Genomic DNA, 55,119 nt, shown 5'->3' on the forward strand with positions numbered 1-55,119 from the left:
TGCTGGTGGGCACGGACGATGGTGGAGTCGATCTGAACCAGCCAGTCGATGTCGCCGGCTGCGTCGGCCTGGGCCTGGACCCGCTGCAGGGCCCGGTTGAACACGCCGCCCAGCGCGTAGCGCCGGAAGCGGGTGTAGACCGTCTTCCACGGTCCGTAGCGTTCCGGCAGGTCACGCCAGGAGATCCCGGTCCGGATCTTGTAGACCATCCCGTTGATGACCTGCCGGTCCTCCACACGAGGCCGACCTGTCGCAGCCCGCGGTATCAGCGGAGCGAGTAACTCCCACTCCTGATCGTTGAGTTCATGGCGGCGTATCACCCCACCATGATCCACCACCCGACGATCTTTGAAGACGGACCCTAGGGCCGGAGTCGGACAGGCCGGGATCCGTTGTGTCTGTGGCGGGCCCCGGTCACGTCCGTCCTGAGTGCGTCATCGGCGCGTTCAGAGGCCGGCGAGCCGCTCCCGGACCATTTCCAGCGAGTCCTTCGGGGTCAGCGCGCACGCGCCGAGGCGGTCCAGCATGTCGCGGTACTGCTCGACGACCCGCGGCTTCTGCGTGAACGTACTGTCCGTCAGGTGCTCGATGTACACGGCGTCCTTCAGATCGTCCGGTGCGAACCGCAGATAGGTGAGGCCCGTTCCGACTCCGACCGCAGCGGTCACGTCGAGCGGGGCGACCTGCAGGGTCACGCGGGCGCGCTGCATCATGCCCACGAGGTGCTCCAGCTGCGCGCGCATCACATGCGATCCGCCCACCGTGCGCATCAGTACGGACTCGTCGATCAACGCCCACAGGCGCGGCCCGTCGCCCTGGTCGAGCTGCCGCTGCCTTTCCTGGCGCAGGTCTACCCGGCGCTGAACGTCGTGCGCGAGCAGGGGCCCCGGGCCGGACCGCACCACCGCGCGGGTGTACGCGGGCGTCTGCAACAGGCCCGGCACGTAGAAGGGTTCGTACGTCCTGATGGTCGAGGCGGCGCCCTCCAGCGCAACGAGCGGGGCGAAGAAGTCGGACAGGACGTCGCTGTAGGACCGCCACCAGTCCGGTCGCCGGGACTGCTCGAGCAGGCGGCAGAACTCCGAGACCTGTACGTCGTCGCCCACGCCGTACAGGCCGAGCAGCGCCCGGGCGTCGGCGGGCTTGCAGCCGTGGCGCCCCAGCTCGATGCGGCTGGTTTTCGAGCGGGAGAAACCGAGCTTGGAGTCGACGTGCGCGGGGTCGAGCCCTGCCGCCACCCGCAACTCGCGCAGCTTCCCGCCCAGAATGACCTTCAGTGCGGTCGGGTTGTGCTCAACCGCCCCCAGCGGGCGGACGAAGAGGGACGGGCTTGGTTCTGCTGCGGCCATCACGCGCTCCTGCGGACGATGAAGAGGAACGACCATATCGACCCGCCGCGCGCATGAGCCAGGGGTCCTGTGGTGAGGCGACGGCTTTCAGCCGATGAGGGAGTCGAAGTCGCCGTCCCGGGCTCCGGCCACGAACGCCGCGATCTCCTCGCGCGTATAGATCAGAGCGGGCCCCTGTGGATCGCGGCTGTTGCGGACGGCCACCTGACCGTCCGGCAGTGCTGCCAGCTCAACACAGTTGCCCGTGGCGTTGCTGTGGCCGCTCTTGATCCACCTTGCGGACCCCAGCACGCTCGAACCGACACCGTTGAACAACTCCACGCCCACCGCCCCCTTCTGAATCAGACATTCAAGCCCATAGATTCGGACAGTGCAATCTCGGATGCAATTGCACTCCGTGGTCGAGGTCGACGATACTCGTCCGGCACCGGCTGACGCAGCATCGAGCCCCGAAGCCTGCAGAGGGACGTGATCCGTGGTGATTCACATGACGCACTTGGCGAGCCCGCAGGCCGGGCCGACAAGCCCGGGCCGATTGGTGACCGCCCACCACTCCTCACTGCCACCGTCCGGTGGAAGCGACCCCGAACCCATGGTGCTTCCGGGCGGGTTCGCCGCCTGCGGCCTCGACGGCCGCCCCGAGAACGCCGGCCAGGCGCGCCGGTTCGTGGGCCGGACCCTCGACCAGTGGGCCCTGTCGACCGTGGCGGCGGACACGAAGGTCGTCGTCAGCGAGCTGGTCACCAATGCCGTCCGGCACGCCGTGGAACCCATGCGGCCGCACGTCGGGGAGTACCCCCTGTGGCTGGGCCTGTTCCGGTACTCCGCACAGCTGATGTGCGCGGTCTCCGACCCCAGTCCGGACGCGCCCCGCCAGCGCCTCGCGGACGCCTGCGCGGTCGGCGGCAGAGGACTCCACCTGATCAACTCCCTGAGCGACAGCTGGTCATGGGAACTGACAGCGCCACGCGGCAAGACCGTGTGGGCGGCGCTGCGCCTCCCGGCTCCCTGACGCACGCCGCTGCGACTGCCGCAACCCTGCTCGTGGCCCGCCGACCGTCGCCCGTCGGCTCACCTTTTCGCGCCCCTCCCCGGCTTGTCGCACATGCCGGGGATCGCAGTTGCCCTGGCTGAACGACGCTGACAAGGTCTCGGCCATGCCTACCTTCTGCGCGCATGACGGAACCGAGCTCGCGTATCACGTGTTCGGGGACGGGCCTCCTGTGGTCTGCCTGCCCGGGGGGCCGATGCAGGCCTCCGCGTACCTCGGCGACCTCGGTGGCCTTTCCGCGCGCCGGCAGTTGGTGATGCCGGATCTGCGGGGCACCGGCCGGTCCCCGGCGCCGGAGGACGCCGCCTCGTACCGCTGCGACCGGCTCGTCGATGACGTGGAGGCCTTGCGCGAGCACCTTGGCCTGGAACGGATGGACCTGCTTGCGCATTCCGCCGGCGCGAATCTGGCGGCGCTGTACGTCGGTCGCCACCCGGAACGCGTCAGCAGGCTCGCGCTGATCACACCGAGCACCATGGCCGTCGGGCTCGCGATCACCGGAGGTGTGCGGCGCGAGACCGCGCAGTTGCGCAAGGACCAGCCGTGGTTCGCCGCGGCGTTCGCGGCGTTGGAAGCGATCGTTGCCGGCCATGCGACGGACAATTGCTGGCAGGCCGTCGCGCCGTTCTTCTACGGCCGCTGGGACGAGACCGCACGAGCCCATCACGCTGCTGAGGAGGGCCAGCGGAACAAGGAGGCCGCGACTGCCTTCGGCTCGGAAGGCGCTTTCGCCCCGGACGCCACCCGCACAGCGCTCGGACGATTCGGGGCGCCGGTTCTCCTCCTCGCCGGCGAGGTCGATCTGCAGGCCCCTCCTCCTCCGATGGCCGAGTTCGCGGGGCTGTTCCCGAACGCGGAACTCGTCATCCAGACCGGAGCCGGACACTTCCCATGGCTGGACGATCCCGGAGCGTTCGTGGCGGCCACGGCGGCCTTCCTGGGCTGACCCTCACGACTGCTTCAGCGTTGCTCACCTGGTGGAATATCCCGGGCGGGTAAGGGGGTTGGAAGCGAGGAACCTACCGATTCCCCCGGGACGGCGGTCTGCGTCGCGACCGTTCGGCGCCCGCGCCCGGGGGCCCCGAGAGCGGAGCAGACATGACCACCGACACGACCCGTGACCCGGACCGTTCGTTCCTCTTCGTCCTCGGCAGCTCCCGCCATGACGGGAACTCCGAGATCCTCGCCCGGGCCGCCGCCGAACAGTTGCCCGCCGATGTCCCGCAGCGGTGGGTGGATCTGGCGCGGCTGCCACTGGCGGACTTCCGGGACGGCCGGCACGAGTCCGACGGATGGTCGGCCGGGGAGACCGAGGAGATGCTGCGGCAGGCCACTGTGGAAGCCACCGACATCGTCATCGTTTCGCCCCTGTACTGGTACACGCTCTCCGCGCAGGCCAAGCGCTACCTCGACTACTGGTCGGGCTGGCTGACCGTGCCCGGTTCGGACTTCAAGCAGCAGATGGCGGGCCGGACCCTGTGGGGGGTGACGGTCATGTCGGACCACGAGGAGGTCGTCGCCGACGGGCTGGTGACCAGCCTCAACCACTCGGCGGCGTACCTGCGGATGCGATTCGGCGGTGTGTTGTTCGGCAACGGGTCCCGGCCCGGTCAGGTGCGGAACGACGAGCGTGCGGTGATACGCGCCAAGACGTTCTTCCAGCGTGAGGCCCCGCTCGCCCGGTTCCCCTACGAGGAGGCGGCCGGAACGCGGTAGGCGCGGCTCACCGGGTTCAGGAGGGCGGCGGGCGTGGATGTGGAGGTGCTCTGCTCAGGTTCCACGCCCGGCCCCTGCGGCGGCCCCGGCCCACGACCGCGTCACGCCCGGCCGACCAGGCGGTCCACCGCCGCTGTTCCCGAGGTGTACCCCTGCGCCATCGCCCCGGGCAGCGCCGCGTTCGGCAGCCGGCTCGGTGCCTGCGCCGGGCCGAGGCCGTGGGCGGGAACCACCTGCTGCCGCTCCCGGGTGAGCATCGCCGCGGGGGTGTGCGGGTGTGGTTGCGGGGGAAGCGGGCGCCCCGCTGAGGGGGGTACCGGGGCGGACCGCCATTGCTCCGGCATCCACGCCGCCTCGGGTGCCTGCTGGAGGTGCTCGTACAGCGCCTCCTCCAGCGCCGAGATCAGCCGGGTCACATCCTGCTGGGGGCGCACGACAAGCCGTAGGAAGCGGCTGGAACTGCCGACCTTGTTGGCGCAGTCGCGCACCAGCACACCGTGCTCAGTGAGCAGCCGGTCGCGCAGGACCGTTCCGTCCGCGCCCTGCGGCAGTCGTACGTAGATGAAGTTGCCCTGTGAGGGGTAGACGGTCAGGCCGGGCAGTTGGGACAGGCGCCAGCTCATCTCCTCCCGGTCGCGGCGGGATCGCTCGATGCTCTGGGTGTACTCCTGACGGTGCCCCTTGAGCATGAACACCACGGTCTCCGCGAAGGAGTTGAGATTCCACTTCGGCAGTGCGGCGCGCACCTTTCCGGCCAGCCCGGGGTTCGCCACCAGGTAGCCGAAGCGCACGCCGTGCAGGCCGAAGTTCTTGCCGAGGCTGCGGAGCACGATCACATTCGTACGCAGCACGGCCTCGGCGGCGACGCTCGGGTCGGGTTCGGCGTCGGCGAACTCCAGGAAGGATTCGTCGACGACCACCAGGTCCAGGTCCTGGAGAGCGTCGATGAGCGCGAGGACCTGCTGCTTGGGCAGGAACCCGCCGTCGGGGTTGTTCGGGTTGCAGATGACCGCAGCGCGGGAGCCACGCGAGCGGATGAACCGTACGAACGCATCCGGATCCAGGCCGAAGCCATGGGCCTCCGGCAGCAACAGCATGTCGACGCGCTTGCCGGTCTCCATCGGCTGGTCGGTCCACCGCCCGAAGGTGGGTACGGGCACGGCCAGCGACTCGTGAACGAGCAAGTGGTCGATCCAGGTGATGAGTTCGGTGGAGCCGTTCCCCATCGCGACGGTCTGCGGGTTGAGTCCGAGCACCTGGCACAACTCGGCGGTGATGGTGTCCGCACTGCTCGGGTAGTACGTCAGGATCTCGCGTAGTCGCCTGCCGAGTTCGTCGAACATCTCGGGCGTGGGGAAGTACGGGTTGCAGGGGATGCAGAAGTCGGTGATCTCACCGGCCGCGCCGCCGGCCCCTGCCCGGTCCAGGGTGAAGTACGAGGGGCTGTGCGCGCTGGACGCGCGGAAGAGCGCGGTGACATTGCTTCCGGCCATGAACTGCCTCCCTGCCTGCGAAGGCCCGTACCTGGACGATGGGGCCGCCCCGGTATACGGGCGGCGGGGAGGTGGCGTTCAGTGAAGCGCCCGGGGCTTGCCACCGCCGGTGCGCTCCGGGCGGCCTGGCCGTCCTGACCGGCCTTACCGTCCTGACCGGCCTCCCGTCCTGACCGGCCTGACCGAGCGGCCCGGTACGAGTGAACACGGCCGCATGGCGACTCGTATTCAGAGAAGACCGCGACCTGCGGCTCCCGACGTTGGTGGACGTCGTACCGGAACGGCTTTGAGGGTGACGGATGAGGCACGCACGACGCAGTGTGCAGAGGCTGGCGCAGCTGGCAGCCGTCGGCGGAGTACTCTGCGGCGGTCTGATGATGACGACCGCGATGGCGAGCGAGCCATCCGTTCCAGGAGGCGACGAGAACGGCGCCGTTCAGCCCGGAGAGCTGGGCGCGAGTCTCGTCTCACGGCTCGGCACGTCCCGTACCGCCGGTACCTGGATCGGCTCCGACGGTCGCCCGGTCGTCGCGGTGACGGATGCGGACGCGGCGGCCGAGGTCGGGCGGGCGGGCGCGCGCGCCAAAGTGGTCCGCCACAGCATGCGTCAGCTCCGCTCGGCCACGGACGCGCTGCGGGACGCTCCTCGGGTGCCCGGTACCGCATGGGTGGTGGACTACGGGACCAACGAGGTCGTAGTGCATGCCGACAGCACCGTCTCGGCCGGGGACTGGTCACGCCTGTCCGGTCTCGCCGACAGCATCGGCGGCTTCGTACAGATGCAGCGGACCAAGGGGTCCTTCACCACCAGGGTCAGTGGCGGCGACGCGGTCTTCGCCGGCAGCGGGCGCTGCTCAGCCGGATTCAACGTCACCGACGGCCGGAGCAACTTCGTCCTGACGGCGGGGCACTGCGGCTCCGTGGGCACCGTCTGGTTCCAGGACACGCGGGCTGCCGAACGGGTCGGTACCACCACAGCGAGCAGCTTTCCCGGCAGCGACTTCTCCCTCGTGGAGTACGAGAACGGCGACGCCTCCAGTGGCAGGAGCGTGGTGGGAGTCGGCAACGGCCGGGAGGTACGGATTACTGCGGCCGCCGATCCGTTCGTCGGCCAGCAGGTCTTCCGCAGTGGCAGTACTACGGGTGTGCGTTCGGGCCGGGTGACCGCGTTGAACGCGACGGTGAACTTTCCCGAAGGCACGGTGACGGGTCTGATCGAGACGACGGTCTGCGCCGAGCCGGGCGACAGCGGCGGCCCGCTGTTCGCAGAGGGGTTGGCGCTCGGGGTGACCTCCGGCGGCAACGGCGACTGCACCACGGGTGGTCTGACCTACTTCCAGCCGGCGACCACGGCGATGGCAGCCCTCGGAGTGAGGGTGCCGGGCGCCGCCACGGCTGCCGAAGACCGCGGTGGTGTCGCGGCCTCTCCCCCGGCTGTCGCCGGAAACGCCGTACCGGGAGCGACAGGGGGCGGGGCGCTGCCTGCTGAAACGGTTACTCTGCGGACGCTCGCACCCGGGCTGGTGGTTGCCGGAGTCAGTCTCGTCGGCCTGACAGCGACCCGATGGATTCGGTCGGCGCATGACCGCAGGAGTTACCGCAGGCAGTACTCCCAAGTCTGGGGGTGATGTCCTGGGCGGGGCACCAACGGAGCTGGAGCGGCACGGCATTGCGGGCGGATGGCCGCGATGCCGTGCCTCGTGTCTTCTACTGTCCTGGCTTGGGTTGGGTTGTATGGGGCTTGTGTTCCGGGGTGAGGACGGGCGGGTGTTGACCTCATACCCACGCCCGTCCTCCGCGGTGGCCTCAAGCGAGCGCTGTCGCAGCGCCCCTGAGCAGCAGTCCACACCCCAGCACGAAGACGACGGCGGCCGTGCCGAGCGGGAGCGCGCGCTGGGCGCGCGAAAAGGCGCAGCCTCGCATGCGCAGCGTCAGCCTGCGCGTCGTACTCTCCCTCAGCCGCACTGCCACGAACCCTGCCCCCGCGAGCGTGAGCGCCAGCCCTGCTCCGTACGCCAGGACCAGCAGAAACCCGAACCACGCCTGTCCGAGCGCAGCCGCCCCGACCAGGACAACGACGGCGGACGGGCTGGGGACCAGCCCGCCGGCGAAGCCGAGGAGGATGACGCCGCGCAGGCCCGGGGCGGGGAGGGTGTGGGAGTGGCCGTGGGAGTGGCCGTGGTCATGGTCATGGTCATGGTCATGGTCATGGTCATGGTCATGGTCATGGTCATGGTCATGGTCATGGTCGTGGCCGTGGCCGTGGCCGTGGCCGTGCGACGGGGCATGGCTGTGATGGCTGCCATGGCTGTGCCGGCTGTGGCCGTGCGTGTGATTGCGCTGTCGCCACGCCCGCCGGAGCAGCAGCGCGCCCGCGACCGCGACCAGCGTGCCGCTCGCGATGCCCAGCCAGGAAACGACGGTGGGCGCCGCCGCTGATCCCGCGGTGATCAGGGCGCCGAGTGCGAATACGCCCAGGGTATGGGTCATGGTCACCGAGATACCGAGGGCCAGCACGTCACGCAGGGAGGATTTGCCGCCCGCCGTGGCGGCGGCCGCCATCATGGTCTTGCCGTGCCCGGGGGCAAGCGCGTGCATGGCGCCCAGCAGCAGGGACAGGCCGAGCGCGAGTGCGGCGAAGCCCACGGTCAGTTCGTGGCGTGCCACGAGCCCGGTCAGCGCCTGCGCCCAGCGGTCCGCCCCGCGCGGAAGTACGCCCGCCACCGCGGAACCGCTACCGCTCTCCTCGTCCTGGCTCCCCGCGAGAGCCGGCCCGCCGGGACGGACGGTGAAGGCGGCGGAGCGGACTTCGGGCGGCGTGAAGAGCTGATCTTCCGGGTAGACAGTCAGCCGCCGCGAGACGGAGTCCCCCGGTACGTCCGCCCCCGAGAGCGTCATCCGGTCGCCTCGCGCGGTGATCTCCCGCCACCCCGCTCCAGTAGTGACAGTCGCCGGCCGGTACGCCAGCCGCGTTCGCTCGCCCTGGGGCAGCCGCGCTGTGAGCGCGCAGGTGACGCGCAGGGTCTTCAAGCCCGCCTGGCCCGCGCGTACTTGCGCCTTCGCGCTGCCCACCGACACCGAGGCGGTCTTCTCACCCGGCGCCGCCCCGCCCCGCGAGGCCCCGCCTGGCGACGCACCGCCCCGTGCCCCCGCGCCCCCGACGGTGAGCCGCGCGTCCCGGGCCGCGGCGTCGCACCGCGTCCGGGACCATGCCGACAGCTCGTCCCTCGTCAGCCGGTCGTCTCCGTCGGCGTCGATACGGTTCTGCTCCTGTGCCGCCGGAATCTCAGCCAGGTCCTCGACATGGTCGACGTTCAGCTTCCCCGGAGCGACGACGAGACCGTCGTACTGATTGACGGTGAAGTTCCCCAACGGGTGGGCGTGCGCCGCCTGGGCGGGGAGCAGCGCCAGGGCCGCTCCGGCCACCAGTGCGGCGAGAGCGGAAGCGGTCGTGCGGCGCTTCATGATTCCCCCCGAGGCGCGGACGGCCCAGCCGGCCCGGACAGCGCGGACTCAGCCTCGCGCGCCCCGGTCGGCGAGAAGCCCGGATTCAGGTCCAGCGCGGCGCGCAGAAAGCGGCGCGCGGCCTTGTCGTCGCCGAGGGCGTGTTCGATCATGCCCCGATGGAAAAGGAACGAGGCGTTCCGATATCCGGGCTTCCTGGCCGTCGCCTTCTTCGCGTATGTCAGCGCCTCCCGGTCCTTGCCGTTCGCGTGGAGCGCCCAGGCGAGCGCGTCCGCCGTGTGGACGCTCTCGCGGCGCGACCATTCCGCGCGGGCCGACTTCAACGCCTGAGCGGCGTCGCCGTGGTCCGCCTCGACCAGAGCGGATTCCAGGTCGGTGGCGACACCGTTGGCGCGGGCCAGCCGGGTCCACGCACCGACAAGCCGGTACTGCTCTTCGGCCTGCTTGCGCTGCCCGGCCGCCTCTTGCAGTTCGCCGAGTGCGGCCAGCTGCCCCGGCAGGGGGTATCGCCGTACGACGTCTTCGAGATCGCGCAGGGCGCGTTTCGTCTCGCCCTGCGCGGCGTACGCACGCCCTCGCCCCTCCAGCGCCGGCACGTACTGGGGATCGGCACGCAACGCGGTGGCGTAGTGCTCCCGGGCTCGGACGTACTGGCCCTGGGACCAGGCCAGTTGGCCGAGCGATGTGGCGACGTACGCCACATCGGCGGAGGTGAACGCGGACTCCATCGCGCGCAGCAGCACCTGGCGTGCCCCCTTCGCGTCGCCGCGCAGCTCCAGTACGTACGCGTACCGGGTGAAGACCGGAATGCCGGGCCGGCGCCGGTCGGCGAGCTCGACGGCTCGCAGCGCCTCGTCGTAGCGGCCGAGTTCCGTCAGGGCGTCGACCCGGCTGGACAGCGCCCGTTCGCTGTACGGGTTCACGCGCAGCGCCCGGTCCGCCTGTCTCAGCGCGGCGCCGAAGTCGTGCCGGGCGGCGGCGAGCGCCGCCCGGCCGGCGAGCGCCGCGTCGTTCTCGCCGGCCGGGCGCAGCTGCAACGAGCGTCCGAACGCCTTCTCCGCCTGCGGATATCGGGTCGGATCACCACTGGTCCGGGCCTGCTCGACGTACGCCGCCCCCAGCGTCGCCCAGCCCGCGGCGTCCTTGGGCTGTGTCCTCAGATGCTTGTGCAGGGCGTCGATGCCCTGCGCGAGGTCTCCGGCCGTCAGCCGCTCGACGGCCGCGTCCGCCACGAGAGCGGGCGCGTCGCGTCCGGGCCGTGCCGATTCGCCGTCGGCCCCGATCGCCACCGAACCGGCGGTGAGTCCCGCCGCCATCGCCACGACCACCGCGACGCGCCACCGCCGCGGCCCGCGCCACCGCCCCAGCCATCGTTCGTGCCATCGCTGCGATGGCACGAACTGCGGCTTCCTTACGAGCATCGGTCTCGCCTTTCTCGGATCTGTCGGGTCTTCTCTGCGGGGTGGCCCGGGCCAGGCCGCGCGGTGGGCCGGAGGATCACGCTGCCCTGCGGACCGGGAGAGGCCCCGGGCGCACGCGCTCCGTGGCTAAGGGATCAGCCGAGCCAGGACCGGCGTGCGGGCTGCCGCCGCGAGCGCACATAGGCCGTGCCGAGACCCACGAGCAGGACCCCGGCCGCTCCTGACGCGGCCGAGACGAGCATCACCGTGTTGTCGTCCCACGACGCGGTGATCGAGGACATCCCGCCCGTCAGGCCCGTCGCGTCCGCCTTGGTGCCCGCCGCTGCCGCCTTCTTGCCGTCGGAGCCGGAGGTGGGCAGGGCGACGTACGGGAAGCGGGTGCCGAACTTCTTGTCGTTGGCGTCGACCGCGTCACCCAGGTCGTTCTTCGATCCGACGAGTTCGCCCTCGACGGTTTGCAGCGCGATGTCCAGGACGTCGTCGGTCAGCCGTCGCCCGTTCGGGAAGCCCGCGTTGTCGCCGTCCAGTACGCCCAGCCGCTTGGGCTCCGCGACCGGCTTGATGGAGGTGTTGAGGCGCAGCATCTCCGACGGGGTGCCATTCGGCGGCTGGTTGAGATCCTTGACACCGGTCAGGAACACCGAGACGAGGTCGTCGCGCGGCTCCGCCGGGGCCTTGATCTTGTAGATCCCCTCGATGAGCTTCGGCAGTTCCGGCTCGGTGACGTTCTTCAGGAAGTCGCCGTCGTTCTCGGGCGATGAGGCATTGAACTTGTCCTTGTCCTTCACGGGGTTGACGACCTCGTTGACCAGCGGCATGCCGAGCCGCGACACGCGCGTCCAGTCGCCGGAGGCGTTCCTTCGCTCCGTCGTCGAGTAGATGCCGACGACGGGCTGCTCCTCCGATTCACGGATGTACGAGTTCGGCACCTGCAGGGCGATCGTGTTGACGTTGTAGCCCTTCAGCGTGTCGTTCCCGACCTCCGACAGATCACCGCCGTACAGCAGGTCGAAGACGCGCAGATCGAGGAAGAACGGGTCGTCGGCCTGGCCGGCGAAGGCCTTGAGGCCGCCGGGGACCTTCTTCACCGCCTGGTCGCGGAGCTTCTGGTAGTCGGGCATCGACGCCTTGCCGACGTTCGACGGCGCGACCGGGAGGCCCTTAGCGACCTTGTGGCGTGAGACGACCTTCGCGTGCTCGAGCCGCAGCAGCTCGATGTCATAGGTCTGGGTGAAGTTGAGGTCCGGGTCGTCCAGGCTCTCCACCGCGCCCGTGTTGTAGAGGAAGGTGTTCTCGTTCTTGCGGTGGTCCTTGAACGTGAACCGGTACAGCAGGTCGTCCTGGGCGTCACCGTCGCTGTCGATGTGGATGTCGTAGCGCGCGTCGTTGGCGAAGGTGTAGAAGTTCGGGCCGCCCGCCGGTTCCTGGAACGGCAGCCAGTTCGCCACCAGAGTCGTCGTGTCGGGGTGGTCGGGGCTGACGAACGCGTACACGTCCGTGTTGTCGAACTGCGGCTGCCCCGAGATCAGCGGCGCCTCCCGGTGGCTGGACGCGGATGCCGTCCGCGGCTCCAGCACAGCCAGTCCGGCAGCTGCGATTCCTCCACCGGCCAGCGCACCACAGGCGAGCAGAGCGATACTCCGGCGACCCCGCCAGGTCCACGCACTTCTGGTGATTGCGGTCATATCGTCCGTCCTTCATCCGTCGTCTCGTCCGTCCGGGCCTGCTTGTACGTCCAGTACGTGCGCCGCACCCGTCTTGTTCGGTCTCGATCGCTGAAAGATCGGCGGATTGCCCGACGGCACGTCAGAAAGGGGCGTCCGGAGGTGCGCGCCGCCCTCCGTCGTCGCACGCTCACGAGACGTCCTAGACTCCGTTCATGAGCCTCACGACTGCTGCCATTGCCCAGGACCTGGCACCGAACGGCGCGCTGCGGGCCTCGGTCAACCTGGGCAATCCGGTCCTGGCGCAGGGCACGCCGACGGCGCCGGCCGGCATCACGGTGGACATCGCACGGGAGATCGGTGCGCGGCTCGACGTGCCCGTGGAGCTGGTCTGCTTCGACGCGGCGCGGAAGTCGTACGAGGCGATGGCTACGGGCCTGGCCGACATCTGCTTCCTGGCCATCGATCCCGTACGTGAGGCCGAGGTCGCGTTCACCGCACCGTACGTCGTGATCGAGGGTGTCTTCGCCGTGCCCCACGACTCACCGTTCACCACGGTCGCCGACATCGACCGCGCGGGCGTGCGGATCGGTGTGAAGCGCGGCTCCGCCTACGACCTCTTCCTCTCCCGCACGCTTGAGCACGCGAGCATCGTGCGCGGGGAGGAGGGAGTCGACGCGTTCCGCGCGCAGGGTCTGGAGGTCGCGGCGGGCATCCGGCAGCCGATGACCGAGTTCGTCGCGACGCATGGCGACGTCCGACTGATCGACGGCCGCTTCATGCAGATCCAGCAGGCGGTGGGCACGACCACGACCCGGCGGCCCGAGACCGTTCGATTCCTCCGGAATCTGGTGGAGGAGCTCAAGGCCGACGGGTTCATTACCGACGCCCTTCGGCGCGCGAATCAGTCCGACACCCTCGTCGCCCCACCCGGACCCGTGCCTCCGCGGGGCGCGTAGGTCTTCGGCGGCCGGTCAGCCGCCGCGAGGTCCGCCACTGCCCGCACTCGGCGCGGGCCGGGGCCGTACGTCGGCAAACCTGCGGTGTGCCGTTTTCCCTCCGTCGGCCTACGCCGATTCGCCCCTTCAGGCGCGACGGCTTCTCATGGAGACTGCGGGCGGGCCGGTCCCGCTTGCCGTCAGCGCAGAAAGGCACGCCGATGTACGAGATGTGCGCCGAGTCCACAGTCGACAGGGGCGAACTGATCTGGCATGTCATCCACAAGGACGTGACGGCCAGTGCGCTGTGCGGGCGCTCCCTCACGCCCGCCTCCCCGGCCGCTCTGCTCGCCCAGGCCGAGGCAGCCGCGGAGCGCTACTGCTCCTCCTGCATGACCGCTTTCAGCTCAGCGGTCCAGAGCCACGGGCACTGACCGGTCCTGCCGGGCCGCACCACTCGTCGCGCACAGGCTCAGGGATGGACACACCTAGGGTGGCCTGCGCCGGGCCGGGTGGGGCCCCGGCTGCGGCGGGCCTACGCCGGGGGCTTCTTCGGCCCGGTGGCGCCCTGAAGCGAGGAGGCGGGGCTCCGGTGACGGGGGGCCGCCTGGCGGGGTGGCCGGGTCAGGGTGATCTGCCGGACGAGCTGCTGGAAGCAGGCGAGAGCGGCGAGCGAGGGGAGGGCGGCGGCTGCTACGTCGACCAGGGTGCGAGAGGCCTGGGAGACACACAGGAGTATGGAGACCGCGGAGAAGAGCAGCACGACGGTCCAGGAGTGTGCCGCACGGCGCTGATGCAGGGCGGCGCGCAGGATGGACAGGGACGCGACCATCCAGGGCCCGTAGACGAGCAGGGGCCACCACCAGACCGCGTCGTCGATGGTGCGGTACTTGGCGAGGTGGCGCAGCGGGTCGTACGAACGGCGACCGCGCCCAGGAGTTACCGTGGCCCTCGACGTCGACGACCACCGTCCGCAGCACCTTGAGCGCGGCCACGTAGTCCTCGTCACTGATGCCCTTGTGCACCACGGTGCGCAGCTCCGTCACCAGCCCGCGCAGCCGCGCGCTCGCGGCCGCGCCCTCATCGGGGAGGTGCACACGTCGGTCGGCGTCGATCCGCAGCCAGCCGCGGTGGAGCACTGGTCGATGACCCGCGCGATCTCGTGCAGCCCGTCCGCGAGGTGCGTGAACTGAACGGTCACTCCCTCCCGGCTCGGCGCCGCGGGCCTCCATGCACGGTTTCACGATCACGACGCTGCCTTCCGGTGGCCGCGTGGGCACAGGGCTTCCCGAGGGCCGCTCCATCGCCCGGCCGCGCTGGGCGGGCCGGACGAGTCCCGGCGAGGCGCCGAAGCCTCGCCGGGGTTTTGCGACGAGCGCCGGTCAGCCGGCGACCGACGGCACGCTCAGCGCGAAGCGGTAGCTGAGTTGCCACGACCCGGCCGGAACTGTGAGATCGGTGACCTCCAGCGGCCGCTCGTACTGGTCGCACACCAGTCGGCGGATGCGGAGCTGGGCCGGCGTGTCGGCGGACTCGGCCACCGTGCGCGGAGGCACGAGGGTGAGTGTCTCGGAGCGGACGGGGCGCAGACCCGCCTCCAGCATCCACTGGTAGAGCCGGCGCAGGTCGCACCGCGTACCGCGCCGCAACTGGCGTCGGCGCTTGGCGAGTTGCGGCACTTCGGTGATCGCGACGGAGGAGAAGTACGAGGTGGCCGTCTGGACGACGCCCTCGATGGGGTCCGTCAGGCGTTGACGGTGGACCATCGTGCGGGCGCCGTGCCGCAGTTGCAGCGACTCGGCGACGTCGGTGGGGGCGGGCTCGTAGGTCAGGTCCGGCGCGGAGGGGGTGGCCAGTCCCACGGGGATCACGCCGCCGGGAAAGACGAGGTCGCCGGCCACCGGCACGGTGACGGCTTCGGCCGGCGCAGCGGGAACGTACGTACCGCTCTTGTCCGTGCTGACGATGCCCTGCTCGCGGAGATACTGCAGTGCCTGGCGAACGGTCTGGCGGTTGACGCGGTGGAGGGCGGCCAGAGTCCGCTCGGAGGGCAGACGGCCGCCGGGAGGTATCTGCTCGCGCTCCAGATCGGCTCGAAGCCGGTGGGCGAGCGATCGGTAGAGCGGTACGGGAACGGTGTCGGCCTGCTCGTTCACGGGTGCGGTCCTCACTGTGCGAGTGACGGAGAGTGCTCAATCGAGCGATCTCCGTACATGTATCACAGTGGTCTATACCTTTAAATGGGCGGGGTGGCGAGCTCGATGACAAGTCCATGAATTCCGCGCCGACGTGATCCGAGCCTTAGCGGGTAGACGCTCTGCAGCCCCTGCTGGACGAGAAATTCGGAGAGAGTGCCATGGCTGTCAAGGCGACCGGGTGGGCCCGTACGTTTCCGGCGAGCAAGGGCGTACGCGGAGGGCGGGAGTGGACGCGCGGTCAGCTGGAGTCCCTCCCTTGGGCCGCCGCGTCGCCCGACACCGTGGACGAGATCGTCCTGGCGGTCTCCGAACTCCTCACCAACGCCCACGTGCACGCCCACAGCGACGCACAGTTGGTGCTGACCTGGGACAACACCTGCCTCCACGTGAGCGTGCACGACGAGGCGGCCGCCATGCCCGCGCCCAGGGTCGCGGACGCCGGGGCCGTTTCGGGCAGGGGCGTCAGCATCGTGCAGGCACTCGCCGACAGCTGGCACACCCACGCACAGCAGCACGGCAAGACGGTCACCGCTTGTTTCAAGCCCCCTCACCCCGTGCCCGCCTCACGGACGCGCCCCCGCGAGGGGTGAGCCCCGGGCACGCCCGCCGTCAGGCGTCGCCGTACCTACTGGGCGGTCCCTCGGCCCTGCGGGACGCGGCGGACGCGGGCGAGGAGCAGGACCGTGTCGTCGGTCGGCGGGTCGGGCAGAAGGCTCGCGAGGATACGGTCCGCTGTCGCCTCCAACGGCCCTGCCGCGCTGGACAGTTCGGCGCGCAGCATGTCCAGGCCGGTCTCGATGTCCCGGCCGCGTGCCTCGATGAGGCCGTCGGTGTAGAGGGCGAGGGTCGCGTCCTCGGGAAGTTCGATCTCGATCGTCCGGAAGGCGAAGCCGCCGACACCGAGCGGGACCCCCAGGACGTCGTCGACGGTCGCGACTCCGCCGTCCGGGCGGAGTACCAGCGGCGGCGGGTGACCGGCGCCGGCGACGCGGGCACGGCCCGTCGTCGGGTCGTAGACGATGTAGAGGCATGTCGCCAGCTCGATGCCGGATTCCTGGGCGCACACGTCGAGCTGGGCGAGCAGCTGGTCGGGTTCGGGATCGTGCCGGGCCAGCGCCTTGGCTGTGATGCGGAGCCTGCCCATGGCGGCGGCGGCCGGCACACCGTGTCCCATGACATCGCCGACCACCAGGGCGACCCGGTCGCCGGGCAGGCTGATCACGTCGTACCAGTCGCCGCCGACCTCCGTGATCTTGCTGCCCGGCACGTACCGGTGGGCCATGCTTACGTACGGACTGGCCGCCAGGGCGGTCGGCAGCAGAGCACGCTGGAGGGTGAGCGCGATGTCCTGTACGCGGCTGTACAGGCGCGCGTTGTCCAGACAGATCGCGGCGCGTGAGGCGAGCTCACCGGCAAGGCTGAGATCGTCCTGGGTGAACGCCGGCCGGGCCGCGGACCGGCCGAACATGGCGATGCCCTGGACGGTGCCCCTGGCGATGAGCGGGGCGACGATGATGCAGGCCAGTCCGCTCTCGGCGAGGAGCCGGGCACGCGTCTCGATGAGTACGGTCCTGGCCATGAAATCCGCGTCGACGACGGCTGAGATCGGGCGGCCCGTGCGCAGCATGTCGTGGATGACGGAACCGGGGGGATAGGTCACGCTCTCCCGTCCGCCGACGAGCTCCGGGGCGGGCGGCGGCAGGACGGTGCCGGACGCGATGCGGCGGGTGACGAGCGGCAGATCCGGGTCGAACAGCTCGGCGTCGTTCCGCCACTCCACGACTTCCACGACAGAGCCGTCGCAGAAGTCCGGAATCGCCGTGTCGACGAGCTCCTGGGCTGTGAGGTTCACATCCAGGGTGGTGCCGATCCGGGCGGCGGCGCGGTCCAGCAGAGCCAGCCGCTGACGCCCCGCGGTGGCTTCCAGAATGGCCTGTTCCCGGTCTGTCACGTCGACCATCAGGCCGCCCACTCCGGGCCGGGTGCCCACCGCCTGGCTCAGGGGAAAGAAGCTCACCGACCGCACCTGATCGCGGTCCGGGTGGCCCGGGGTCCGCAGACCCACCACGGCCCCCACGACGGGCCGGCCGCCGGCGGCGACCTCGCGGAGCATGCGCTCGTAGTGACCGCCGTCGGACATGATCATGACCTCGTCGCTGCGCAGCCCGAGGTGTGCCTCGATGGGAACCCCGTCCATGTCGGCGAGCGCCTGGTTGAGGTGGACGTACCGCAGATCCGCGTCGAACATGACCAGACCGATGGGGCAGGTCTCGAAGAGGGCGTCGAGGAAGGCGAGGTTGGTCTTGACCCGGTCGAGCTCCTCACTGCGGCTCGCCAGCCCCATGACCACCGAATCCCCTTCGGCCCCGGACACGGGAAAGACCCGGAAGCCACAGCTGAAGGCCGTACCGTCACGATGCCGTGCGGTCAGCCGCCCCCGCCAGTAGCCCAGGGCCCGGCCCCGCTCCAGCATCCGGTCGCACGAAGCCGATACGCCGTGGGACGCGTCCGCGAAGAGCACGGCCCCGGGCCTGGACAGGACCGCGGTGGCGTCGTAACCGAAGAGGTCCTGCGCGCCGGGCCCCCAGTAACAGACCAGACCGTCGCCGTTCATGCCGAAAACAGCCACGGATACGTGTTCGAGCAGCGTCCCCGGCTCGGACAGGAACGGGCCGTGAGCCTTCTCGTCCCCCGGCCGGTCCGATGGCACGAGACGTCCCCTTCCACCAGCCGCGCTCCTGACCCGGAGCGCGCGTTCCAGCTCACCAGCAGCTGGTCATCCACAATCTAGGTTCCATTCCGGTCGGCCGCCACCGCCGCGCCTCCGGCCGTGTTCCCGCGACCCCCCGGCGGGCCGGGGCGGCGCCTCGGATCGCCATGGGCACGCGCCCCGACCTCGTTCGTGCCGGGTTGCGCGCATCGCGGCACAACGAACAGCACGCCCCCGAATGCGGGGGCGTGCTGCACTGCGCACCGGCGTGCCGGTTCAGTTGGCGAAGCGGTCACCGAAGTACGTCAGGCCCGAGGGCCCGCCCAGGGACGTCGAGCCGAAGCTCGTCGAGCCGGTGGCGGTGATGCCGCCCGTGGTTGCCTTGAAGAGCCAGACCGAACCCGCGCCGTCGTTCTCGGCGAAGGCGCCGGCGATCAGTTCGGCGCGGCGGTCGCCATTGCTGTCCGTCAGGTGTACGGACGCGCCGAACTGGTCGTGCGACTCGGCGGTCCCGGGAACACCGGACGTGTCCTGCGAGAAGCTCTTGGAGCCGGTACCCGTGAGGCCGGTGGCGGAGCCGCGCAGCACGGTGACCGTGCCGGCCGACGTCTTGCCTCCGAGCGCCTCGGACGACGCGCCGACGGCGACGTCGGCGTAGCCGTCGGCGTTAGTGTCACCGGCGGACAGGCTCCAGCCGAAGCGGTCGCCCTTCTCGGCCCCGCCGGGCACACCGGCGGTGTCCTGGGTGATACGGACCGGAGTACGGGTGGACAGGCCGGTGGCGCTGCCGAACGTCACGGTGACCGCGCCGCCGAGACCACCGTTCGGCTCGTCGGTGGACTTCTCCATGAAGTTGCCGGTGACGATGTCGCCGAAGCCGTCCTTGTTGACGTCGCCGATGGCCGCCGCGTATCCGCCCGCGAGCTTGCCGGACGCCTTGAGACCGGTGGCCCCGCCCTTGTACAGGACACTGCGGGTGATGTACCCGCCGCCGCTCTCCTGCTGGCCCATCACGAGCAGGTCGGTGGCGCCGTCACCGGTGACGTTGCCGGCGACCAGCCGGTCCGTGTTGATGCCGGTCTGGTCGGACGTGTCGATGCCGGTCAGACCGGCTGCCTTGCCGGTGCGGGCGATGGGCCCCTTGAAGACGTTCAGCCCGGGTCCGGCGATGTTGGCGGCGGCGAGGTCGGTATTGCCGTCGCCGTCGAAGTCACCCGCGGCGACGTCCCAGCCCAGCTCGTAGCGGTTCTCGGGCAGCGGCGACGAGATGTCGGTGCCCGAGGTGAGCCCGGTCGCGCCGCCCCAGATCACGGTGAGGACGCCGAAGTCGTCGGTGCTGCCGATCCGCTCGGCGTGCACGCCGACCACCAGGTCGGTGTAGCCGTCGCCGTCGAGGTCACCGGCGGTGATGCGGTCGCCGAAGCTGTCGCCCGCTTCCGGAACACCGGGGATGCCCGGGGTGGCCTGGCTGATGATGGTGCGCTTCGACTTGTCGAGGCCACTGCTGGTGCCGTAGACGACGGCGACGTATCCGGCATTGGTCTTGCCGTCGACCTTGGCGATGGGCGCGGCTATCGCCAGGTCGCGGTAGCCGTCGCCGTTGAAGTCGCCCTGCAGCCCGGAGGGCGCGGCGGTGGCGCTGCCGGCTCCGACGACGAGCAGGCCGCCGGTGAGGGCGGCCGCCGCCGCGGTGGCGAGGGGGATGCGGAGGTGCTTGCGCATGCGGGTCTTCTTCTCCTGCGGCATGCCGGATGCCGGTGCGGCATCCGAAGTCTGATGGGTCCGGTCGACCGTGCTCGGGAACACATGTCGAACGGTGCAGGGATGACCACTGGAGGACCACGATGGTTGTACGGACGTCCCGCTGGTTGTACGGGACTCCCGCTCCGGGGCCAGGACGTCCTTCGGGGGCGATACCGGCCGAAGGCGTGCCGTGCGTGACGCGGCAGACCACAGCCAGCCCCACCGCGCCGGCGGCCTCGGCTGTACCGAGCCGGGGCCACCGGGGCCACCGGGGGCCACCGGGGCCAGGGCACGCGGTAGTCCGCCGGCGGCTCGACGACCCGGGCGAATAATCGGATGCGGGCCCGGGGGGCGGCCCGTACGGTCGACGCTCGTGGAACCGCTCAGTGACCGACAGATCCGTTCGTCCTTCGTGAACTGCACCAAGGGCGAGGCAGCGCGCCTGAAACTCCCCCTCGATTTCGCCGAACTCCCCTGGGGAGACCTGGACTTCCTCGGCTGGGTCGACCCGGGCGCACCGCTGCGGGCGCACCTCGTCCTGCCGAGACCCGACGGGCCGCTCGGGATCACGTTGCGGGTACCCGGCGCGACCCGCACGAGCGCGGTGAAATCCAGCCTCTGCCAGCTCTGCCTCACTGGCCACGCCTCCTCCGGCGTCACCCTCCTCGCGGCGCCGCTGGCAGGCGCCCGGGGCCGCGCGGGCAACACCGTCGGCATCTACGTCTGCGCCGACCTTGCCTGCTCCCTGTACGTACGGGGCAAGCGGCAGCCCAAGCTGCGCAGCGGCCGGTACGAGGAGAGCCTGACCGAGGAGGAGCGGATCGCCCGCATGCTGGGCAACCTGGACGCCTTCATGGCGAAGGTGACCCAGGCCCCCTGATGTGAATCAGAGGCCCTCTGCCTCTTCCGATTCGAGTCGCGCGCTGGGGGTCCAGAACGCCGTCAGTGGAGCTCGAGCCGGGTGAGGTGTTCGGGGGTGAGGGCGCGCAGGAAGCTCTCGGCGTCGAACGCCTCCCCTGCCGCCACCACGCCCGTCGCCTCGCAGCGCCCGTCGAGGACGCGTGCGAGGGCCTCCGCCACGAGCGGCGCGGTGACCGCGTAGATGTCCTGCCCGCCGGCGACCGCGCGGCGCGTCTCCTCGCCCCGGCGGACGACGGCCTCGACGAGGAACGTCTGTGTCGATCCGCAGGGTGTGCTTGCCTTGGGATGGTTGACGCTCTTCTTCTGGATGGTGCTGACGTTCGTCCAGAGGCTGAGCTTGCGTTCGCCGTCGAGGTAGACACGGATGCCGTCGCGTGTTTCGACGGGCAGTGCGAACGAGCCGCCGGAGCCGAAGTCCCGGGTCACGGTCCAACGGACCCCGGGGAGCGCCGAAGAATTCTTCGCACACGGCAGTGCCCGGCACGGGCGCTGCCGGAGCGGGGACACGCGAAACCCCCCGGAGCGTGTGCTCCGGGGGGCCTGGTGTGCCCTGCGTCAGGTCAGGCGAGCGTGATGTTCTCCGCCTGCGGGCCCTTCTGGCCCTGCGTGACGTCGAACGTGACGGTCTGGCCTTCCTGGAGCTCGCGGAAGCCGGTGGAGTTGATGTTGGAGTAGTGCGCGAAGACGTCCGGGCCGCCGCCGTCCTGGGAGATGAAGCCGAAGCCCTTTTCGGAGTTGAACCACTTGACGGTTCCGCTGGCCATGCTGGTGCCTTTCAGTCGATATCGGATTCGCACCGCGCGAACCCGGAGGTGATCGCCCTGGTCCTTTGGCACTGCACAGCAAAGCGCCCACGCCATAGCGCGGGCAGGAACTGCGAACCACGACATCTGCGAGCGACGTTACACCGCGAAACCGCCTCTCACCAGAGAGCAACGTCCTTTCCGCGACACGTCGGCCGCCGGAATTGATCGCCGCCGTATGTGCAACCGGCCGGAAGGGGCGCTCCGTCGACGGTGGGGGCACCACCCGTGCCCCCTTCCCCGCGCCTCGGCGGCCGTGCCGGTCACAGCCCCTCGTCGAGAAGTGCGACCAGCACCGCCGGGGCCCCCGCGGCAGACCCGGCGTACGGGCTAGGTGTCGATGCCGGTGACGGCGGTCGGGCCGAGCGGGGCCTCGTCCTCGGTGAAGCCGGCCTTCCGCAGGGCGGTGGCGGCCACCTCCTTCGCGTGCGTCTCCGCGCTGCGGCTGTCGTCGGCCTCGACCTCCAGGTGGATGCTGAAGGTGCCGTTGTCATTGACGGTCACGATGTCCAGGTCCTCCGCCTGGCCCAGCGAGGTGTGCTGGGGGTCGGCCGGCCGCAGGTTCTGTACGAGAGCGGCTCGCGCCGTCTCGGTCACTTCGCGCAGGAACGTGCCCGGAATGGAGATGACGTAGGTGGTCATTCAGACTCCTCGGTCTGGACGTGTACGGCGTCGCTCACGGGGGCCGACCGGCCCCGCATCTCGCGTCGCCCCGCGGACGGATCTTTGAACCATCGTTACGCCTACCCAGAGACGGGCTCTTTCCCTTTCGCACGCGGCCGGCTCAGGAACTCCGCGATCCGTTCGCCCCACGTGCGGACGTCGGCGCGCGTGCGGGACACATGCAGTGCGGCGTACGGCAGCGCATCGGCCAGTGCTTCCGCGGTCGAGAGCGGGTGGCCCGGGTCGTCCGCCCAGGCCAGGATCAGGGCCGGCCGGCGCAGCGCGGCGATCGCGGACGGGGCGGGCAGGTCGGAGCGTGCCAGGCCGCGCAGGACGGACGGGAGTACTCGCCCGGCGGGCGTGGGTGGGAGCGCGGGAACGTCGGCCACGACCGCGGGGCCCGGCTCCCTCCGCCTGGCGCCGAGCCAGGCCTCCGCGCCGTCTCGCTCGATGGTGTCGGCGGATGCCAGGTTGGCCAGCGCGTATCCCTCGCGCGTTGTCCAGGCCGTGGGCGGGATGAGGAGCACCAGCCGAGCGAACCGGTCGGGCGCCTGTACCGCGGCACGCAGCACGGTGCCGCACCCCATCGACGCGCCCATGGCGTCGGTGGGCTCCGTGGCGCCCAGGTGCCCGAGCAGGGCCAGCAGATCGTCCGCGAGCGAGGCATAGGTGTAGTCGCTGTCCACGGCCTCACCGGTGGACCGGCCGTGTGCCCGGGCGTCGTACCGGACCAGGCGCCGGCCTCCGTCCAGCACCGGCCCCCAGTCGAACAGGCCCATTCGGTCCTCGACGGCCTGGCTGACCAGGCCCCCGTGCGCGTACACGACGAGCGGGCCGTCACCCGCGTCGTCGTAGACCAGCTCCGCCCCGCGATGACGGAAACGGCCTTCCACGACCTGGAGCCTTCCCCGTGTCGTCACAGCTGCACCCTCTTCCTCGCGCTCATCGGTGTCCCGCTCATCTCCCGGTCCGCCCGCTGACGCCGTCCCGGATTCGCCTAGAGTTCCCAGAGTGCCGTCGTACAGCATTGGCCAGGCAGCGGAGCTGCTGGGAGTGAGTCCGGAGACCGTCCGCCGTTGGGCCGACGGAGGTCACATCCCGATGGCCCGGGAGAGCTCGGGGAACCGTGTGATCGACGGTGTCGGCCTGGCGGCGTTCGCGAAGGAGCGGGCGCAGGGGCTGCATCCCGTGTCCGGGGAGGTGCGGACCTCGGTCCGGAACTCCTTCGCCGGGATCGTCACCGCGGTCACAGGGGACGACATCGTCGCCCTGGTGGAGATCCAGTCCGGTCCGCACCGGCTCGTGTCGATGCTCACCAGGGAGGCTGTGGAGGAGCTGGGGATCGAGGTCGGGGTGACGGCGACGGCGCGGGTGAAGTCGACGAACGTACATATCGATCTGCCCTCGCACCGGAGTTGAGGCCGGGCCCGGTCAACGGCAGTCCAGGGCGGCGCGCATGGACGGCCGGAATCTCGACACCGCGGGGAGCCAGCTCGTCGTACCTGCGGACCGCTGCGGGGCGCGCTACATCAGCGAGATCGCCAGCGTCTGGATCGGCACCTGCCGGCTGCCTGCCCGAAGCGCGGACGCAGGCACGCCGTCCGTGCGGGGCGGCGCGTACTGAGGGCGACTTCAGGCCGTCGCGAGCGAGATCTCGGTGGACTTGATCAGCGCGACGACCGAGGAGCCTTCGGCCAGGCCGAGATCGGCGACGGCGTCCTTGGTGATCGCGGCGGTCAGCTCACCGCCTGCGACGCTCACCTTCACAGCGGCCATGGCGCCGCCGACGGAGATGCCGGTGACCGTGCCGGGGACCTGGTTGCGGATGCTCAGGCCCGCGACCGGGCCGGTGGCGAGCGCCACCTCGGTGGACTTCACGAGCGTGCGGACCACGGCGCCTTCGCTGAGGCCCAGTTCCCGGACCGCGTCGCGGGTGATGGCCGCAGTGATGTCCATGCCACCGTCGAGGCGCACTCTGACTGTCGCCATGGCCTCGCCGGAGGTGATGGCGGTGACGGTTCCGAAGATCTGGTTGCGGATGCTCAGACTCATGAACGTGCGCCTCGATCGCGAAGGGGACTGCCGGTTCGAGCTGCTCTGATTCCAGCACTCTAACCACACTCTGCACTGTCTCTCGGCTACGCACCGCCCACTCCTCGCGACGCTCCCAGCCGGAGGACCGCTCCCAGCCCGCCGTTCAGCACTTCCTCCAAGGAGGCTTGCATCTGCCATAGATGATCGGACCATACCTTGCAGATGCGAGGTAGATAGCCCTATCTTGACGCGCATGCAGTCCTACACCATCGGACAGGCGGCCCGTCTGCTCGGCGTCAGCCCTGACACCGCACGCCGCTGGGCCGATGCCGGCCGAGTCGCGACCCATCGCGACGAGAGCGGGCGCCGTCTCATCGACGGCCGTGATCTGGCGGCGTTCTCCGCCGAGGTCGGCCAGGCCGGCCCGGGTGAGGGCGACGCTCCGTACACCTCCGCCCGCAACGCCTTCCCCGGCATCGTCACCGCCGTGAAGCTCGGCGACGTAGCGGCTCAGGTGGAGATCCAGGCAGGCCCGCACCGCCTCGTGTCGCTCCTCACCCGGGAGGCCGTCGAGGAACTGGGGCTGGAGGTCGGCATGCAGGCCACCGCCCGCGTGAAGTCGACCAGCGTGCACATCGACCGCACCTGACACACACCTCCCGCCCCGGCCCCTTGCTCGACAAAGCGGCGTCGCCCGTCCCCGGCGCGGCTCACGACCATCCGCCCGTACGGCGTCCGCCGGCCGTGTTCTCAAGGAGTCCCACCCCCATGTCCCTCGCACCCTCGTCCACCGGGCGCCGCGTCGCCGCCGCGCTCGCGACCACCGCCCTCCTCGTCCCGCTCGCCGCCTGCGGCAGCGACAACGGCAGCGAGCAGGACGCCGGAGCCGAGACCGGCAAGTCGGCGACCGGTACCGCGAAGGCCGAACTGACCGTGCTGGCCGCCGCCTCGCTGACCGACGTCTTCAAGACGGCGGGCGCCGCCTACGAGAAGGCCCACCCGGGTACGAAGCTCACCTTCTCCTTCGCCGGCTCCCAGGAGCTCGCCGCCCAGGTCAAGCAGGGCGCCCCCGCCGACGCCCTGGTCACCGCCGACACCAAGACCATGGACGCGCTCAGGACCGACACCGGCGCCCCCACGGTCATCGCCAAGAACCGGCTGGTCATCGCCACCGGCGAGGGAAACCCGCAGAAGGTCGACAGCCTGAAGGACCTCGCGGACACCAAGCTCAAAGTGGTGCTGGCCGCACCCGAGGTCCCCGTCGGCCGCTACAGCCAGAAGATCCTGGACGCCCAGAAGATCACCGTGAAGCCCGTGTCGCAGGAGCCGAACGTCCGCGCCGTGCTCAGCAAGGTCGAGCTGGGCGAGGCCGACGCGGGTCTCGTCTACAAGACCGACGCCGCCACCGCGACCGACAAGGTCGACGCGATCGAGATCCCGGACGCGCAGAACGCCATCGCCGCATACCCGGCCGCGACACTCAAGACGTCCAAGAACTCCGCGGCGGCCGAAGCGTTTGTGAAGTGGCTGTCCTCCGCCGAGGCGCAGAAGATCTTCAAGGACGCGGAATTCCAGCAGCCGTAACCCCTCTCTTGCGCCAGGCCGCCCTGCCTGTGGGACGGGCAGGGCGGCCCGCGTCCGCACCACGCGCCCCCTGGGACCTCACGATGAATCACCTCCGCGGCCGTACGACCGGTCCAAGCACCCCCGCTCTCCTGGGGATTCCAGCCCTGTTCGCGGTCGCGTTTCTGCTGCTCCCGCTCATCGGGATCCTGGTGCGCACCGAGTGGACCGACCTGGGGGACCATCTGAGCAGGCCGGGAACCACCGAGGCGCTGAAGCTCTCGCTGGTCGTCTCGTTCTGGGCGCTCGGTCTGTCCCTGCTGCTCGGCGTCCCGCTCGCCTGGCTGCTGGCCCGCGTCTCCTTCCCCGGCAAGGCGTTCGTACGTTCCCTCGTCCTGCTGCCCATGGTGCTGCCGCCCACCGTCGGCGGCGTGGCTCTCCTCCTCGCCTTCGGCCGGCGCGGACTCCTGGGCCCCTGGCTGGAAGACACCTTCGGCGTCACCCTGCCGTTCCACACGTCCGGCGCGGTTCTCGCGGCGACGTTCGTCGCCATGCCGTTCCTCGTCATCAGCCTCGAAGGAGCCCTCGGCGGGCTGCGGCCCCGCTACGAGGAGACCGCTGCCTCCCTGGGAGCGTCACCGGTACGCGTCTTCTTCACCGTGACCCTGCCCATGGTCGCCCCGGGACTCATCGCCGGAGCCGCGCTCACGTGGGCGCGCGCGCTGGGCGAGTTCGGCGCGACGATCACCTTCGCCGGCAACCTGCCCGGTACCACCCAGACCCTGCCCCTCCAGGTCTATCTGCTCCTGCAGGACGAGCCGGCGGCGGCCACCTCCGTCTCCCTGCTGCTGCTCGCCATCGCCATGGTGGTGCTCGTCGCGCTGCGCGGCCGCTGGACCGGCCCGCCGGCCGGCCGCGCGCAGGAGTCCAGGCCCGCGGCCGACGAAGCGGAGCCGGCCGCGACGGCCCTGCCCGCCGTCCCCGAACCGCTCGGCCCGCAGGAGCAGTGGGCCCTGCACGCCGACGTCACCGGCTTCAACCAGCTCACGCTCGACGCCGGACCGGGTACGACCGTCGCCGTCGTCGGCCCCAACGGCGCCGGCAAGACCACCCTGCTGCGCGCACTCCTCGGTTTGACCCCCCGCGCCCACGCCACGCTGCACCTGGGCGACACCGACGTCACCCGACTGCCCCCGCACCGCCGGGGAGTGGCGTGGGTGCCGCAGGACGGCGCGCTGTTCCCCCACCTCACGGCGCTCGCCAACACGGCGTACGGCCTGCGCGCCCACGGCGTGCCGCGCGCCGAGGCCCGCCGCAGCGCGCAGGAGTGGCTCGACCGGCTCGGTGTCGGCCACCTCGCGCATCGCAAACCGGCGGAGGTCTCCGGCGGTCAGGCCCAGCGCGTCGCCCTCGCCCGCGCACTGGCCGCCCGGCCGCGGCTGCTGCTCCTCGACGAACCCCTCGCGGCCCTCGACCAGACCACCCGCGCGCACGTCCGCCACACGCTGCGCAACCACCTCGACAACTTCGGCGGCGTCTGCCTGATCGTCACCCACGATCCGGTCGAAGCCGTTTCCCTGGCGGACCGTGTGCTCGTACTCGACGAAGGCCGCGCCCTCCAGGACGCCCCGCCCGCCGAGGTCACCCGCCACCCCCGCTCCCCCTGGGTCGCCCGGATGCTCGGTCGCAACGCCTGGCCCGGCACCGCCACCGCGAGGGGCCTCCACCTGGCGGGCGGCGGGACACTCGTTGTCGCGGACCCGCTCCCGGCCGGCACCGAGGCGCTGGCGATCATCGCCCCGGAAGCCGTCTCCGTACACCGCGAGAAGCCGACCGGCAGCCCCCGCAACGTCTGGCCCGGCACCGTCCGCGAGATCACCGCCTCGGGCAGCCGGCTGCGCGTTTTGATCACGTCGGACCGGGCGCCGGACCTCGTGGCCGAGATCACCCCGCAGGCCGCCGCCGAACTCGGGCTCGGCGACGGCACCTCCGTATGGACCAGCATCAAGGCGACCGAAACGACCGTCGTGGCACTGTAGGGCACGGACGGGCGCTCACGTCCGCGCTGCGGAAGCTCCCGGCTCCGGGGCCCCACCACGCTGGTGAAAGCGCCTTTACGGGCGGTGAGCTGACTCCACGTTCCCTCCTCGGCGATGCGTCCCGACTCCAGCACCGCGATGCGGTCGGCCCGGCGGATCGTGGCCGGCCGGTGAGCGATCCAGAGAGTGGTGCGCGTGGCGGACACGGCCGTGAGGGCCGCGGCGAGTTCGGCGTCGCCGGCGTGTCGAGGTGAGCCGTCGTCTCGTCGAGGACCAGTACACGGGGATCGGCCAGCAGCGCCCTGGCGAGCGAGACCCGGGCACGCCGGCCTCCGGACAGCGTCGTACGGCGCTCGCCCACACGCGCGTCACCCCCGACGACGCGTCCTTCATGGACCCGGTGGCCGCTGAGGTGACCAGGGTCACAGAGTCCGGTCGATCAGTTCGACCCTCCTCCGCGGTCATACAGGCAGCAACATCGAAGAGATCTGATCAACCACGCACTCAAGACCGACGGACAGGACACCGCCGACATGACCGCGAACGCGAACGTCAAGGGCCCCGCCAGTTACTTCCCTTCGATCGAGAAGAAGTACGGCCGCCCGATCGCGGAGTGGAAGGACCTCATCCGCTCCTCGCCCCTGGCCAAGCACATGGAACTCGTGTCCTGGCTCAAGGCCGAACACGGACTCGGCCACGGGCACGCCAATGCCCTGGTCGCGCACACGCTCGCGGAGGACAAGGCGGAGTAGGCCGTCGCAGGGGGCGCCACGCACATGGTGCGGCCACGGACCGGGGGACGATGTCTCCCCGGCCCGCGGCCTGTTCAGGGGCGGCCCGGCCTCAGCAGTAGAGGTTCGAACCGGTGGGGACACCCAGGATCTGGGTGAACTGCTGGTACTTGCTGACACGGCTCTGGACCTGCGCCGGGTTCTTGCCGTCGCACTCGAGCGAGCCGTTGATCGAGCGGATGGTGTGGCCGAAGCCGGCCTGGTTGACCATGGCGTTGTGGCCGGTCATCGAGCCGGGGCCGTTCTGGGTGTTCCAGTACCAGAGGCCCGTCTTCCAGGCCACGGCCGCCTCGTTCTGGACACGCCACGGGTTGTTGAGCAGGTCGATGCCGAGGGCGTCGCCGGCCGCCTTGTAGTTGAAGTTCCAGCTGAGCTGGATCGGTCCGCGCCCGTAGTACGCCGCCTGGCCGGCCGGACAGCCGTACGACTGGCTCCAGTCGCAGTAGTGGGGGTAGTTGGCCTGGTTCTGCTCGACGACGTGAACCAGTCCGCCCGTCTCGTGGCTGACGTTCGCGAGGAAGGCCGCGGCCTCCTGCTTCTTCACCGTGTCGCTGCCGGTGTTCGCGAAGCCCGGGTAGGCGCTCAGGGCCGCGGTCAGGCCGCTGTAGCTGTAGAAGGAATTGCGGTTCGGGAACATCTGGTTGAACTGCGACTCGCTGACCACGAAGCCGGACGGGGACGGGTTGCCGCCGCCGCTGCAGGTGTGCGGGTTCCAGTACCAGGTACTGACGGTCGGGTCGTAACCCGGGTTGTCGTGCTCGGCTATGTAGTACGCGCCGTTGTATCTGACAACGTTGCCAGTCGTGTACCAGGCACCCTGCTGCCAGTTCGGCGCGGTGTCGCAGACGGTCGCCGCGGCTGCCGCGGTCGCCGACGGCGTCAGTGTCACGACGAGGCCTGTAGCGACGAGGAACGCGGTCAGCAGGGCCATGAGGCGTGTTCTCAGCACTCGATCACTCCTTGAGAGCGCAACGGCCTTGCCGGAGAGCGCTGTTGGCCTCCGGCGCGGCCGTGGTGGGGGGCTGCCCACACTCAAGCGCGATGTCATGATCAAGTCAAGGTATAGACCAATGCGAAACCGCTCGGTGCGGAGCGACGCACATTTCACGAGGACGAGTTCGGCGCGGGCCCCCGGGCCGCCGGGGTACGGGTGTCCTGATCGCGTAGGCTCGGCGGATGGCGAAGTATTTCGACGTACACCCCGAAAATCCTCAGCGGCGCACCATCAGCACGGTGGCTGACAGCATCCGCTCCGGCGCGCTGGTCGCGTACCCGACGGACTCCTGTTACGCACTGGGATGCCAGCTGGGCAATCGTGACGGCCTCAGCCGGATCCGCTCGATCCGGAACCTCGACGATCGTCACCACTTCACCCTGGTGTGCCAGGACTTCGCGCAGCTGGGCCAGTTCGTGCACGTCGACAACGACGTGTTCCGCGCGATCAAGGCAGCGACGCCCGGCAGCTACACCTTCATCCTCCCGGCGACGAAGGAGGTGCCCCGCCAGCTGCTCCACCCGAAGAAGAAGACCGTCGGCGTACGGATTCCCGACCATGCCGTCACCCAGGCCCTGCTCGCCGACCTCGGCGAGCCGCTGCTCTCCAGCACCCTCCTCCTGCCCGACGAGGACGAGCCGCTGACGCAGGGCTGGGAGATCAAGGAACGGCTCGACCACGTGGTGGACGCCGTCCTCGACTCCGGCGACTGCGGTACCGAGCCGACCACGGTCATCGACTTCTCCAGCGGCGAAGCCGAGATCGTACGCCGCGGGGCAGGCGACACCGCGCGCTTCGAGTAGCCGGGCGGTGGACACGGCGAAGCGCCTGCCCGCGGCGCCCAGGGCCCATGCCGTCAGCGGGACGCGCCGAAGACCTGCGTCCACCAAGGGCCACCTGAGGCGTCGTGGATTCCGACTCCTATTTCCTTGAAGGAGCAGTTGAGTATGTTGGCGCGGTGGCCGGAACTGTTCATCCAGGACTCCATCACCTGGGCGGGGGTCCGCTGGCCCAGCGCTATGTTCTCGCCGTAGGTGCTCCAGGCGTAGCCGGCGGCTGTGACGCGTTCACCGGGGCCCGCGCCGTCCGGGTTGGTGTGGTCGAAGAAGTCACGGGCGGCCATGTCCGCGGAATGGCGCTGGGCCGCCGTGTCCAGCCGGCTGTTCTGGCGGACCGGGCCGCAACCGTTGTCGGCCCGCTCCGCGTTGACCAGATCCGTGACCTGCTGCGCGAAGGGCGAGGAGCTCGTGCCCTGCTGGACCGTGGGGCTGGGCTCGGGGGCCGCCGGGCGCGGAGAGGTCTTGGGGGGCGTCTTGCTCGGGGTCGGCCGGGGCTTCACTTTGGAGACCTTCTTGGCCGGCGAAGCCGAGGGGCGCGGGGAAGCGGACTTCGACGCGGACTTCGACGGCGTGGGTGAGGCGGACGGTGTCGCAGCCACGACGGGTGGCGGCGCCGCCTCGGTGGCCGCCTGCGAACGAGTCGTCTCCGGGGCCTCGCCCGGCTTCAGCAGCGTCAGGCCGGCGTATCCCCCGCCTCCCACCAGCAGCACCGCGGCCGAGGCCGCGACCGCCCGCCGGCGCCGCGACCGGCGGCTGTGCCGTTCCTGACGGCGCCCGGCGGGCGCGAGCCGGACGGGGGCGTCGCCGTGAGCGGCAAGGCCGACGGTGTCGCGCCCGCCGGACAGCGCCGCACCGGCCAGCGCGGCGCTCACCGGAAGAAGCCCCAGGCCCACCAGGAGTCTTTCGGCCGGCACCAGTTCAGCGCCGTACCCGGAGCAGACCGTGCAGTCGCGGGCGTGGCGCGCCAGCCGCTTGCGCCACAGCGCGGACGGCACGCCGTTCCACACGGCCAGGGCATTGTCCAGGAGGACGCAGCGCGGCACCGCCGACAGGGCGCGGACGACCACGCGGGCGGTCTCCAGCTGGGCCTTCATGCGCTGCACCCGCACCGCGGTGTGCTGGGGTGACAGTTCCATCGCGGCAGCCACCTCGGCCCGCGTGAGCTCACCCGCGGCCTCGAGCCACCACAGCGACAGCAGCGCCCGGTCGTCGGCGTCCAGCCAGCGGGTCGCTTCCGCGACCTCCCTGCGCTGCCCCGACAGCCCCATGCGCACGATGGTCAGGTCCACGAAATCCGCGCCGGGGTCGGCCACATCGTGGATCTCGTCCAGCTCACCGCCGGTCCGGTCCACCCGGCGGGCCTGCCAGCGGTCGCGTATCTCGTTCATCGCGATGGCCACCAGCCAGGACCGGAAGCTGCCCGGATCGCGCAGCGAGCCCAGGCCGCCGAGCGCGCGGATCAGCGTCTCCTGCACCACATCGTCGACATCGGCATGCCCGCTCAGCGCCCGGCCCACGATGTTGTAGACGAGTGGCAGGTACGCGGTGACGAGTTCGTCCTGCGCCCGCTGGTCGCCGCCCTGCGCCGCCTTGACCACTGCGGCTTCACGCTCGCTGCCCACACTCGGCTCTCTTCCTCGGGCTGGGCCCGTTCCTCGCTGTTCCGTCCGACACCAGGGAGACCGGTCGCGCGGAGGGGGATAACAGAAAAGCAGATGTGATCCGTGGCGAGTTGCCGGGGTCGTCCGCACAGCGGTCGTCCCCGGCCATCGGACAGCTTTCGCGGTGTACGAGCCCGGGCGGCCGGACGCGGCCGTCAGTCATCGGTCGTCAGTCGTCGATACCGTCCATGACGCGGCCGAGGTCCACGAACTTGAAGCCGGTCGCTTCCCGTCCCTCGGGGACCGACGGGGTGTCGTGGCCGTCCTGGACGACGAGCAGGCCGTTGGGGTACTTCGTGCCGAGCGGGGCATTGAGGACGGCGGCGCCGTCGCACTCCTCGGAGCCGTCGAGGGTGCGCCCGGCGGCGGTCACGCGGAAGCCGGCCTCGTACTCGTTGTCGTCCTCCAGCTCGCGGTCGTACAGCGCGAAGGTGTCGTCTCCCTGGCTCGAGGCGAGGATGTATCCGTCACCGTCGGCCTCGGTGAGCAGCGTCAGCCCCTCGACGTCCGCCGCGAGGCGCGTACCGCCGAAGCCGGGGTCCGCGCCGGGGGCGCATTCCTCGGTCTCCTCGTCGTACACACCCGGGACGCCGAATTCGCGGACCTTGTCGATGAGCTCCGGCGTCCCTGTGAGGTCGGCGCGCATGCGCCAGATGCCGACGTCCTCCTGGCCGGCATAGAGCATGCCGTTGGCCGGGTCCACCACCATGCCCTCCACCTGGGGCAGCTCCCCGGGCTCGGCGCACGGGGTCCACGAGGTTCCGTTCGGGAGCCGGAAAGCCGACGGGAGGGTGAGATCCCGGATCTTGCGATAGGTGACCGTGCCGCCGGGGGTGGAGGTGAATTCCAGCAGGGCGACGGCGGTGCGGTTGCGGCGGCTGACCAGCGCGTAGGAGCGACCGCTGGCCCGGTCCGTCCAGGTCGCCAGGCCGTAGGCCGTCTGCTGGTCGTTGACCTCGTCCTGGCCGGCCGAGAAGACGCGGGGGGCGGACGGGTCGGTGATGTCGGTGAGCGGGCCGCCGGGGTGGCGCCGGTCTATGCGGTAGATCCGCAGCCGGTCGTGGCCCCGGTCGGTGGTCACCGCCACGTCGGCGCGCCCGGCCGGCAGCCGCAGGCCGTGGACGAGGTCGACGTTGTTGAACCGGCCGGGAGCGTCGTCGGGGCCGGGTGCGGCGGGCGCCGGTACCGACTGCACCTGACGGGCGTCGAGGTCGTAGACCCGCAGGCCGCCTTCCTTGGCCGTGGCGATCACCAGGCTGCTGCCGGGGTCGGCGGAGTTGCGCCAGATCGCGGGGTCGTCGGCGTTGGCGCTGCCGCCCGCCTCGTCGTCGTACAGGGTGGGCGTCTCCGCCTTCGGGGTGACGGCGGGCAGCGCCTCGGAGGCGTGCGTACGCGCCTGGGCGGGCGCGAGCGCGGCGATTGCCGCCAGCGCCGTACCCGCGATCAGGGCCGCCGCGCGGACAGGGCCGTTCGTGGTCATGGAGATCTCCGTACTGTCGGGGACATGGCAATCACCGGGCGTGAGCATCCAACCGCAGGGTGGCCGCCAGCCGTACGACATGCGGTACATGCGTGTGCGGGCCGTGAACTCACCACGCGCGGCCCCCGTCCGGCAGGACCGAGCAAGGAGCCCCCGCCGCGACGAGGGGCCGGGGCCTGCCCCGCTCTCCTGCCAACCGGCTCATTGGGCATGTTGTCCTCATGTTTCACAGAAGTCGCATTCATGCTGGTAAATCTCTTGAAATGAAACCGCCTGTTCTTGGGAGATGACGTCTTGTCAGGCAGCCCCAGCACTACTCGACGTCCGGCCCGGCGGGCGGAGCCCTTGCAGCGGCTGCTGTTCGGCGGCGTGTACGGAACGGTGCTGGCGAGTGCTCTGGCCGCCGCTTTGGAGAATGACAGCGGGGACCCCAATCCCGGCTACGACGCCCTTTGGGTACTGGTGGCCGGCCTGGCCGCTGCCGCGTCGCACGGTTACGCCCATGCCCTCGCCCACCGAGTGGCCCACGACGCGGCGGTCACCAGCACACTCCGGTCCGTTCTGGCGGAGTGGCCGCTGATGGTCGCCGTACTCCCCACGGTCGGGGCACTGCTCAGCGCCCAGGCGGGATGGTGGAGCGAGAGCTCCGCTCTCATGGCCGCCCTGGTGGTCAACACAGTGACGCTGTTCGGCTGGGGGTTGTGGGCCACCCGCGTGGCCGGACGCGGCTGGGCGGCAGCGTGCCGGGCAGGCTGCGTGGACATGCTTTTCGGCCTGTTCATCATCGTCGCGAACGCCCTGAGTAAATAACGAGCAGAGGGCGGCAAGCCGGGTCACCGCCACAATGATGAACGCCGCATTGCGCACGTGTGACATGAAATTCGGAATGTGAGACGCAGGCGGAAGAGTCGTTGACGTGGCCGGTTTTCGCTGCCAGCCTCTTGCGTGTGAACCAGTCCGAGAACCTCGCCGCGCGCCTGCACGTCGATCTGCGACGTCATGCCAGCGCCATCTGTGCCGCCGGTCGCTAGACCCGTCGGCAGCGCTCTCTCCTGACTCGTTCCCACGGTTCGTAACCCCTTTCACGCCGCTGATGTGAGCGGCGCCCCCTCTGCCTCGACGACTCGGCAGAAAAACAGCGGCGTGTTCTTGCGCCCGCTTCCCTGTAATGACGCGCTCGTCACCGGTGATTCCCGACGAAGAGCTTTTTTCGCGCCTCCGGTATTCGCGGACCTTTTTACACACCCCTCAACCCGCCATTGCCGGAGCGGTGTTCACCCTGCCCAGGAGGCCCCCCATGACGTCACTTCTCGCCATATCCGGAAGCCCGTCCGCCGACTCCAGGACCGCCCTTGTGGTGGACCGGGTCGTGCGACAGCTGTCGCACGCCGGTTACGGCACCAGCCATCTCGCCGTACGTGATCTGCCCGCTGCCGATCTCCTGGCCGGCCGCGTCACCAGTGCTCAGTTGCGCGGGGCGCTGGACGAGGTGGCCGCCGCTGACGGGCTCATCGTGGCCACCCCGGTCTACAAGGCCTCGTACACGGGCCTGTTGAAGGCGTTCCTCGATCTGCTGCCGCAGGCCGGGCTGGCCGGAAAGACGGTGCTGCCGTTGGCGACGGGAGGCAGCCTCGCTCACGTGCTCACCATCGACTACGCCCTGCGCCCGGTGCTCTCCGCACTCGGTGCCCGGCATGTCGTCACGGGCTGCTTCCTGCTCGACAGCGCGGTCGAGCGCCTGGGCCAAGGGGCGGTCGGGCTTGAGCCCGAGACGGAGATACGCCTGCTCCAAGCGGTGGACGGCTTCACCGATGCCCTCGCCACGGGTGCGCCCCTCGCCGCGGCCGCCTCGTAACTCTTCGTCCGCCGGGCTCCACACGGCGCCCACCACACCACCGGTCCGACCCACTTGAACAGGAACCTCCCATGAGCACCTCGACCGCATCGTCCCGACGACAGTTCCTCTCTCTGCTCGGTCTTTCGGCGGTAGCGGTCAGCTGCGGCACGACCGCGAACGCCGGCTCTGCCGGCAAGAGCCGGACCAGGACACTCCGGTACCAGGGCTGGGCCGGCCAGGTCACGCTGCCCGAACTGGCCGCGGATCTCGGCTATCTGGACGACGTGAAGCTGAAGTGGGTCGGCAATACCACCAGCGGCCCGCAGGACATCCAGACCGCGGCCACGGGTCAGACCGACTTCGGCGGCGCGTTCAACGGGGCGGTGGTCAAACTGGCCGCCAACAAGGCTCCCATCAAGGCCGTCATCAGCTATTACGGCTCCGACAAGGACTCGTACAGCGGTTACTACGTACTCGAGGACAGCCCCATCCGCTCGGCGCGCGACCTGATCGGCAAGAAGGTCGGCATGAACACCCTCGGGGCCCACTCCGAGGCGATGCTCGGCATCTACCTCCAGCGCGCCGGGCTGTCCCGGGCCGAGGCCGACAAGGTCGAACCGCTGGTCGTGCCGCCGGTCAACACCGAACAATCGCTGCGTCAGAAGCAGATCGAAGTGGCCGTGCTCAGCAGCATCCTGCGTGACAAGGCCCTCGCGACCGGAGGAATCCGCCCCCTCTTCACCGACCACCAGCTCCTCGGCGCGTTCAGCGCCGGCACGTACGTCATGACGGACCGCTTCCTGCAGCAGAACCCCGGCACGGCGCGGACGTTCGTCACGGGCGTCGGGCGGGCCATCGAGTGGTCGAGGAGCACACCGCGCGACGAGGTCGTCGACCGTATGAGGGACGTCGTCAGGAAGCGCGGCCGCAGTGAGGACACCGCCGCCTTGCGGTACTGGAAGTCGTACGGCGTCGCGGAGACGGCAGGGCGGATCAGCGGCAAGGAACTCCAGCTCTGGATCGACTGGCTGACGGAGCGCGGTGACATCAAGAAGGGGCAGGCGACGCTGTCCGACCTCTACACCAACGAGTTCAACGCCTACCGCAAGGGCGGCGGCGCGGGCTCCGCCTCTCCGTCCTCCTCCGCCCCCTCCGTACCCTCCGCATCGACCAGCGGGAGCTGATCCCATGCCTGGAACCACCACACCGAAGATCGTGTTCGAACAGGTCCGGAAGGACTTCACCGTCAAGGACCGGGCGAGGAGGCCCCGGAAGTCGGGGGCAGCACGGCAGGCGGCCGAGCTCACCGCTCTCGACGGCATCGACCTGGAGATAGCGGCGGGCGAGTTCGTCGTCGTGGTCGGCCCCAGCGGCTGCGGAAAGTCGACCCTGCTCGATCTGCTGGGCGGTCTCACCCGGCCCACCGGCGGGAGCATCCTGCTGGACGGCGTGCCTGTCACCGGGCCGGGGCTGGACCGCGGCATCGTGTTCCAGCAGTACGCCCTGCTGCCGTGGCGCACAGCGCGGGGCAATGTCGAGTTCGGGCTCGAGGCGACCGGCGTTCCCCGTCGGGAACGGGCCGAGCGCGCGGGCGAGTTCCTCGATCTCGTCGGTCTCACGGGGTTCGAGGACCGCCATCCGCACGAGCTGTCGGGCGGGATGCGGCAGCGGGTGGCGATCGCCCGCAGCCTCGCCTACGACCCCGAGGTGCTGCTGATGGACGAGCCGTTCGCCGCTCTGGACGCCCAGACGAGGGAGTCGTTGCAGGACGAGTTGCTGCGGATCTGGGAGCGCACGAAGAAGACCGTCGTCTTCATCACGCACGGGATCGAGGAGGCCGTCCATCTGGGGCAGCGGGTCGCCGTCATGACCTCCCGGCCGGGCCGGATCAAGCAGATCGTGCCGATCTCCTTCGACTCCCGCACCACGACGGACGACCTGAGGTCCAGCCCGGAGTTCGCACGGTACCGGCACGAGATCTGGTCGCTGCTGCACGACGAGGTCGCCCGGGCCCAGCAGTTGGAGAAGGAGGAGGTCGCCGTATGAGCGCCGTGACCAGCACCAGCGTCGAGACCACCAAGGAGGACCTTGCGCCGCGCGTCACCGAAGCGCCGCAAGTCGCGCCCCCTTCTCCGGCCGGGGCAACATCGCCCGGACCGTCGCGAGGCGCCGGCCCTCTGCCCGCGCCCGCGGCCCGGTTGCGCGGGAGGCTCCGCCGGCTGCCGTACCTGCTGCTGAAGGGAGCCACCAAGTCGGTGGCCGTCGCTGCCCTGTTGCTCCTGTGGGAGACCGCGCCGCGGCTCGGGCTGGTCGACCGGACGTTCCTGCCCCCGTTCAGCGAGGTCGCCGCCGCCTGGTGGGGGCTGGCGGCCGACGGGCAGCTCGCCGACAACACGCGCGCCAGCCTGACGCGGTCGTTCAGCGGATTCGGTCTGGCGGTGGCCGTCGCCGTCCCGCTCGGTCTGCTGATCGGCTGGTACCGGCCGGTCGCGGACCTGCTCGGCCCGCTGCTGGAGGTCTTCCGCAACACCGCCGCGCTGGCCCTGCTGCCGGTGTTCGTGCTGCTGCTGGGCATCGGTGAGACCTCGAAGATCTCCATCGTGGTGTACGCGTGCACCTGGCCGATCCTGCTCAACACCATCAGCGCCGTACGCACTGTCGATCCGACTCTGCTCCGTCTGGCCAGGTCGATGGACCTGTCCGCGCCCCGGATGTTCCAGAAGGTGATCCTGCCGGCCTCGGTACCGGTCATGTTCACCGGAATCCGGCTGGCCGGAGCGGTCTCCATTCTGGTGCTGGTCGCCGCCGAGATGATCGGCGCCAAGGCGGGTCTCGGCTATCTCATCAACGCCTCGCAGTACAACTTCGCGATCCCGCAGATGTACGCGGGCATCATCACGATCTCCGCCATCGGCGTCGTCTTCAACCAGTTCCTGGTGGCCGTGGAACGCCGGCTCAGCTCCTGGCGCGTCCCGGCGGCCGGCTGACCGGGCCGGCGTTCCACCGCTCTCCCACTCCCCCGCTCGCCCTGCTGTGAGGAACCCTCATGTCCGCGACCAGTCCCCGCCGGCTGCATCTCAACGCGTTCCTGATGAACGCCGGCCACCACGACGCCGCCTGGCGTCACCCCCGCACCCAGCCCGAACGCGTCACCGACCTCCGCTACTTCCAGCAGCTCGCGCAGACCGCCGAGCGCGGCCTGCTCGACTCGATATTCTTCGCAGACGGCCTCGCCCTGTGGGGGAAGGTCCGCCACAACGCCCTCGGTGGTTTCGAGCCGCTCACGCTCCTGTCCGCCCTGGCGGCGGTCACCCAGCACATCGGACTCATCGCCACGGTGTCGACCACGTTCAACGAGCCGTTCCACACCGCCCGTAAGTTCGCCTCCCTGGACCACATCAGCGGCGGCCGGGCCGGCTGGAACATCGTCACCTCGGGCACCGTCAACGAGGCGCGCAACTTCGGGCAGGACGAACACCTGGAACACAGCCTGCGCTACGAGCGGGCCCGGGAGTTCGTCGAGGTCGCCACCAAACTGTGGGACAGCTGGGAGGACGACGCGATCCTGCTGGACCGTGAGCGCGGTGTGTACGCCGACACCGACAAGGTCCGCGAGATCGGCCACCGCGGCGAGCACTTCGGCGTGCAGGGCCCCCTGAACGTGCCGCGCAGTCCGCAGGGCTACCCGCTGCTGGTGCAGGCCGGTTCGTCGGAGGACGGCAAGGAGTTCGCCGCCCAGTACGCCGAAGCCGTGTTCACCGCCCAGCAGACGCTGGCCGACGGGCAGTCCTTCTACAAGGACCTCAAGTCCCGGCTGGCGCGCTACGGCCGGGCCGAGGACGACCTCAGGATCCTGCCCGGCATCTGCCCCGTCATCGGGTCGACGGAGACCGGTGCACGCGCCCTGGAGCAGGAGCTCACCGACCTCCAGGTGCCGGAGTACGGGCTGGCCCAGCTGTCCGGGATGCTCGGCACCGACCTGAGTGGCCTGCCGCTGGACGGGCCGCTGCCGGAGCTGCCGGAGGAACGCGACATCAACGGCAACAAGAGCCGGTTCACCCTCGTCGCAGAACTCGCCCGCCGCGACGGTCTGACGCTGCGCGAACTCATCGCGCGTCTCGGCGGCGGACGCGGCCACCGCGTCTTCGCGGGCACCCCCGAGCAGGTGGCCGACCAGCTCGAGGAGTGGTTCACGCAGGGGGCCGCCGACGGTTTCAACATCATGGCGCCCCATCTCCCCGGCGGCCTGGAGGACTTCGTCGACCACGTCGTGCCGATTCTCCAGCGTCGCGGCCTGTTCCGTACGGAGTACACCGGCCGCACCCTGCGTGAGCACTACGGCCTGCCCCGGCCCGCCAACCGGCTGGCCGCCCCGGGGGGCGCCGTACAAGAACAGCAGACGTGACCGGCCTCGGCCTCACCACCGACGCCTTGGCCGTCGGCGGCGGGCCGGGCGGCACCCTGCCGCCGCCCGGCTCGTCCGGCCCCCCAGCCACCCCCCGACCGCCCATCACCTCCTGAAAGGACACCACCCATGACCACCACCGGTACCGGCTTCGACATCCGGAGGATCGGCGGACGTATAGGCGCCGAGGTGCTCGGCGTGGACGCCTCCGGCGACCTCGACCCCGCCATCGTCGGCGAGATCAACTCCGCGCTCCTGGAGCACAAGGCGCTCGTCTTCCGCGACCAGCGGCTGGACGACGCGGCCCAGCTCCGCTTCGCCTCCCTCTTCGGCGAGCTCACCGCCGCGCACCCCACCGTCCGCTCCGTCGACGGGCAGCCCAGCATCCTGCCCGTCGACGGCGACGAGGGCATTCGCGCCAACCACTGGCACACCGACGTCACGTTCGTCCGTACGCCGCCCAAGGCATCCACGCTGCGCAGCATCGTGGTGCCGCCCTACGGCGGCAACACCCTCATCGCCAACTCGGCCGCCGCCTACCGGGATCTGCCGGAGCCGCTGCGCGAGCTGGCCGACAAGCTGTGGGCCGTCCACACCAACGCCTACGACTACGCCGCCCCGAAGACGGAGAAGGCCGCCGAACACCGCAGGCAGTTCGTGTCGCGTACGTATCGCACGGCCCATCCGGTCGTGCGCGTGCACCCGGAGACCGGAGAGCGGGGGCTGTTCATCGGCGGCTTCGCGCAGAGCATCGTCGGCCTCGGCCCGTCGGACTCCCGGGATCTGCTGCGCCTGTTCCAGTCGTACGTCACGCGCCCCGAGAACATCGTGCGGGTCGCCTGGACCCCCGGTGACCTCGTCCTGTTCGACAACCGCGTGACTCAGCACTACGCACCGGACGACTACGGCGACCTGCCGCGCCTGCTGCACCGGGTGACCGTCGCCGGTGACGTACCGGCCGGCGTCGGCGGCTCGCTCAGCCACGTCATCGAGGGCGACGACGCCTCGCACTACACGCCCTCAGCGGCCTGAACCTGACGGCTGGGTGCGGGAGCCGGCTGTCCGGTGCCCGCACCCGGCCCTTCCCCGAACCACCACCGGCATGGGCTCGGCGCGGCGCCGAGCCGTGATGGGATGTGCCGCATGATCGAGACGTCGCTGCGTGACCGCATAGAGCAGTACTACGCCACCGTGCCGCTGGTGTTCGCGGAGGCCGAGGAGTTCGGCACCTTGCGCCTCTTCGTACGGAAGGAGGCGGGCACCCCGTACTACGGCGGCCCCCACCATGCCCGGCCCGCCTCGGCGGACCCCGTGACCGCCACGGACATCGCCCGTGTGCGGGCCCGGCAGCGCGAGCTCGGCGTCCCGGAGGCCTTCGAGTGGCTCGCCGAGGTGACGCCGTCGCTGCGCGCCCGCATCGAGGCCGCCGGGCTCCCGGTGGCCGAACGCCCGCTCATGGTCCTCGACCCGCACCGTCCATTGCCCCCGCAGTCGTTGCCCGAAGGCGTCACCGTCCGGGCGCTGGACGCCGACGACCCCGCTCTGCCCGCCGTACTCGCCCTGCCCCAGCTGGCTTTCGCCGCCGAGGGCACGGCCGTGGGCACAGCGGGCCGCGCGGAGCTGACGGCGGTGGCCGAAAGGCTCTCGGCGGACGGCACGGTCGATACGATCCGTCCCTCCCTGTACGCCGGCCACAAGACGCTCGTCGCCGCCTTCGCCCCGGACGGCACTCCCCTCGCGGCGGGCCACTACCACCCCGCGAGCGGAGCCACCGAGATCGGCGGTATCGGCACCCTCCCCGCCGCCCGGCGCCAAGGCCTCGGCGCCGCCGTCATGGTGGCCCTGGCCTCGCACGCCCGCGAACACGGAGTGCGCACCGTCTTCCTCGCCTACGCGGAGGAGGCCGTCGCCCGTATCTACGCCCGCCTGGGCTTCCGTCCGGCCGGCACCACCCTGCTGATCGCCAACCAGCCGGCGCGCGGGCAGTAGGCCGGGCCGCAGCCTCGTACGACGCTCCGGTGGACCTGCCACGGCGTGACCACGCGTGACCACCTGCCCGCCACAGGGCGCCGCGGCCGTCAAGCCGCCGGCTGCTGCTGGGTGGCGCAGTGGATGCCACCCCCGCCTTCGGCGAGCGTGTCGATGTCCAGGGGTACGACGGTCCGCCCGGGGTGCAGGTCCCCGATGATCGATGCGGCGCGGTCGTCCGCGGTGCGGTCGCCGAAGCGCGGGAGCAGTACCGCGCCGTTGATCACGTAGTAATTGACGTACGAGCCCAGGAAGTCCGTTCCTCGCGTGCCGAGTTCGGCCGGATCCGGTTCGGGCAACTCGACGATCTCCAGCCGCCTGCCGCGCGCGTCTGTCGCCGATTCCAGGACTCCGCGTGCCTGGTCGTACACCCGCGTCCACACGTCCGGCGCGGCTTTGGCCGCAGGCCGTCCGAGTACGACGACGCCCGGTTCGGCGAACCGGGCCAGCGCGTCGACATGGCAGTCGGTGATGTCCTGGCCCCGTACGCCCTTGAGCCAGATCACCTTGCTGACCCCGAGCAGCTTCTTCAACTCGGCCTCGATGTCCGCGCGGGAGCGGCCCGGATTGCGGTTGCGGTTGACCAGCGAGCTCTCGGTGACGAGCAGTGTGCCCGCGCCGTCGGTTTCCAGGGAGCCGCCTTCCGCTGTGATCGGAGCGTTGATCCGGGTCAGGTGGTCCCGGGCAAGCAGCCGCTCCGCGACGTGACCGTCGCGCCGGTGCCCTTGCTTGCCGCCCCAGCCGTTGAAGTTGAAGTCGATGCCGCCGAGCGCGCGGCCCGGCCCGGTCACGAAGGTGGGACCGCTGTCGCGCATCCACAAGTCGTCCACCGGTACGGGTACGACCTCGACCGAGGCTCCGCATGCCCGCCGCGCCGCGCGCGTCTCCCCGGGTGCCGCCAGCAGCGTGACCGGTTCGTGCTCGGCGACGGCCCGTGCGATGCGGGCCACGTCGCGCTGGACGGCCGGGGCGGCGTCTTCCCACAACGAGTCCGACGGCGGCCACGCCATCAGCGTGCGTGCGTGCCGCCGGGACTCAGCCGGCATCCGGTGTTCCGGCCCGGCACCACTGGGCGACGCGCGGCGCGTGGCCGGTTCACTGCCGGTGGCCGGTGTGCAGGCCGAGGCCAGGAAGCCGGTTCCGCCGAGTGCGGCGGCGGCACCGGACCTGAGCAGGGCCCGCCGGGTTCGCTCCTTCACAACCGTCTCCAACCGTCAGATTCGATTCCTGACTGAAATTTCAGTCAGGAATGTCAGGCTAGCACTGCTCAGCCGGTACGGTGAGGCACTGTGTCAGACCGCCGAACCTTGATCCTTCAGGCCGCCACCCGCGTCATCGCCCGGCGCGGAGTACGTGGCCTGCGCGTGGAAGAGCTGGCCGCCGAGGCCGAGGTGTCGACCGCGCTCATCTACTACCACTTCGGCGACCGCGCCGGCCTGATGCGCCGCACCCTGGAGTTCGTCAACGAGCGCGCCGAGCGCTACACCGAGCCCTCCGCCTCGCCACAGACCGATCCGCGCGCACATCTGGAGCAGATGCTGCTGCTCGAGCTCCAGGACGTGCCCGCCGTGAAGGAGAACAGCATCGCCTGGGGCGAGTTGCGGGCCACCGCCGTCTTCGAACCCGAACTGCGCGAGCAGATCCGGAGTTCGACCGACGAATGGGGGGAGTACGCCACCGCGCTCATCCGCCAGGCGCAGGAAGCGGGCACCGTCGCCGACGACGTGTTCGCCGCCGACTCGGCGGAGCGCCTGACGACTCTCGTGGAGGGTCTCAGCGAACGCTGGCTCAGCGGCTCGATCTCCCTGGACCGCGCCCGCGAACTGCTGCGGGGAGCCCTCGCCTCGGAGCTCCGCGGGCCGGCCGGGTCACCGTCGGCCCCGGGACGGAGTACGGGCTCCCCGGGCTGACCCCCGGAACGCTCCGCTCGCTCAGGGCTCCACCGCAGGCACGTCGGCTTCCACGGCCCGGCCGGGCGGCCGCCCGGCGTGGTGTCCGGCCGCTGCCTGCCCGGCCGCGGCGTGCGTGATCCGGAGCTTGGACTGGCCGTGCGGCAGCCGCTCCCAGTCGTCCATGAAGCGGGCGGCGAGGCCGTGCTTCGCGGCCAGCCCGGCCAGCGTCTGCGTACGGTAGTAGAAGTCCTCACCCAGCACCTGGTGTTCGGCTCCCTCCGTACGGTCGAAGGTGAAGTCGAAGAACCCGTCGGGCGCGAGCACCCGCCCGACGTGGGCGAGGCATTCGTCGATGACCTCCGGCGGAGAGTGCGAGAAGACACTGTGGGCGTGCACCACGGTGAACCAGGCGTCGGGAAGGAAGTCGAGCTTCAGGTCCCCGACGGGGGTCAGATACGGGAGTCTGGCCTGCAGTCCGTAGCGGACCACGGTCTTCTTGGCCTCGATGAGGATGTCGGGTGAGATGTCGATGCCGTAGTAGTGGCCGGGCTCCAGGTGCTCGATGAACCGCCACCCGGCGCGCAGATTGCCGCACCCGATCTCCAGCATCCGGTCCTGCGGCGTCAGCCCGTGCCCCACCAGGTAGTCGTACTGCATCTGCCCGATCGCCAGCCAGCGGTCGTGCGAGGGCCCGCCGCCGACCGCCGCCTCCGGGCTGCGCGCGGTGTCGGACGCCATCACCGCCCGGTAGTACGCGACGTGGTTGCCCCGGTGCCGCAGCCGCAGCCGGCAGTCCCGCCCCGCACGGCGCAGGTAGGGCAGTACGCGTCCCGGATGCCGCAGCGCGTAGCGCAGCTTGTGACCCAGTCGTGAACGGTTCACCGACAGGCGCGAAGCGGGTTTCTGCTGCATGACGGCCTCCGTGCCATCGATGGCTTTCCCCTGGTCGGATGCTAACCACGGGTCTCGTGACGCGCCGCCTCACTCGTTCGGGAGAACGGTTCAGCCGAGTGCCTCCCCCGCGTGGTGGGCCCGGCGCGGTCGGCCGCAGCGTGGACGGGACAGGGCCGGGGAACCGTCGCCCGCCGTACCCCCGAGTGAGGCAGCCGGCCCATGCAGGAGACACGCTTCGTCGTCGAGAAGCCGTACCGCGTGCAGATCGAGGCGCGCCGGCGCCGCTCCCCCAACGGCAAGGCCGCGCGGCCGTTCCCCCTGCTGGCGGCCGTCGCCGCCGGCTTCGCCCTCGTTCACCTGGCTCTCGTCGCACCCGGTCTCGGACTCGGCTGGGACGAGAGCGTGTACGTCAGTCAGGTGAGCCCGCAGTCCCCCGCGGCGTTCTTCAGCGCGCCCCGGGCCCGCGGCATCACCTACCTCGTCGCGCCGCTCACGGCACTGACCACCTCGGTCCCGGCGCTCCGCCTGTACCTGGCCGTACTGGCCGGCGTCGGCCTGTTCCTCGCGCTGTGGGTGTGGCGGCGGCTGCTGCCCTCTCCCGTGCCGGCGGTCGCCGGGGGGCTGTTCGCCAGCCTGTGGGTCACGATGTTCTACGCCTCGCAGGCGATGCCCAACCTCTGGGTCGCGTACGGGGCGCTCGCCGCCGTGGGGTGCTTCCTGCGGGCCGCCCGGGACCCCGAGGACCGCGGCGCACTGATCGGTATGGGAGCGGCGGTGGCGTTCGCCGCGCTGATGCGCCCGTCCGACGCGGTGTGGCTGGCACTGCCGCTCGTCGTGGCGGCCCTGGTGATGCCGCGTACGCGCCGCAGGGGCCTGCTGGTCGTCGTGGCGGCCTCCGGCGTGGTTCTCGGTTGCGCCGAGTGGGTGGCCGAGGCGTACGTCCACTACGGAGGTCTCACCGCGCGGCTGCGACGGGCCAGCGAGATCCAGGGTCACCTGAGGTGGTACTTCGCCGTCGACGACCACGTGCGGGCGCTGGGCGGCCGTGCGCTGTGCCGGCCCTGCGACGTGCCGTGGCGCAACCCTGTTACAGCCGCCTGGTTCTTCGCGCTGCCGCTCTTCGTGGCGGGCGGCGCGGGCGCCGCCGGCCGCACCCGGTACCGCGCGCCGATCGTCCTGGCCACGTTGGTGGGGATCACGCTGGCCGCGCCGTACCTGTTCACCGTCGGGTACGCCGCCCCGCGTTTCCTGCTCCCGGCGTACGCGCTGCTGGCCCTGCCCGTGGCGCAGTGCCTGGTCCGGGTCTGCGGGCCCGGCGCGCGGTGGGGGCGTGCCACGGCCTGGATCGTCGCCGTGGGTGCCGTGGCCCACCTGACGATTCAGTACGCCGTGGTCGACGGCATGGCGGACCGGGTACGGCGCGACACCACCGACCTCAGCGCGATCGCGGCGGACCTGCGGGCCCAGGGCGTGCGGCCGCCCTGCGTGATCAGCGGCGACCAGGCGGTCCGCGTCGCGTTCCGGACCGGGTGCGCGTCCCGCCAGCCCAGCGGCCACGACGGCAGCACCACCCCGCGTGCGCTCGCCGCCACTGGGGTCCGGCGGCCCGTCGCGGTCCTCGTCGCCGCCGGCGGCCGCCCCCCTGCGTACGCCCGCGCGTGGCGCCTGCACCCGCTTCCCGACCTGGGCCGCCGAACCGGTTTCCGCGCCTATCTGTCGCCTGCCGCCGGCCTGCCGGGCGGGGGCACGGAAAGCTGATCGCGGCAAGCGCGCCGAGGAGCAGTCGTACGGGACACATCCATTGCCCCGTCCCGGGCGTTGTACGAGCAACCGGCAGTCTCACGTGGCCGCCCTGGCAGGGGCGTTTGGAGTACCCATCTTGAAAACCGACATCCCGGCAGTTCTTCGTACGACAGGAGTCGCTGTCACGGCCGGAGCCGTCCTGACGGGCGGCCCGTTCTCCGCCCCGGCGCAGGCCGACACGCTCAGGGCGCCGACGATCGCCGCCAAGGGCGGCTTCGTGATGAACAGCGGCACGGGGAAGACCCTGTTCGCCAAGTCCGCGGACAGGCGTCTGCCGACCGGCTCCACCGCGAAGATCATGACGGCCCGGGTGGTGCTCGCGCAGAGGAACCTCAACCTGAATTCCAAAGTCACGATCCAGAAGGCGTACAGCGACTACATCGTGGCGAAGACCGCGTCGTCGGCCCGCCTGATCGTCGGTGACAAGGTCACCGTCCGCCAGCTGTTGTACGGGCTCATGCTCCCGTCCGGCTGCGACGCGGCGTACGCGCTGGCCGACAAGTTCGGCAGCGGGTCGACGCGGGCCAAGCGGGTGCAATCGTTCATCGGCAAGATGAACGCGACCGCCAGGACCCTCGGTTTGCGGAACACGCACTTCGATTCGTTCGACGGCATCGGACGCACCGCGAACTACTCGACACCGCACGATCTGACGAAGCTCGCCGGCAACGCGATGACATACCCCACGTTCCGCACGATCGTGAAGACGAAGTCGACCAGGCAGAAGGTCACGACGAGGAACAACGGCTACCGGTTCATGTCCTGGACCAACACCAACAACCTGCTCGGCAGTTACTCGGGGAACATCGGCGTCAAGACCGGCTCGGGCCCCGAGGCCAAATACTGCTTGGTCTACGCCGCCACCCGGGGCAACAAGACCGTCATCGGCACGGTCCTCGCCTCCACCTCGGCCGTCCAGCGCACGACGGACGCGAAGAAACTGATGAACTACGGCTTCAGGAAGTAGCCGGGCAGCAGGGTGGCGGGGGCAGGCCATGAGTCTGCCCCCGCCACCGTGCGGAGCTGGTTCAACCGGCCGGCACGGGACCGGCGTGCGGGGGAACGAGGGAACGCGCGACGCGGAAACCCACGTCGTCGATCCGGAAGGTCGGGTGGCTGCGGCGGCGCACCGAGGCCCGGCAGCTCCAGGGCTCGTCGAACCACCCGCCGCCGCGCAGCACCCGGTACGTGCCGTAGACCTCGGCGTCGTAGACGTCCCAGCACCACTCCCACACGTTGCCCAGCATGTCGTGCAGGCCCCACGCGTTGGGCTGCTTTCCGCCCGGCTCGTGAATCCCCTCCTGCGAGTTGCCGCGATGCCAGGCGATGTCGTCGAGCTGCCCGTACCGCGCGCCGGCCGTACCCGCGCGGCACGCGTGCTCCCACTCGGCCTCGGTCGGCAGCCGGTACCCGTCTGCGGACGGGTCCCACCCGGTACGCTCCGCGTCGGCGTCGAGGCGGTACGCGGGCGCCAGCCCCTCACTCTCGGACAGGGCGTTGCAGAACCGGACGGCGTCCAGCCACGAGACGCCCTCGACGGGCAGCCGGTCGCCCTGCGCGGTGCTCGGGCGCCGGCCGGTGATCCGTGCGTACCGCGCCTGGGTGACCGGGAACGCCGCGATCCGGTAGGGAGCGATCTGAACCGGCCAACTGCGCTGCGTTCTCCGGTCCGACAGCGTCACCTGCCCCGGCGGGACGGTGATCATCCGAATGTCTGCAGTGTCCATGAGCAGGCGATCCTACCGACGCCTGTCCTCGGTGACAGCATGCCGTGGTGCCTCGGCGACCCCGGGCACCCGCCGCCGCCGTCCCGCCATGCTGCCCAGCCCGCCGAGCAGGAAGGCGGCCGGCATCGACACGAGGACAACCGTCTGGAGCGGGAACCAGTCGAGATGCCGTTCCGGGAGGAGCGCCATGGGCGTGCCCGAGAAGACCGGGCCGGAGATCTGCAGTCCGATGGCGCAGAACAGGCCTCCGTACAGCGTCCACAGGAGTCCGGCGCGGGTGTAGCCGCTCCAGAAGAGCGAGTACACCAGGGCCGGCAACAGGCAGGAGGCCGCGACGGCGAGGGCGAGGGCCGACAGAAAACCTACGTTCCATCCCTGGACCCGGACCGCCAGCGCGATGCTCAGTACTCCGATCCCGGCCGACGCCATCCGGGCGGCGGCCACTTCGCGGCCCTCGGTCGTGCGCCCGCGGCGCAGGACATGCGTGACCAGGTCGTGGGCGACCGCTCCCGCGGCCGCCAGGGTGACGCTCGCCACGACCGCGAGCGTGGTGAGGAATACCGCGCAGGAGACCAGGACGGCGAGCCATGCGTCACCCGCGGACGCGCCGTTCGCCAGTTCGCCGGTGAGCATCAGCAGCGTGCCGGTGGCGCCGGGATCCGCGGCCAGGATCTTCGGGGCTCCGACCAGCGCCGCGGCCCCGAAGCCCAGTACGGCTGTGGTGAGGCAGAAGGTACCCACGATGGCGATGGTGTGGCGCACCGTACGGCGTGCGGAGGCCGCGTCGGGTGCGGTGTTGAGCTGCATGGCGACGTGGGGCAGGCACGCCACACCCAGCACGATGCTGACCATCAGGCCGATGTGGTCGAGCGTGCTTTCGGCTCCGCCGCTGCCGGCGAAGCGGAGTCCGGGCTGCATATAGGTGGCGGGCCGGCCGCTGCCCTGCCCGGCGGCATGGATCAGGGAGCCGGCGCTCCAGTCGAAACGGTGGAGCACGACCGCTGCCACGGCCAGGGCCATGCCGGACAGCACCACCGTCTTGACTATCTGAACCGTGATCATGCCGCGCATGCCGCCGAACGCCGTGGCGCAGACGACCAGGAGGCCGATCATGACGATGGCCGTCTTCTCGGGGCCCGGACCGGACAGCCCCAGCAGCGTCGCGGTGGTCACTCCCGCACCGGAGAGCTGGACCACCAAGTACGGGACGCAGGCGCTCAAGGTCACGACGGCGACCGCGATGCGTACCGCCGGACCAGGGGCCCGCAGCGCGAATACGTCGCCGAAGGTGTAACAGGCGCGCTCGCGCAGGGGGCCGGCCAGCAGGAGCAGCACGCCGAGTGACAGCACCGTGCACATGGCGATGAAGAGACCGTCGTACCCGAAGACAGCCACACTGCCGGTCGTGCCGAGCACCGTGGCCGCGGACAGGTAGACGCCGGACAGTACGAGGGCGCCGCGCAGGGGGCCGAGCTTGCGGCCCGCCGTGTAGAAGTCGTTGACCCGGTCCCGCGCGGGGCCGCTGAGCACGCAGATGAAGAGGATGGGCACGATGAACGTAAGAAAGCCCACGAGGACCATGCCGCGCGTGTCCGCGTCCAGCACGGGGTCGCCGGGTGACGCGGCGAGCAGAATCTCAGCCGTCGTCATCAGTACTCCACGTCCGCGAGGCGGTCGTAGCGCGCCGCCGACCACAGCAGGAGGGAACCCTGGAGGAGGAGTGCCACCATGCCGATGCTCGTCTCTCCCCAGATGCGCGTGGCCATGAACTCGGCGGCGCAGAGAGCGAGCAGCAGATGTACGCCGAAGGTCAGTCCGTTGACCACCGCGAAGGACCTGCCTGGGCGATACGACGGTGACGAGTGAGGAAGCCGGGGGGCGTGCTGTTGGGCCATGGCGCTCTCCTACGGGGCGGGGACGCGGTGGATTTCCCGCGACGCCGGCTCACCAGAGCATGTGCGACCCGGCCCGTCCACGCGCTGTACTCGCGTTGTTGTCCGCTCCCAATGCGTCTGCTCCGTCACTGTGCTGATGCCCACTCACCCGCACCGCTCACGGCTACCGGCCCCCGGTCACCGCCGCATGCCGTCAGCGGGCCGGCAGCGGACTCGGTTCCTCCGGGGCGCCGGGCGCGGCGGCCGGTCCGAGCAGGCGCAGGGCGTCGAGGGCGAGCGTGAGCTGCACCAGATCGCGGGGCCGGGACAGGGCGAGGCCCGTGGTCTGTTCGAAGCGGCGCAGCCGGTTGAGCACGGTGTTGCGATGGCAGAGCATGTGCCGGGCGGTCTGTACGGCGGAGCCGCCCTTCTCGATCCAGACACGGAGGGTGTCGAACAGGATTTCGCGGTCCGCGGGTTCCAGGCCGTACATGGGCTGGAGCACCTGGAGGGTCAGCTCGGCGGACAGGTCGGGCCGCGAGATGAGGAGACCGTCGGGCAGGCGGGTGTCGAGCCGCGCGATCTCGCCGTCGGCCCGGCACGTGCGCAGAGCGAGCCCCGCCATGTCACGCGCTCGGGGCATGCTGTGCAGGCCCTGGACGACCGGGCTGACGCCGATGCGCAGGCCGGTGCCGGCGGCCAGGCCGGAGACGAGCGCGTCGAGGGGACGGTCGCCCAGGTGGGCGACGAGCACAGCGCGCTGCCCGCGGGTGTGGCGCAGGATTTGCATGCCGCGTACCTCGGGAACGGTCTCCGGCAGACGGCCGTACGGCGGGGTGGCGCCTATCACCGCCACCGCGAACCGTCCGTCGACCGGCAGACCGAGGATCGCCGCCGCGTCCCGGACGAACTCGGGCTCGCTGCGGCTCTCCAGCACGGCGGCGAGGATCAGGCGGACGCGTTCGCCGTGCCGGCTCGCGACGCCTTGGGCGACCTGCCGGTAGGCGTCGGCGACCAGGACGGCGTCGCGGTCGTTGTGCTTCCACACCAGCTCGGCCACGTGCACGAGCTGGCGTGTGTCGCCGAGCCCGTCCCGCTCCACCACCCGGATGATCCCGCTCCAGACCTCCGAGCCGGCGACACGGTAGGCGTGCATCACCTCGTCGAGCGGGCGGCCCTCCTCCGCGCGCCGGATGCCCAGCTCCCTGGTGTACCGCTCGATGTCCACGATGCTGCCCGGGTCCAGGCCGGCTTCCAGCCCGTGACGGACGCCGGTGCCCACGGACTGCCGCAGGTCGGGTGGCGCGAGCACCGGGTCGGCGTAGTACGCCACCTCGGCCCGGATCTTCTCCGCCACGGTGTCGGTGAAGTCCGTGCCGTGTCCCAGAAGGCGCCGGCACGCGCGGTCGAAAAGCTGGAGAGGGGACGAGCCCACGGGGTCGTGGGACGGCGGACCGCTGCGAACGCTGCCGGGGACGGCACTGGTGGTGTGCATGGACCCTCCAAACGGATGGGACGTGCGAGAGCACCACGGCGCGTTGCCGTGTCATGAGCTGCGCGGTGCGCGGTGCGGTTCCTCCTCCGGGTCTGCCGCCGGAGCGTGGCAGGCGGTGGCATCCTCGGGAAGCCACCATGCTAAGCAGTCGGTTACCCCAGGGCGAGGTCTCAGCCAAACCGTGATGTCTCCGCCACATCCGGCGGTCCGCCGGGGGTACGTGGCCATGCCCTCAGGGCACCGGGACGTGGACTGTCGGAGGCGGGCAGTACGGTCCTGCCATGGCACCCGTGATCAGTCTGACCCTCGACTGCACGAACGCGCGGCTCGTGGGCGAGTTCTGGAAGACGGCGCTGGGTTACGTCGACGAGCCGCCGCCCGCCCCCTTCAGGACCCGCGAGGAGTGGTTCGCGAGTTTCGGCCTGCCCGAGGACGAATCGATGGACGACGCGGCCTGGCTCTGCGACCCCGACGGCGTCGGCCCCCGGCTCGCGATCCTCAGGGTCCCCGAACCGAAGACGGCGAAGAACCGGCTTCACCTCGACGTCCGGGTGCCGGGACACGGCAGCGCCGAGGAGCGGTGGGCTCGGATCGGGGCGGAATCGCGGCGGCTGGTGAAGGCCGGCGGAAGCGTCCTGGCGGAGGTCGCCGGCCATCACATCGTGATGGCCGACCCCGAGGGCAACGAGTTCTGCGTCGCGGCGGCCGCTGTCTGACGGGGGCCTGCCCTTGCGGCCGTCCGCCGGAGGGCCGGGCCGCTCGCGGAGGGCTGCGTACCCTGGAACCAGGAGGTCCCTGCACCGCTCGCGGAGGTTCGCCATGGCCCGCGGTCACCGTTTTCACCTCGATCAGGACGGGCACTCGATCACGGTCCAGGTCGGGCGGCCCGCCGACGGCACAGAGCTCCTGGTGGACGGGAAGGTCGTCGCCTACCAGCAGGGCCGGGTCAAAGGCGTCACGATCCTCACGGCGGAACTGCCCGAGGAGCCGCCCCGGCCGTTTCGCATCTTTCTCGAAGACATGGGCGGCGAGCTCTTCTGCGCGATGGAGGTTTCGGGCTCGCGCTTCCTCATGCCGCAAGTCGCCTTGTGGACTCCGGGTGACACGACGCCGCCCGCCAAGCCGCCGCCACGTCCCCTGAAGCGCCTGCGGAGGCTCCTGCGACGCCTGTGATCCGAGCCGGACGGACGCTCGGGCCTCCGGTTGCGCCGGGGGCGGCCGTCGGCGGCCCGGTACGGCGTTCAGTCGCACCGGGCCCTCGGATGCCGAGTGAGCTTTTACGCCTCCCGCTCCGTCACGCGCACTAGTTCTTCACCCCCACCGCTCGGATGATCTCCTGCTGCACCGAGCCGCCCCGGTCATCGCCCGCCGAGGCCCGCAGCGAGAGGTAGCGCGCGTCCTTCGGTACCCGCACCGAGCCCTCCCACGCCGCGGACTTCCCGCGTACGGCGTCGAGCGCGACCTCGGTCCACGTCCTGCCGTCGTCGTAGGAGACCTCCAGCGTGCCGCCGCCGATCTTCCCGGTGCCCTCCGCCTTCTTGACGTACTCGGAGAAGATCCCGACCTCCAGCCGCTTGCCCGCCCGCACGTCACCGGTGAGGTCGGTGTCCACGTCGAAGCCGAGGTTGAGCAGCGGCAGGACGGTGAGCCGGTCGGCCGGGGTCTCCTTGGAGCGGAAGGTCCACTCGGAGTGGCCGCTCGTGGACAGCCGCCAGCGGTCCGCGTCCAGGGTGGTGTCGGTGACGACCCGGTACGTACGCTCGGCCGGGTCCGCGTCCCAGGCGTACGCCCCAGAACTCATCTTGCGGTCGACCAGTTCCCCGTCGGCGTACACCTCGGTGAACTGGGTCATCGAGGTGTCGCTCCAGACATCGCCGAAGCCGGTGTGGTCGGGGCCCGAGTCGCCCCAGCCCGGGGTGTTGAACATCAGGTTGTTTCCGCTGCGCTGCTGGCCCCAGCCGAGGCCGGTGCCGAGCCACGGATGCAGGACGGGCTTGAACCAGTTGAGCCCGGAGCGGACGCCTCCGCGGTAGACCGGGGTGCCACTGCGCTGTTCGATCGCTCCGGGGCCGTTCGTCACCGACTCGTGCCAGCGCTGGCCGGGTCCGGTGCTGACGTAGTCGGTGCGCTCGGCCGGGAACGCGATCTTCTCCTGGAAGCCGAAGCCGACCGGGAAGGTGTCGGTGATCGAGTAGCGGAAGTCGCTGCCGTCGGCCGCCTCGGCGGCATGGAACTTGCTGTCCAGTACGGCCAGTTCACGCTTCCCGGGCCGGTACGTCAGGTCCTCGTCCGGCACCGATCCCGGGTGGCCCTCGGACAGGTCGTACACGAACGGCGTGTACTGCGTGCCGGTCAGCTCGAGGCGCCGGTCGCGGCGGGCGGCGTCGATCAGGCGCGCGCCGTCGGCGGCGTCGACCGTTGCGACGTGCAGCGGCCGGTCCTCGTACGCCTCCGTGCCGAACCACTCCATCAGCCTGCCGGGTTCGTCATCGGTGACGAACAGGGCCTTCGCACCTGCGTCCTGGGCGTTCTGCGCCAGCCGCGCCGGTTCGATCGCGCCGGTGTGACGTACGACGACGGCCTTGCCCCGGACCGGCCGGCCCGCGTAGTCGGCCGGACCACCGGCGCCCGCGTCCACGACGTCCAGGCGCGTGTGTCCGTCGAGCACGGCCGTGCCGGCCTGCACACGGGTGCCACCGAGCCTGCGGCCGTCCGCCGTGACATCCAGCATCGGCTTGCCGAGCCTCCAGGCGGTCCGGTACTCGAAGGTGCCGGTGGCGGGCGCGCGGGTGGGCGCGGCGAAGACGCTGTCGTACGACGGCGGCACCTGCACCACTCCGCCGTAGGACGCGCCGCCTGCCTTGCGGCTGAACTCCATGAGCACCTGGCGGGTCTCGGTGCGGCGGTCCACCGCGGCACGGATTTCTCGCAACTTGCTTCCGTCCAGGGTGATTTCGCGGTCCCGATCCAGGACGATCCCGGGATCGGTGAGGAAGCCGAGTCCCAGGGAGTCCTTGCCGTTGCTGCCGCGTACGTCGAGGAAGGAGTCGACGGTGTACGTGCCGGGCGGCAGCCGCAGTTCGACCGTGCCCGATGCGCCGACGGTGGCCGGGAAGGGATCGTGTCCGGCCGCGAGGCGCTGCACGCCGAGCCAGGCCGGGGTGGGAGAGCCGTCGCGGTCCTTGACGTGGACGGTGAGGTTGTAGCGCTCCTCCTCCTTCACCATGCCGACGGCGGTGTGGGCGACGGTCCTGCCGTCGCTGGTGGCGACGATCCGGCCGGAGGTGTTGCCGACGGGAGCATCGGCGCCGTCGCCTGTGACGGTGGTCCGCGCTGCGCCGTTCGCGGGCACGGTGAGCGTGGAGTCGGCGAGGCTTACAACGCCGTCGGAGGTGCCCTCAACGGCCAGGTCCAACGTGACGGGGCGGTCGGCGGAGTTGGTGTAGGTCACCGTGCGGGTGACGGGCTTGTTCTCCTCGTACGGCCAGCCGTAGAAGCCGAGGTCGGCGCTGCCGGTCGCGCTGAGCGTCGCCCGCGTCGCCGCCGGAACGTCGACCCGGCCGGCGCCGAGTGTGTAGGCGGACGCGGTGAGCCGTCTGGACGTGCTCATCAGCGTGTCCTTGAGCTG

52 protein-coding genes and 4 pseudogenes (1 of these 56 only partly in view) are annotated in these 55,119 nt (G+C 70.7%); 28 read left to right on the forward strand and 28 right to left on the reverse strand.

Annotation, left to right across the window (positions count from 1 at the left end):
* The 3 genes from ACWIHY_RS29250 to ACWIHY_RS29260 all read right to left on the reverse strand — a co-directional run.
* The coding region (locus tag ACWIHY_RS29250) for an IS5 family transposase (protein WP_454378849.1) at positions 1–338 on the reverse strand (338 nt) is incomplete at its 3' end.
* A 108-nt stretch (positions 339–446) separates the two neighbouring features.
* Entirely contained in the window at positions 447–1,349 is a 903-nt protein-coding gene (locus ACWIHY_RS29255) for a helix-turn-helix domain-containing protein (RefSeq protein ID WP_454378851.1), read from the reverse strand.
* An 87-nt stretch (positions 1,350–1,436) separates the two neighbouring features.
* Complete coding sequence (locus tag ACWIHY_RS29260) at positions 1,437–1,670, reverse strand: DUF397 domain-containing protein (protein WP_454378853.1); 234 nt, start codon at positions 1,668–1,670, stop codon at positions 1,437–1,439.
* 166 nt (positions 1,671–1,836) lie between these two features.
* Here ACWIHY_RS29260 and ACWIHY_RS29265 point away from each other — a divergent pair, with 166 nt between their 5' ends.
* From ACWIHY_RS29265 to ACWIHY_RS29275, 3 genes are all read left to right on the forward strand, one after another.
* On the forward strand, positions 1,837–2,361 hold the full coding sequence (locus ACWIHY_RS29265) for an ATP-binding protein (RefSeq protein ID WP_454378855.1): 525 nt from the start codon (positions 1,837–1,839) through the stop codon (positions 2,359–2,361).
* A 145-nt stretch (positions 2,362–2,506) separates the two neighbouring features.
* Complete coding sequence (locus ACWIHY_RS29270; protein WP_454378856.1) at positions 2,507–3,346, forward strand: alpha/beta fold hydrolase; 840 nt, start codon at positions 2,507–2,509, stop codon at positions 3,344–3,346.
* 152 nt (positions 3,347–3,498) lie between these two features.
* A complete protein-coding gene (locus ACWIHY_RS29275) occupies positions 3,499–4,116 on the forward strand; it encodes a flavodoxin family protein (protein ID WP_454378858.1) in 618 nt (205 codons plus the stop codon).
* Between the two features lie 101 nt (positions 4,117–4,217).
* Here the strand turns inward: ACWIHY_RS29275 and ACWIHY_RS29280 are convergent, their stop codons facing one another.
* Positions 4,218–5,609, reverse strand: a complete 1,392-nt coding sequence (locus ACWIHY_RS29280; protein ID WP_454378860.1) for a pyridoxal phosphate-dependent aminotransferase — start codon at positions 5,607–5,609, stop codon at positions 4,218–4,220.
* Positions 5,610–5,908: 299 nt separating this feature from the next.
* Here ACWIHY_RS29280 and ACWIHY_RS29285 point away from each other — a divergent pair, with 299 nt between their 5' ends.
* Positions 5,909–7,237 (forward strand): S1 family peptidase, encoded by a 1,329-nt coding sequence (locus ACWIHY_RS29285; RefSeq protein ID WP_454378862.1) that lies wholly within the window; start codon positions 5,909–5,911, stop codon positions 7,235–7,237.
* A gap of 178 nt (positions 7,238–7,415) precedes the next feature.
* Here ACWIHY_RS29285 and ACWIHY_RS29290 read toward each other — a convergent pair whose 3' ends face one another.
* The 3 genes from ACWIHY_RS29290 to ACWIHY_RS29300 all read right to left on the reverse strand — a co-directional run bounded on the left by ACWIHY_RS29290 (position 7,416) and on the right by ACWIHY_RS29300 (position 12,180).
* Positions 7,416–9,074: a HoxN/HupN/NixA family nickel/cobalt transporter gene (locus tag ACWIHY_RS29290; protein WP_454378863.1), complete on the reverse strand. Its 1,659-nt coding sequence runs from the start codon at positions 9,072–9,074 to the stop codon at positions 7,416–7,418.
* The gene (locus tag ACWIHY_RS29295; protein ID WP_454378865.1) at positions 9,071–10,471 is read right to left on the reverse strand and encodes a tetratricopeptide repeat protein; all 1,401 of its coding nucleotides are present in this window, start codon (positions 10,469–10,471) and stop codon (positions 9,071–9,073) included. Before ACWIHY_RS29295 ends, ACWIHY_RS29290 begins: the two co-directional genes overlap by 4 nt.
* Positions 10,472–10,629: 158 nt before the next feature.
* Entirely contained in the window at positions 10,630–12,180 is a 1,551-nt protein-coding gene (locus ACWIHY_RS29300) for a DUF4331 domain-containing protein (protein WP_454378866.1), read from the reverse strand.
* Positions 12,181–12,374: 194 nt separating this feature from the next.
* On the opposite strand from ACWIHY_RS29300, the gene ACWIHY_RS29305 reads away from it, so the two are divergent.
* Together ACWIHY_RS29305 and ACWIHY_RS29310 are read left to right on the forward strand one after the other, a co-directional pair.
* Positions 12,375–13,118 carry a transporter substrate-binding domain-containing protein gene (locus ACWIHY_RS29305; RefSeq protein WP_454378868.1) on the forward strand — a complete coding sequence of 248 codons (744 nt, stop codon included), beginning with the start codon at positions 12,375–12,377 and terminating at the stop codon, positions 13,116–13,118.
* 200 nt (positions 13,119–13,318) lie between these two features.
* Entirely contained in the window at positions 13,319–13,531 is a 213-nt protein-coding gene (locus tag ACWIHY_RS29310) for a hypothetical protein (RefSeq protein ID WP_454378869.1), read from the forward strand.
* Between the two features lie 140 nt (positions 13,532–13,671).
* Here the strand turns inward: ACWIHY_RS29310 and ACWIHY_RS29315 are convergent.
* The 3 genes and pseudogenes from ACWIHY_RS29315 to ACWIHY_RS29325 form a co-directional block, all read right to left on the reverse strand.
* Positions 13,672–14,016, reverse strand: a pseudogene (locus tag ACWIHY_RS29315) (DUF2637 domain-containing protein); the annotation flags it as partial.
* 16 nt (positions 14,017–14,032) lie between these two features.
* Positions 14,033–14,322 (reverse strand): annotated as a pseudogene (locus ACWIHY_RS29320) (MarR family transcriptional regulator); the annotation flags it as partial.
* 157 nt (positions 14,323–14,479) lie between these two features.
* Positions 14,480–15,253 (reverse strand): GntR family transcriptional regulator, encoded by a 774-nt coding sequence (locus tag ACWIHY_RS29325; protein WP_454378870.1) that lies wholly within the window; start codon positions 15,251–15,253, stop codon positions 14,480–14,482.
* 200 nt (positions 15,254–15,453) lie between these two features.
* On the opposite strand from ACWIHY_RS29325, the gene ACWIHY_RS29330 reads away from it, so the two are divergent.
* Complete coding sequence (locus ACWIHY_RS29330; protein WP_454378871.1) at positions 15,454–15,885, forward strand: ATP-binding protein; 432 nt, start codon at positions 15,454–15,456, stop codon at positions 15,883–15,885.
* A gap of 35 nt (positions 15,886–15,920) precedes the next feature.
* Here ACWIHY_RS29330 and ACWIHY_RS29335 read toward each other — a convergent pair whose 3' ends face one another.
* Together ACWIHY_RS29335 and ACWIHY_RS29340 are read right to left on the reverse strand one after the other, a co-directional pair.
* On the reverse strand, positions 15,921–18,005 hold the full coding sequence (locus ACWIHY_RS29335) for a SpoIIE family protein phosphatase (protein WP_454378873.1): 2,085 nt from the start codon (positions 18,003–18,005) through the stop codon (positions 15,921–15,923).
* 276 nt (positions 18,006–18,281) lie between these two features.
* Positions 18,282–19,727 (reverse strand): FG-GAP and VCBS repeat-containing protein, encoded by a 1,446-nt coding sequence (locus ACWIHY_RS29340; protein ID WP_454378875.1) that lies wholly within the window; start codon positions 19,725–19,727, stop codon positions 18,282–18,284.
* A gap of 394 nt (positions 19,728–20,121) precedes the next feature.
* Here ACWIHY_RS29340 and ACWIHY_RS29345 point away from each other — a divergent pair, with 394 nt between their 5' ends.
* The gene (locus tag ACWIHY_RS29345) at positions 20,122–20,628 is read left to right on the forward strand and encodes an FBP domain-containing protein (RefSeq protein WP_454378876.1); all 507 of its coding nucleotides are present in this window, start codon (positions 20,122–20,124) and stop codon (positions 20,626–20,628) included.
* 62 nt (positions 20,629–20,690) lie between these two features.
* On the opposite strand, the pseudogene ACWIHY_RS29350 reads toward ACWIHY_RS29345, so the two are convergent.
* From ACWIHY_RS29350 to ACWIHY_RS29365, 4 genes and pseudogenes are all read right to left on the reverse strand, one after another.
* A pseudogene (locus tag ACWIHY_RS29350) lies at positions 20,691–20,930 on the reverse strand (saccharopine dehydrogenase); the annotation flags it as partial.
* A 299-nt stretch (positions 20,931–21,229) separates the two neighbouring features.
* Positions 21,230–21,433: a cold-shock protein gene (locus ACWIHY_RS29355; protein ID WP_454378878.1), complete on the reverse strand. Its 204-nt coding sequence runs from the start codon at positions 21,431–21,433 to the stop codon at positions 21,230–21,232.
* Between the two features lie 369 nt (positions 21,434–21,802).
* Positions 21,803–22,114: a hypothetical protein gene (locus ACWIHY_RS29360; RefSeq protein ID WP_454378880.1), complete on the reverse strand. Its 312-nt coding sequence runs from the start codon at positions 22,112–22,114 to the stop codon at positions 21,803–21,805.
* 101 nt (positions 22,115–22,215) lie between these two features.
* Positions 22,216–23,055, reverse strand: a complete 840-nt coding sequence (locus ACWIHY_RS29365) for an alpha/beta fold hydrolase (protein WP_454378881.1) — start codon at positions 23,053–23,055, stop codon at positions 22,216–22,218.
* Between the two features lie 91 nt (positions 23,056–23,146).
* On the opposite strand from ACWIHY_RS29365, the gene ACWIHY_RS29370 reads away from it, so the two are divergent.
* Together ACWIHY_RS29370 and ACWIHY_RS29375 are read left to right on the forward strand one after the other, a co-directional pair.
* A complete protein-coding gene (locus tag ACWIHY_RS29370; protein WP_454378883.1) occupies positions 23,147–23,554 on the forward strand; it encodes a TOBE domain-containing protein in 408 nt (135 codons plus the stop codon).
* 37 nt (positions 23,555–23,591) lie between these two features.
* Entirely contained in the window at positions 23,592–23,759 is a 168-nt protein-coding gene (locus ACWIHY_RS29375; protein WP_454378885.1) for a hypothetical protein, read from the forward strand.
* Positions 23,760–23,767: 8 nt separating this feature from the next.
* Here ACWIHY_RS29375 and ACWIHY_RS29380 read toward each other — a convergent pair whose 3' ends face one another.
* On the reverse strand, positions 23,768–24,187 hold the full coding sequence (locus ACWIHY_RS29380; RefSeq protein ID WP_454378886.1) for a TOBE domain-containing protein: 420 nt from the start codon (positions 24,185–24,187) through the stop codon (positions 23,768–23,770).
* A 235-nt stretch (positions 24,188–24,422) separates the two neighbouring features.
* Between ACWIHY_RS29380 and ACWIHY_RS29385 the strand changes: the two genes are divergently transcribed.
* The 3 genes from ACWIHY_RS29385 to ACWIHY_RS29395 all read left to right on the forward strand — a co-directional run bounded on the left by ACWIHY_RS29385 (position 24,423) and on the right by ACWIHY_RS29395 (position 27,771).
* Complete coding sequence (locus tag ACWIHY_RS29385; RefSeq protein ID WP_454378888.1) at positions 24,423–24,818, forward strand: TOBE domain-containing protein; 396 nt, start codon at positions 24,423–24,425, stop codon at positions 24,816–24,818.
* A 119-nt stretch (positions 24,819–24,937) separates the two neighbouring features.
* Positions 24,938–25,753 carry a molybdate ABC transporter substrate-binding protein gene (gene modA / locus ACWIHY_RS29390; protein ID WP_454378889.1) on the forward strand — a complete coding sequence of 272 codons (816 nt, stop codon included), beginning with the start codon at positions 24,938–24,940 and terminating at the stop codon, positions 25,751–25,753.
* 83 nt (positions 25,754–25,836) lie between these two features.
* Entirely contained in the window at positions 25,837–27,771 is a 1,935-nt protein-coding gene (locus ACWIHY_RS29395) for an ABC transporter permease (RefSeq protein ID WP_454378891.1), read from the forward strand.
* 62 nt (positions 27,772–27,833) lie between these two features.
* On the opposite strand, the pseudogene ACWIHY_RS29400 reads toward ACWIHY_RS29395, so the two are convergent.
* Positions 27,834–28,141 (reverse strand): annotated as a pseudogene (locus tag ACWIHY_RS29400) (ATP-binding cassette domain-containing protein); the annotation flags it as partial.
* Positions 28,142–28,304: 163 nt separating this feature from the next.
* Here ACWIHY_RS29400 and ACWIHY_RS29405 point away from each other — a divergent pair.
* Positions 28,305–28,523 carry a DUF4287 domain-containing protein gene (locus ACWIHY_RS29405; RefSeq protein ID WP_454378893.1) on the forward strand — a complete coding sequence of 73 codons (219 nt, stop codon included), beginning with the start codon at positions 28,305–28,307 and terminating at the stop codon, positions 28,521–28,523.
* A gap of 91 nt (positions 28,524–28,614) precedes the next feature.
* Here the strand turns inward: ACWIHY_RS29405 and ACWIHY_RS29410 are convergent, their stop codons facing one another.
* Positions 28,615–29,493: a chitinase gene (locus ACWIHY_RS29410; RefSeq protein WP_454378986.1), complete on the reverse strand. Its 879-nt coding sequence runs from the start codon at positions 29,491–29,493 to the stop codon at positions 28,615–28,617.
* Positions 29,494–29,738: 245 nt separating this feature from the next.
* On the opposite strand from ACWIHY_RS29410, the gene ACWIHY_RS29415 reads away from it, so the two are divergent.
* Complete coding sequence (locus tag ACWIHY_RS29415; protein ID WP_454378895.1) at positions 29,739–30,359, forward strand: L-threonylcarbamoyladenylate synthase; 621 nt, start codon at positions 29,739–29,741, stop codon at positions 30,357–30,359.
* Positions 30,360–30,412: 53 nt separating this feature from the next.
* On the opposite strand, the gene ACWIHY_RS29420 is transcribed toward ACWIHY_RS29415, so the two are convergent.
* Together ACWIHY_RS29420 and ACWIHY_RS29425 are read right to left on the reverse strand one after the other, a co-directional pair.
* Positions 30,413–32,017, reverse strand: a complete 1,605-nt coding sequence (locus ACWIHY_RS29420) for a sigma-70 family RNA polymerase sigma factor (protein ID WP_454378897.1) — start codon at positions 32,015–32,017, stop codon at positions 30,413–30,415.
* A gap of 208 nt (positions 32,018–32,225) precedes the next feature.
* Positions 32,226–33,536: a phytase gene (locus ACWIHY_RS29425; RefSeq protein ID WP_454378898.1), complete on the reverse strand. Its 1,311-nt coding sequence runs from the start codon at positions 33,534–33,536 to the stop codon at positions 32,226–32,228.
* A 345-nt stretch (positions 33,537–33,881) separates the two neighbouring features.
* Here ACWIHY_RS29425 and ACWIHY_RS29430 point away from each other — a divergent pair, with 345 nt between their 5' ends.
* From ACWIHY_RS29430 to ACWIHY_RS29465, 8 genes are all read left to right on the forward strand, one after another.
* Positions 33,882–34,346: a hypothetical protein gene (locus ACWIHY_RS29430; RefSeq protein WP_454378900.1), complete on the forward strand. Its 465-nt coding sequence runs from the start codon at positions 33,882–33,884 to the stop codon at positions 34,344–34,346.
* A gap of 487 nt (positions 34,347–34,833) precedes the next feature.
* Entirely contained in the window at positions 34,834–35,391 is a 558-nt protein-coding gene (ssuE, locus tag ACWIHY_RS29435) for an NADPH-dependent FMN reductase (protein WP_454378902.1), read from the forward strand.
* A 71-nt stretch (positions 35,392–35,462) separates the two neighbouring features.
* Complete coding sequence (locus ACWIHY_RS29440; RefSeq protein ID WP_454378904.1) at positions 35,463–36,557, forward strand: ABC transporter substrate-binding protein; 1,095 nt, start codon at positions 35,463–35,465, stop codon at positions 36,555–36,557.
* A gap of 4 nt (positions 36,558–36,561) precedes the next feature.
* On the forward strand, positions 36,562–37,419 hold the full coding sequence (locus ACWIHY_RS29445; RefSeq protein ID WP_454378906.1) for an ABC transporter ATP-binding protein: 858 nt from the start codon (positions 36,562–36,564) through the stop codon (positions 37,417–37,419).
* Positions 37,416–38,360 carry an ABC transporter permease gene (locus ACWIHY_RS29450; RefSeq protein ID WP_454378907.1) on the forward strand — a complete coding sequence of 315 codons (945 nt, stop codon included), beginning with the start codon at positions 37,416–37,418 and terminating at the stop codon, positions 38,358–38,360. The genes ACWIHY_RS29445 and ACWIHY_RS29450 overlap by 4 nt, the downstream gene beginning before the upstream one ends.
* A 59-nt stretch (positions 38,361–38,419) precedes the next feature.
* Positions 38,420–39,778: an LLM class flavin-dependent oxidoreductase gene (locus ACWIHY_RS29455; protein WP_454378908.1), complete on the forward strand. Its 1,359-nt coding sequence runs from the start codon at positions 38,420–38,422 to the stop codon at positions 39,776–39,778.
* Between the two features lie 129 nt (positions 39,779–39,907).
* Positions 39,908–40,810, forward strand: a complete 903-nt coding sequence (locus ACWIHY_RS29460; RefSeq protein WP_454378910.1) for a TauD/TfdA dioxygenase family protein — start codon at positions 39,908–39,910, stop codon at positions 40,808–40,810.
* Between the two features lie 111 nt (positions 40,811–40,921).
* Entirely contained in the window at positions 40,922–41,767 is an 846-nt protein-coding gene (locus ACWIHY_RS29465) for a GNAT family N-acetyltransferase (RefSeq protein WP_454378911.1), read from the forward strand.
* 89 nt (positions 41,768–41,856) lie between these two features.
* Here ACWIHY_RS29465 and ACWIHY_RS29470 read toward each other — a convergent pair whose 3' ends face one another.
* A complete protein-coding gene (locus ACWIHY_RS29470) occupies positions 41,857–43,005 on the reverse strand; it encodes an agmatine deiminase family protein (protein WP_454378912.1) in 1,149 nt (382 codons plus the stop codon).
* A 90-nt stretch (positions 43,006–43,095) separates the two neighbouring features.
* Here ACWIHY_RS29470 and ACWIHY_RS29475 point away from each other — a divergent pair, with 90 nt between their 5' ends.
* Positions 43,096–43,716: a TetR/AcrR family transcriptional regulator gene (locus ACWIHY_RS29475; protein WP_454378914.1), complete on the forward strand. Its 621-nt coding sequence runs from the start codon at positions 43,096–43,098 to the stop codon at positions 43,714–43,716.
* A 21-nt stretch (positions 43,717–43,737) separates the two neighbouring features.
* On the opposite strand, the gene ACWIHY_RS29480 is transcribed toward ACWIHY_RS29475, so the two are convergent.
* Positions 43,738–44,610, reverse strand: a complete 873-nt coding sequence (locus ACWIHY_RS29480) for a class I SAM-dependent methyltransferase (protein WP_454378916.1) — start codon at positions 44,608–44,610, stop codon at positions 43,738–43,740.
* A gap of 201 nt (positions 44,611–44,811) precedes the next feature.
* Between ACWIHY_RS29480 and ACWIHY_RS29485 the strand changes: the two genes are divergently transcribed.
* Complete coding sequence (locus ACWIHY_RS29485; protein WP_454378918.1) at positions 44,812–46,350, forward strand: ArnT family glycosyltransferase; 1,539 nt, start codon at positions 44,812–44,814, stop codon at positions 46,348–46,350.
* 121 nt (positions 46,351–46,471) lie between these two features.
* Positions 46,472–47,362 carry a D-alanyl-D-alanine carboxypeptidase family protein gene (locus ACWIHY_RS29490; protein WP_454378919.1) on the forward strand — a complete coding sequence of 297 codons (891 nt, stop codon included), beginning with the start codon at positions 46,472–46,474 and terminating at the stop codon, positions 47,360–47,362.
* 61 nt (positions 47,363–47,423) lie between these two features.
* Here ACWIHY_RS29490 and ACWIHY_RS29495 read toward each other — a convergent pair whose 3' ends face one another.
* The 4 genes from ACWIHY_RS29495 to ACWIHY_RS29510 all read right to left on the reverse strand — a co-directional run bounded on the left by ACWIHY_RS29495 (position 47,424) and on the right by ACWIHY_RS29510 (position 51,491).
* Positions 47,424–48,122 carry a formylglycine-generating enzyme family protein gene (locus ACWIHY_RS29495; protein ID WP_454378921.1) on the reverse strand — a complete coding sequence of 233 codons (699 nt, stop codon included), beginning with the start codon at positions 48,120–48,122 and terminating at the stop codon, positions 47,424–47,426.
* A 12-nt stretch (positions 48,123–48,134) separates the two neighbouring features.
* A complete protein-coding gene (locus ACWIHY_RS29500; protein WP_454378923.1) occupies positions 48,135–49,772 on the reverse strand; it encodes a sodium/solute symporter in 1,638 nt (545 codons plus the stop codon).
* Positions 49,772–50,017: a hypothetical protein gene (locus tag ACWIHY_RS29505; RefSeq protein ID WP_454378924.1), complete on the reverse strand. Its 246-nt coding sequence runs from the start codon at positions 50,015–50,017 to the stop codon at positions 49,772–49,774. The genes ACWIHY_RS29500 and ACWIHY_RS29505 overlap by 1 nt, the downstream gene beginning before the upstream one ends.
* A 193-nt stretch (positions 50,018–50,210) precedes the next feature.
* Positions 50,211–51,491 (reverse strand): PucR family transcriptional regulator, encoded by a 1,281-nt coding sequence (locus ACWIHY_RS29510; protein ID WP_454378926.1) that lies wholly within the window; start codon positions 51,489–51,491, stop codon positions 50,211–50,213.
* A gap of 281 nt (positions 51,492–51,772) precedes the next feature.
* Here ACWIHY_RS29510 and ACWIHY_RS29515 point away from each other — a divergent pair, with 281 nt between their 5' ends.
* Both ACWIHY_RS29515 and ACWIHY_RS29520 read left to right on the forward strand, forming a co-directional pair.
* Positions 51,773–52,207 (forward strand): VOC family protein, encoded by a 435-nt coding sequence (locus ACWIHY_RS29515; RefSeq protein ID WP_454378927.1) that lies wholly within the window; start codon positions 51,773–51,775, stop codon positions 52,205–52,207.
* A 103-nt stretch (positions 52,208–52,310) separates the two neighbouring features.
* Complete coding sequence (locus ACWIHY_RS29520) at positions 52,311–52,664, forward strand: hypothetical protein (protein WP_454378928.1); 354 nt, start codon at positions 52,311–52,313, stop codon at positions 52,662–52,664.
* Positions 52,665–52,794: 130 nt separating this feature from the next.
* Here ACWIHY_RS29520 and ACWIHY_RS29525 read toward each other — a convergent pair whose 3' ends face one another.
* Positions 52,795–55,119, reverse strand: partial view of a S8 family serine peptidase gene (locus ACWIHY_RS29525; RefSeq protein WP_454378930.1) — the 3' portion only. Its footprint extends 1,392 nt past the window's final position; only the last 2,325 of its 3,717 coding nucleotides appear in the window; the start codon falls outside the window, past its right edge; the stop codon is at positions 52,795–52,797.

The sequence above is a fragment of the Streptomyces sp. NPDC055287 genome (genome assembly GCF_053646035.1).

Bases quoted from the DNA above. Each gene is read 5' to 3' on its own strand.
- ACWIHY_RS29255 (WP_454378851.1), bottom strand. From the start codon at position 1,349: ATGGCCGCAGCAGAACCAAGCCCGTCCCTCTTCGTCCGCCCGCTGGGG.
- ACWIHY_RS29265 (WP_454378855.1), top strand. From the start codon at position 1,837: ATGACGCACTTGGCGAGCCCGCAGGCCGGGCCGACAAGCCCGGGCCGA.
- ACWIHY_RS29270 (WP_454378856.1), top strand. From the start codon at position 2,507: ATGCCTACCTTCTGCGCGCATGACGGAACCGAGCTCGCGTATCACGTG.
- ACWIHY_RS29275 (WP_454378858.1), top strand. From the start codon at position 3,499: ATGACCACCGACACGACCCGTGACCCGGACCGTTCGTTCCTCTTCGTC.
- ACWIHY_RS29280 (WP_454378860.1), bottom strand. From the start codon at position 5,609: ATGGCCGGAAGCAATGTCACCGCGCTCTTCCGCGCGTCCAGCGCGCAC.
- ACWIHY_RS29285 (WP_454378862.1), top strand. From the start codon at position 5,909: ATGAGGCACGCACGACGCAGTGTGCAGAGGCTGGCGCAGCTGGCAGCC.
- ACWIHY_RS29290 (WP_454378863.1), bottom strand. From the start codon at position 9,074: ATGAAGCGCCGCACGACCGCTTCCGCTCTCGCCGCACTGGTGGCCGGA.
- ACWIHY_RS29300 (WP_454378866.1), bottom strand. From the start codon at position 12,180: ATGACCGCAATCACCAGAAGTGCGTGGACCTGGCGGGGTCGCCGGAGT.
- ACWIHY_RS29305 (WP_454378868.1), top strand. From the start codon at position 12,375: ATGAGCCTCACGACTGCTGCCATTGCCCAGGACCTGGCACCGAACGGC.
- ACWIHY_RS29310 (WP_454378869.1), top strand. From the start codon at position 13,319: ATGTACGAGATGTGCGCCGAGTCCACAGTCGACAGGGGCGAACTGATC.
- ACWIHY_RS29330 (WP_454378871.1), top strand. From the start codon at position 15,454: ATGGCTGTCAAGGCGACCGGGTGGGCCCGTACGTTTCCGGCGAGCAAG.
- ACWIHY_RS29340 (WP_454378875.1), bottom strand. From the start codon at position 19,727: ATGCGCAAGCACCTCCGCATCCCCCTCGCCACCGCGGCGGCGGCCGCC.
- ACWIHY_RS29355 (WP_454378878.1), bottom strand. From the start codon at position 21,433: ATGGCCAGCGGAACCGTCAAGTGGTTCAACTCCGAAAAGGGCTTCGGC.
- ACWIHY_RS29360 (WP_454378880.1), bottom strand. From the start codon at position 22,114: ATGACCACCTACGTCATCTCCATTCCGGGCACGTTCCTGCGCGAAGTG.
- ACWIHY_RS29375 (WP_454378885.1), top strand. From the start codon at position 23,592: ATGGACGGCCGGAATCTCGACACCGCGGGGAGCCAGCTCGTCGTACCT.
- ACWIHY_RS29380 (WP_454378886.1), bottom strand. From the start codon at position 24,187: ATGAGTCTGAGCATCCGCAACCAGATCTTCGGAACCGTCACCGCCATC.
- ACWIHY_RS29385 (WP_454378888.1), top strand. From the start codon at position 24,423: ATGCAGTCCTACACCATCGGACAGGCGGCCCGTCTGCTCGGCGTCAGC.
- modA (WP_454378889.1), top strand. From the start codon at position 24,938: ATGTCCCTCGCACCCTCGTCCACCGGGCGCCGCGTCGCCGCCGCGCTC.
- ACWIHY_RS29395 (WP_454378891.1), top strand. From the start codon at position 25,837: ATGAATCACCTCCGCGGCCGTACGACCGGTCCAAGCACCCCCGCTCTC.
- ACWIHY_RS29405 (WP_454378893.1), top strand. From the start codon at position 28,305: ATGACCGCGAACGCGAACGTCAAGGGCCCCGCCAGTTACTTCCCTTCG.
- ACWIHY_RS29410 (WP_454378986.1), bottom strand. From the start codon at position 29,493: ATGGCCCTGCTGACCGCGTTCCTCGTCGCTACAGGCCTCGTCGTGACA.
- ACWIHY_RS29415 (WP_454378895.1), top strand. From the start codon at position 29,739: ATGGCGAAGTATTTCGACGTACACCCCGAAAATCCTCAGCGGCGCACC.
- ACWIHY_RS29425 (WP_454378898.1), bottom strand. From the start codon at position 33,536: ATGACCACGAACGGCCCTGTCCGCGCGGCGGCCCTGATCGCGGGTACG.
- ssuE (WP_454378902.1), top strand. From the start codon at position 34,834: ATGACGTCACTTCTCGCCATATCCGGAAGCCCGTCCGCCGACTCCAGG.
- ACWIHY_RS29440 (WP_454378904.1), top strand. From the start codon at position 35,463: ATGAGCACCTCGACCGCATCGTCCCGACGACAGTTCCTCTCTCTGCTC.
- ACWIHY_RS29445 (WP_454378906.1), top strand. From the start codon at position 36,562: ATGCCTGGAACCACCACACCGAAGATCGTGTTCGAACAGGTCCGGAAG.
- ACWIHY_RS29450 (WP_454378907.1), top strand. From the start codon at position 37,416: ATGAGCGCCGTGACCAGCACCAGCGTCGAGACCACCAAGGAGGACCTT.
- ACWIHY_RS29455 (WP_454378908.1), top strand. From the start codon at position 38,420: ATGTCCGCGACCAGTCCCCGCCGGCTGCATCTCAACGCGTTCCTGATG.
- ACWIHY_RS29460 (WP_454378910.1), top strand. From the start codon at position 39,908: ATGACCACCACCGGTACCGGCTTCGACATCCGGAGGATCGGCGGACGT.
- ACWIHY_RS29465 (WP_454378911.1), top strand. From the start codon at position 40,922: ATGATCGAGACGTCGCTGCGTGACCGCATAGAGCAGTACTACGCCACC.
- ACWIHY_RS29480 (WP_454378916.1), bottom strand. From the start codon at position 44,610: ATGCAGCAGAAACCCGCTTCGCGCCTGTCGGTGAACCGTTCACGACTG.
- ACWIHY_RS29485 (WP_454378918.1), top strand. From the start codon at position 44,812: ATGCAGGAGACACGCTTCGTCGTCGAGAAGCCGTACCGCGTGCAGATC.
- ACWIHY_RS29495 (WP_454378921.1), bottom strand. From the start codon at position 48,122: ATGGACACTGCAGACATTCGGATGATCACCGTCCCGCCGGGGCAGGTG.
- ACWIHY_RS29500 (WP_454378923.1), bottom strand. From the start codon at position 49,772: ATGACGACGGCTGAGATTCTGCTCGCCGCGTCACCCGGCGACCCCGTG.
- ACWIHY_RS29505 (WP_454378924.1), bottom strand. From the start codon at position 50,017: ATGGCCCAACAGCACGCCCCCCGGCTTCCTCACTCGTCACCGTCGTAT.
- ACWIHY_RS29510 (WP_454378926.1), bottom strand. From the start codon at position 51,491: ATGCACACCACCAGTGCCGTCCCCGGCAGCGTTCGCAGCGGTCCGCCG.
- ACWIHY_RS29515 (WP_454378927.1), top strand. From the start codon at position 51,773: ATGGCACCCGTGATCAGTCTGACCCTCGACTGCACGAACGCGCGGCTC.
- ACWIHY_RS29520 (WP_454378928.1), top strand. From the start codon at position 52,311: ATGGCCCGCGGTCACCGTTTTCACCTCGATCAGGACGGGCACTCGATC.